This window comes from Okibacterium sp. HSC-33S16 (genome assembly GCF_024171565.1).
Classification (GTDB): Bacteria; Actinomycetota; Actinomycetes; order Actinomycetales; family Microbacteriaceae; genus Mycetocola_A.
On record NZ_JALJZZ010000005.1, the window covers coordinates 1 to 57,271 of the forward strand.

Sequence of the window (57,271 nt, forward strand, 5' to 3'; positions counted from 1 at the left end):
CTGCGGCGACACGTTCCTGTCGTCTGTCATAGACATCAGTGTCTGTTCCCTTCAGAGCCCCCCGCCACCCCTTACACAAACAATCTGACACCCTCTCGGGAGCGGGAATGATCTCCACCCGACGATCACGCACTGACTTCACACACCGCTGAACCGCGGACTCCGGGATCAGTCGCTCACGCATGATCCGGGTTTTCTGCCGGAACTGCGCCACCGTCATCGTTGTCGCGAACGACAACACCCGCCGTTCCAACTCCGCCGCCGCCTCGTCAGTCAGAGTGCTGATTTGGTCGACGAGTTGTTGGGCGTGCCGGTAACTGATTTCCCCTGTCCGTAACGCGTTCAATGTCAACGGCAACCGGTGCACCAACACCCGACTCTCCTCCACCAGGGTGCTGGCGGTGCGTTCCGGGGTTCGTAACGCGCACGCTAACTCCGAAATGAAGCACCGTAACGCCATATCCCGACGCTGCAACACATCCTTCGATCCCGCGATCACTCCTTCCTCGTTCACCAGCGCAAGAGTGCAGGCCCGGTCAACGAACTCCGCCTTCCACGCCGCCTGCGTCGCCTGCGTCGCCTCCAGCCTCTCCACCTCAGCAACCGCATCGAGCAACCTGCTGCAGGTGTCAGCAATGCGCGCGTACACAGTCGGCGGAGGGTCCTGTCCGACCGGCAGCTCTGGGATCGATCGCGGTCGAACGCTGTCAGGTGGATCAGTAAATTCGTCGTCGGGGGCTCCGACTTCATCGTCGTTTTCCATACCTTTATTCAATACCGCACCCCCGACATCCGTTCTAATCATGATGGCTCTGTGGAGAAACGCCATCGTATACATCTTCGACTTGAAGGGTGCGGCTCAGACAGATCGACAGAGCTGAAAACTGCACGTGGTGGCGCAGAACGGAATTCTGTCCTATGCTCGGGTAAACGCTTTCCGGCCTCGTCGCTGGAGTCCATCATTTCTCGATCAGGAAGAGACAACGTGTCAGAGTCGACCATCGGAATCATCATGAACGGCGTCTCCGGACGCATGGGATACCGCCAGCATCTGCTGCGCTCCATCCTCGCGATCCGCGAACAGGGCGGGGTGCTCCGCGCCGACGGAACCCGCGTTCAGGTGGAGCCAATTCTCGTCGGACGCAGCGAACAGAAGCTCAAGGAACTGGCCGCGAAGCACAACATCGAGCACTACACCACGAACCTCGATGAGGCCCTCGCTGATGACCGGTGGCAGATCTACGCTGACTTCCTCGTGACGCAAGCGCGCGCATCCGCTATCAAAAAGGCGATTGCGGCGGGAAAGGCGATCTACACGGAGAAGCCCACCGCTGAGAGCTTCGAGGAAGCGCTCGAACTCGCGCGACTGGCAACCGAGGCAGGGGTGAAGAACGGCGTCGTGCACGACAAGCTGTACCTGCCTGGCCTGCAGAAACTGAAGCGGTTGATCGACTCCGGATTCTTTGGCCGAATCCTCTCGGTACGTGGCGAATTCGGCTACTGGGTCTTCGAGGGCGACTGGCAGGACGCCCAGCGCCCGAGCTGGAACTACCGCAAGGAAGACGGCGGCGGAATTATTGTCGACATGTTCCCGCACTGGAACTACGTGCTGGAGAACCTCTTCGGTCGTGTCGAGAGTGTTTACGCCAAGGCGACCACCCACATCCCGACTCGGGTCGACGAGCAGGGCAACGAGTACGCGGCAACGGCTGACGACGCGGCTTACGCCGTGTTTGAGCTTGAGGGCGGCATCGTCGCCCAGCTGAACTCGAGTTGGACCGTCCGCGTCAACCGTGACGAGCTCGTTGAGTTCCAGGTTGATGGCACCCACGGCAGCGCAGTAGTCGGGCTCTTTGGCTGCAAGATCCAGCCCCGCAACGGCACCCCCAAGCCGGTCTGGAACCCCGACCTCGCCGAAACCCACAACTACGACGCCGACTGGCTCGAGGTGCCGACCAACGACGTGTTCGAGAACGGCTTCAAGACGCAGTGGGAGCAGTTCATCCTGCACGTCGTCGACGATGCGCCGCACACATTCGACTTCCTGGCCGGCGCCAGCGGTGTGCAGCTCGCCGAGCAGGGGCTCAAGAGCTCCGAAACCGGCGCGCGCATCGACCTGCCCGTCGTACAGCTGTAAGGACTGGACACCATGACCGACCTCGCTCTCCTCGCACCGGACGGGAGCGTTCGCTACACCGAGCTCACCCCGGCACCGGGGTACGCCAAGCCGCGGTCGCCGCTCACCTCTCGAGTGGCGTACGCGGCGGCCCATGTCGTGCCGAAGCCGTTCGCCGACAACACTCCCGGGCAACCTGCTGACATCGACTGGGACGCCACCCTGGCGTTCCGCCACCACGTGTGGTCGTGGGGCCTCGGTGTCGCCGACGCGATGGATACCGCCCAGCGCAATATGGGTCTCGACGCCGCCGCCACACGAGAGCTCATCTCCCGCAGCGCGGCAGAAGCACGCTCCGTGAATGGGCAACTCGTGGTCGGTGTCAACACCGACCACGTCGACGACGAGAACATCTCGATCGACGCGGTGATCGATGCCTACAAAGAGCAACTTCATTTCACCGAGGATGCTGGCGCTGGCGTCGTTCTGATGGCCAGCCGGCACCTGGCGAGAGCTGCGACAAGTCCCGATGACTACGTGCGTGTGTACCGGGAAGTCCTCTCAGCAGCCACCACCCCGGTCACGCTGCACTGGCTCGGGAAGGCATTCGACCCGAGCCTCGAGACGTACTTCGGTTCGGCGGATTTTGATGCGTCAAGCGCAACGGTGATCGAGATCATGACCGAGAACGCCGACAAGATTCGCGGCATCAAGATGAGCCTCCTCGACGCAACGAGTGAAGTATCGGTTCGCCGACGCCTCCCCGGATCAACCACGATGTTCACCGGTGACGACTTCAACTACGTCGGGCTCATCGCCGGCGACGAGGTCGGCTACTCGGATGCCCTTCTCGGTGCCTTCGCCGCGCTCGCACCCAGCGCATCCGCCGCGATCCAGGCACTCGACGCGGGCAACCCCGACGAGTACACCCGCATCCTCGGACCCACCGAAGCGGTGTCTCGGCAGATTTTCGCGGCACCCACCTTCTACTACAAGACCGGTGTCGCCTTTATGTCGTGGCTCAACGGCCACCAGAAAGCGTTCAGCATGGTCGGCGGACTGCACTCAGCCCGCAGCCTTCCACACCTGTCCGAGATTCTCCGGCTCGCCAACGATGCCGGCGCTCTCGAACGGCCGGAGCTCGCCTCGGCACGCTGGCACAGCCTGCTCACCCTGAACGGAATCGACGTATGACACACCCCCGCCTCTCGCTCAACCAGGCGACCATCAAGTACGCGCCCCTCGACGACGCCCTCCGTGTCACCGCAGACGCCGGGTACTCCAGCATCGGACTCTGGCGTGAACCCGTGCAGGAGGTCGGCCTGGCCGAAGCCGTGAAAATGGTCGACGGCTCGGGTCTCCGGGTGTCAAGCATGTGCCGCGGCGGGTTCTTTACCCTGCCCGAAGGACCGGATCGCCGCGCCGCCATCGACGACAACCGCCGCGCCATTGACGAGACGGCCGCCGTCGGCGCCCCCACCCTCGTGCTCGTCGCCGGTGGCCTTGTCGGCGGATCTCGCGACTTGATCGGTGCACGATCTTTAGTGTCGGATGCCATCGGCGAACTTTCCGAATACGCCCGCGAAGCGGGCGTCACGTTGGCCATCGAAGCCCTCCACCCGATGTACGCGTCCGATCGAGCGGTGATCTCCACTCTCGGCCAGGCCCTCGACATCGCCGAGCAGTTCGACCCTGAAGCCGTCGGTGTCGTCGTCGATACCTTCCACGTCTGGTGGGACCCGCAGGTGCTCGAACAGATCGCCCGCGCCGGGTCGACCGGACGCATCGCGTCGTACCAGGTCTGCGATTGGGCCACGCCGATCGCGGCCGACGCACTGCTGTCCCGTCACTACCCGGGCGACGGGGTCATCGACTTCGCATCGCTTACCGATGCGGTTATGGCCACCGGATACACCGGCGACATCGAGGTTGAGATCTTCAACCAGGCGATCTGGGACTCGGCCTGGCCCGACGTCGCGCGTCGCACCGCGGAAGCGTTCGACGCCGTGGTCGCGCCGCACCTGGAGCCGGTGGACGTGTCGGTTTCGGCCCGCTGACGCGTCTTCGCTGGCGGGGTGGGGTGGCCCCGCCAGCGGTTCCCGGCAGAAGCCGATCCACAGGCACAGCCAGGGGCACCGCCGCCGCGGCAGGCACGGGGTACGCTCGTCAGCAGCTTTCACCGCCGAAAGGACTGACATGAGAACCCGCCCCACCCCGTCCATCCGAGCGGGCCTCTGCTCGGTCACCTTTCGTGAACTGAGCGTCGACGAGATCATCGAGCTCACCTCCGACGCTGGACTCTCATCGATCGAGTGGGGCGGCGACGTTCACGTTCCACCCGGCGACATCGACACGGCCCGGTCCGTCGGCGAACGCACCCGCGCTGCCGGCCTCGACGTTGCCTCGCTCGGCTCGTACTATCGCTGCGACGCCGTCGGCGACTTCCCCGCTGTCCTCTCCTCCGCTGCTGCCCTGGGAGCACCACGCATTCGCGTCTGGGCCGGTGAGAAAGGATCAGCGGATGCTTCGGCCAGCGACCGCGGTGAGGTCAGCTCGTCGCTTGATAACGCTGCACTGCACGCTGCCGAGTACGGCATCGAACTGGCCCTGGAGTTTCATAGCGGCACTCTGACCGACACCGCCGAGTCCGCCCTCGAGCTGCTCACCGGCATCACCGCCACAAACGTGTCATGCTATTGGCAACCGAGCGTCGGAGCCGACGATGATCAGGCGCTGGCTGACCTGTCCCAGCTCGCTCCGTGGGTGTCATCAGTGCACGTCTTCTCCTGGTGGCCCACCAACGAGCGCCAGCCGCTCGCCAGCCGCGAGGCGTTATGGACCCGGGCTCTCTCCTTCGCCGCCGCCCTGCCCGGAGTCACCGACGCCCTCATCGAGTTCGTCCCCGACGACGATCCGGCCGTTCTTGCCGGTGAGGCGGCGAGCCTGAGGTCCTGGCTGGCCTGAGCGTGCCGGGGGCTGCCGGTGAGATTTTTCAGTTTCCTCAGCGCGGCGAGTCGACCGTCGACGCGAGCGTCGCGCCAGCCTCGCGCACCCAGCGAAGCGTGTCGCCCATCGCCGCCGCGGGGCTGCCCGCGAGATCACTGAGTGACACCGCCGCCGCGAACCCGACCGGTTCTGCGGTGATCGCCCCGGCCACCAGCATCGACTCGGCCGACCCGCTCGCCGCAAGCCCGCGCACATAGGTCGGGACCTTGCCGGCCTCCGACTGCCCATCGAAGCGTCCCTCACCGGTAATCACAATCGAAGCGGATGCCACGGCGTCCGCCGCGTGCACCACCTCACCCACCGCATCTGCGCCGGCCGCGATTGTCGCTCCCCACGCCAACAGGCCGAATCCGGTTCCCCCTGCCGCGCCGGCACCCGGCGTGGCGGGGTCGGTGGGCAGGAGTTCGGCTAGTCGGGCCAGCCCGGCATCGAGCACTCGAACGTCGGCGGCCGTCGCGCCCTTTTGCGGTCCGAACACTGCCGACGCTCCGGTCACACCGAGAAGCGGCGATGTCACGTCACTGAGGATGTGTGCCCCACCCGGCGGCAACGCACGAAGTCCAGACAGGTCGACCGACGCGAGCGCGGCGAGCCCCCTCCCGCCGTTCGCGATCGGTGCACCGTTGCCATCGAGAAACCGGCCGCCAAGCGCGGTCAACGCCCCAACACCGCCATCGGTCGACGAGCTGCCACCGATCGCCAGGTAGAGGCGCTCCACTCCGGCGTCGAGCGCCGCACTGATGGCCTGCCCGAAACCGACCGTGTGCGCGTCGAGTGGTCGGAGCGGATCCAGCAGGGTGATGCCACTGGCCTCGGCAAGCTCGATTACCGCTGAGTTGTCGGGGAGCAGCACCCAGCTTGCCTCAACGGGACGGTCATCAGGTCCCGTGGCGGTCACCGGCACCCGGATCGCACCGGGAACGGCAATAGTGAACGCATCGAGGGTTCCCTCGCCACCGTCAGCGAGTGGCATCCGCACGATTGAATCGTGAGGACGAACGGATGCCCACCCTTCAGCGAGCGCATCGGTCACCTCGATAGCCGTTGCGGTGCCTTTGAACGAATCGGGCGCGATCACAACGGTGTGGCGGGTCATACCTCCACTGTGCCAGAGAGTCGTGGAATCGGTGTGCGTGTGACAGCGGGGGGCGCCGCCGATTCACGAATCACGAGGGACGGGACGATGCGGGGCAGGTCGGCGGCCTCCTCATCACGCAGCACGGCGAGCAGCTCGGTCATGATGTCGCGGCCGAGGCCGTTAAAGTCCTGCCGGATGGTGGTCAGGGGCGGGGCAAAGTGCTCGGCTTCGGGAATGTCGTCGAAGCCGACAACGCTCACATCGCCGGGCACGTCGCGGCCGGCCTGGCTGAGGGCGTGGATGACGCCGAGCGACATCTGGTCGTTGCCCACGAAGACGGCGGTCATCTCCGCGTCGGCGGCGAGCGCCTGGCCGTGCCGGAATCCGCTCGCCGGCGTCCAGTCACCGATGAGGTGCTCTCGAGCAACGAGCCCGGCGGCCGCGAGCGAGTCACGCCAGCCGCGCACGCGCTCGGTCGCATCGGTCGAATCGAGCGGACCGGCAATGTGCCGGATCTGGGTGTGGCCGAGGCTGATCAGGTGGTCGACAGCCGCCCGGGCACCGGCATACTGGTCCAGCGAGACGCTGTGCACTCCGGGGCGCCCGCCCGCGTCGACCGCGACGAGCGGAACCCCGAGCTCGATGCTGAGGATGGCCTCGAGCGCACCCGCGTGTGCGGCGATGAGCACGATGGCCTCGACGTTTTGCCGAAGCAGCAGTTCGACGGCGGCCCGCAGCGACGCCGGATCAGAGTCGAGCATGCTCGCCATACTCACGGCGTAGCGGGCATCTCGTGCCGCGTCGTTGAAGTGCAGCGCTGTCGACGACGGACCGAAGTCCGGGCCGCCCGTCGTGATCAGCCCAATCGTGCGCGAGCGCCGGGTGACCAGCGCACGCGCGGCCTGCGACGGCGTGTAGCGCAGTTGCTTGATCGCCTTCTCGACCCGCTCGCGAGTGGCCGGGCGCACGTTCGGCAGATCGTTGAGTACCCGCGAGACGGTCTGGTGGCTGACCCCGGCGAGCCGGGCGACGTCGAAGATATTGGCAACGCGGGCTTTCTCATCCTCGTTCGTCACCACCTGCGTCCACTCCCGCCTGGCGACTCTCGCCCGTTCATTCGATTATCTCGTTCGCCGAACGCCGGTCGAACCACCCGCTCGTCACGTTCGTCTCGCGGTCAGCACCTTCTGGAGGACGATGAACACGAGCAGAAGCGCACCGATGAAGATGCGGGTCCACCACGAGGTGAGGTTGCCGTCGAAGGTGATGAGCGTCTGGATCGTTCCGAGCACAAGCACCCCGAGCACCGAGCCGAGCACAAAGCCGTAGCCACCGGCGAGCAGGGTTCCGCCGATCACGACGGCCGCAATGGCGTCGAGTTCGGTTCCGATCGCGGTCAGTGCGTACCCCGACAGCGTGTAGAAGCTGTAGAGCACCCCGGCAAGGCCCGAACAGAATCCGCTGATCACGTAGACCAGGACCTTGGTGCGCGCGACCGGCAGACCCATCAGCACACCGGATGCTTCGCTGCCGCCAATCGCATAAACCGTGCGTCCCAAGCGTGAATAATGCAGGACCACAACGGCGACGATCACGAGGCCGATGGCGAGGATCACACTGGGCGTGATGCTCAATCGCGGTGCGAGCGGAATGCGCGTCTGGGCGAGGGCGATGAAGACCGGATCGGTGATCGAGATCGTCGTCTTGCTGATGACATAGCAGAGTCCACGGGCGAGGAACATGGCGGCGAGTGTCGCTATGAATGGTTGGATCTGGAAGTAGTGGATCATCAAGCCAACCGCGAGGCCGAGGAGCGACGTGGCCACGAGAATGAGCGGAATGATGATCGCCGGGGGCCACCCGGCCTGCAGCAGGCTGGCCGCGATCATGGTCGACATGGCCAGGACAGCCCCGACCGAGAGGTCGATGCCTCCAGTGAGGATGACGAAGGTCATGCCGACCGCAAGAACGATGAGGTAGGCGTTGTCGATGAAGAGGTTCGCGATCACCTGCGGATTGGTGAAGCCGCGGTAGCGCGAGGCGCCGACGACGAACATGCCGACGAGCAGCACAGCCGTCACGATCACCGGGCCGTATTTGGGGTTGGTGAGCCAGTCCCGTGCCCGACCGGCGGCCGTGGCGATCGGTGATGATGGGGTGACAACTGTCGCGGTCATGCCGTCACCGCCTTCGCTCGACGGTGGGCTTGTCGGCGTCTCGCCGATTCGATGAGCTCGGTGGTGCGTGGCGACTGCAGCAGGCAGACCGCGGTGACCACGGCGGCCTTGAACACCATGGTGGCGATCGGCGGGATGCCGACGGTGTAGACCGTGGTGACCAGGGTCTGGATGACGAGAGCACCGATGAGGGTGCCGAGCAGCGAGTATCGTCCCCCAGCGAGCGAGGTTCCACCGATGACCACGGCCAGGATCGCGTCGAGTTCGATGAACAGTCCCGTGTTGTTGGCGTCGGCCGCCGTCTGGTTGCTCGTCAGCACGAGGCCGGCAATAGCAGCGCAAACCGCCGTGAAAACGTAGACCGTGATGAGCAGTCCGCGGGCGCGCACACCGGCGAGACGAGAGGCCTCAGGGTTGATGCCGACCGCTTCGATCATGAGACCGAGCGCCGTTCGGCGGGTGAGCACGAGCGCGAACACGAAGATCACGGCTGCGATGAGCACCGAGATCGGCAGGCCGAGGAAGAAGCCGGACCCGATCGCCTTGAACGGCGGGCTGTTGACCGTAAGGATCTGCCCCTCGGTGATGAGCATGGCCACACCGCGACCGGCCGTCATGAGGATCAGGGTGGCGATGATCGGCTGGATCCCGAGCACCGCGACGAGGAACCCGTTCCAGACACCAAGCACAAGCGAGATGAGCAGGGACACCCCGACGGCGACCGCGACGGTTGCGGGGCTGCCCGGGTCGCTTGAGCCGAGGATGATCGAGCACGCGACCGCTCCCGAGATGGCGCAGATAGCGCCGACGGAGAGGTCGATGCCGCGAGTGGCGATCACGAGGGTCATACCCACCGCGATCATCAGTGTCGGTGACCCGTTCCGAAGGATGTCGATGAGGCTGCCGAACAGGTGGCCGTCACGAACCTGGATGGAGAAGAACCCCGGAAAAGCGAGCAGGTTGATGATCAGCAGCACGAGAAGCATGACCACCGGCCAGAACAGGCGATGCGCCATAACTGTGTTCAGGTTCATGCGACGGCCTCCGTCGTAGCGCCATCGGCGATGATGGCCAGCAGGGTGTCTGAGGTCAGGTCGTCGTTCTCGATGTCGGCGACCATGCGGCGGTCGCGCATCACAGCGATGCGGTGGCTGAGCCGAAGAACTTCCTCGAGTTCGGCCGAGATGTAGAGCACGCTCATCCCGTTCTCGGCGAGGTTGGACACGAGTTTCTGGATCTCCGCCTTGGCACCGACGTCGATGCCGCGGGTCGGTTCATCGAGGATCAGCAACCGCGGCGCGATCGCCAGCCAGCGAGCAAGCAGCACCTTTTGCTGGTTTCCGCCGGACAGGTTCTTGAGCAGGGCATCCGGGTTTGCGGGTCGAATGTTCAGCGCCTGGATGTAACTCTCGGCGAGTTCGTCCTGCCGTTTCTTCGGGATCGGACGGAACCAGCCGCGATCCGCCTGCAGCGCAAGCACGATGTTGTCCCGAACGGTCAGTTCGTCGACAATTCCTTCTTCGCGCCTGTTCTCACTCGAGTAGATGATGCGGTCACGGATCGACTGGCGTGGGGTCCGAATGCGCTTGGCCTCTCCATCGATTTCGAGAGAACCGGCATCCGCTCGATCGACGCCAGACAGGATGCGGGCCAGTTCGGTTCGACCGGAACCGAGCAGGCCGGCCAGCCCGACCACTTCGCCTTCGTAGACGTCGAGGTCGAGCGGCTCGATGGAGCCCTTTCGACCGAGGCCGATGGCGCGGACGTACGGGGTGAGCTCATGCTCGTCGACCGTCTGCTGCTTGGTCTTGCGTTCGAGGTCTTCGAGAACCGTCAGTTCCTTGCCGATCATCTTCTGCACCAGTTCAATGCGGAGCAACTCGTCGGTGAGGTATTCGCCGACGAGTTTGCCGTTGCGGAGGACGGTGAGCCGGTCGGAAATGTCGTAGACCTGGTCGAGGAAGTGGGAGACGAAGAGGATGGCGACGCCGTCAGCCTTGAGCTCGCGGATGATGCGGAAGAGCTCCTGCACTTCATCGGCATCGAGGCTCGATGTCGGCTCGTCAAGAATGAGGACGCGGGCGTGAATGTCGGTTGCGCGCGCGATGGCGACGAGCTGTTGGACGGCGAGGGAGTGTGACCCCAGCCGCGAGTTTGGATCGATGTCGAGGTGCAGCTTTGCGAGCAGTTCCGCGGCGCGGGCACGGGTCGCGCGCCAGTCTATGAAGCCGAACCGGCGCGGCTCACGGCCGAGCATGATGTTCTCGGCGACGGTGAGGTTGGTGAGGAGGTTGACCTCCTGGTACACAGTTGACACCCCGGCGGCCTGAGCCTCAGCCGTGCTGTGGAACGACACCTCCTCACCCGCGAGGGTGATGACGCCGCTGTCGATGCGGTACACCCCGGTGAGCGCCTTGATCAGCGTGGACTTGCCTGCGCCGTTTTCTCCGAGGAGGGAGTGGACCTCACCGGGGAACATCCGGAAACTGACGCCGTCGAGAGCTTTCACCCCCGGGAACTCGATGGAGATGTTCTCCATGCTGACGGCTGGCTGCGACTCGGTCATGACCCTGCTCTCTGCGGTGAGGGGTGGGAAGGTGATGCGGCGAGTCGGGACCGGGCGACGTGGCCCGGTCCCGACTCGAGAGGAGCGGTGCTTAGTACTTGCGGTCGGGCAGGGCTTCGATAGCCTGCTCCTGGGTGAAGGTGGTCTCTTCGGTGATGATGCGCTTCTCAACGTCCTCACCGGCGACGACCTTCTCCACGATCTCGACGAGCTGCGCTCCCAGGAGGGGCGAGCACTCGACGATGAAGTTGATCTTGCCGTCCGCGAGAGCCTGCATCCCGTCCTTCACTGCGTCAACGGTGACGATCTTGATGTCTTCACCCGGCTTCATGCCAGCGGCTTCGATTGCTTCGATGGCACCGAGCCCCATGTCGTCGTTGTGTGCGTAGATCACGTCAACGTCGGGGTTCGACTTGAGCAGCGCCTCAGTGACCTGCTTGCCACCGGCGCGGGTGAAGTCACCGGTCTGCGATGCGACGACCTGGAACTTTTCATCGGCGGCAATCACATCGGCGAAACCCTCGGCGCGGTCCAGAGCCGGAGCGGCTCCTGTCGTGCCTTCAAGCTGGATGATGTTGACCGGATCGGTTGAGTCCTTGTACTCCTCGACCAGCCACTCCCCTGCCTTCTTGCCTTCCTCGATGAAGTCCGAGCCGAGGAAGCTGACGTAGAGCGAGTCGTCCTTACTGTCGACGGCGCGGTCGGTCAGCACGACCGGGATCTCGGCGTCCTTGGCTTCCTTCAACACGGCATCCCAGCCGGATTCGATGACGGGCGAGAAGGCGATAACGTCCACACCCTGCTGGATGTACGACCGGATCGCCTTGATCTGGTTCTCCTGCTTCTGTTGGGCGTCCGAGAACTTGAGTTCGATACCGGCGTCCTTGAACGCCGCCTGGATGTCCTTCGTGTTGGCGGTGCGCCAACCGCTTTCGGCACCCACCTGGGCGAACCCGACAATCATGTCGGCCGGGTCCTTCGGACCATCTGACGATCCGCCGCCGGACTGCGCACAGCCGGTCAGCGCCAGAAGCAGTGCTCCCGCAGCGGCCAACGGGCCAAGAATCTTTTTCACAACCAAACCTCCTTGTTCGGCCGGCGCGACGCGAACGACTGCTGTGTCGGATGCCGGTTGACCAGATCGTTCTGGTCATGGCTCGAATGTTAGCGCTCACAATTGAGGCACCGCAAGAGCGATTTACGCCGCCGTTACCAAATTGTGAGCGATCACAGTACGACGCGTCAATGCGCGCAGAAAGGACCGGCGAGATCTCTCCCGCCGGTCCAGTCGATGTGACGGTTGGCCTGGCCGTTATTGCTGGGTCAGCGGCTCGAGGTTCGGGTCATTTGCATAGGCGTCCGCTGCGTTCTCCTTCGTCACAATGACCGGAGGAAGCAGGAATGCCGGAACAACCTTGACGCCGTTGTCATATGACTTGTCGTCGTTGGTTTCGACTTTCTCGCCCTTTTGCGCTTGCTGGACCATGGCGATCGCCTGCTTGACGAGCGCACGGGTGTCCTTGTTGATCGTCGAGTACTGCTCCCCGGCCATGATCGACTTCACCGACTCCACTTCGGAGTCCTGACCGGTCACGGTCGGAATGGGCTTCCCGGCCGCCTTGACACTGGTGATGATGGCCCGAGCGAGGTTGTCGTTCGGGGAAAGAACACCATCGAGCTCCGCTGCGCTGTAGTTACCAGCCAGGAGCGTGTCCATGCGGTCCTGCGCGTTTTTCGCGAGCCATCCGGCCGTTGCCGTTTGTTTGATATCGGTCTGGCCAGACACCACGTTGAGCGTGCCGTCGTCAATCTTCGGCTGCAGGATCTTCATCGCGCCTCCAAAGAACACCGCCGAGTTCGCGTCGTCGGACGAACCGGAGAAGAGCTCGATGTTGTACGGACCCTCCGGCTTCTTGGCAGCCATACCGTCGAGCAAGGCCTGACCCTGCAGCTCGCCGACTTTTTCGTTGTCGTAGGCGACGTAGTAATCGACATTCTTCGTGTTGAGGATCAACCGGTCGTACGCAATCACGATCGCGCCCGCATCAGCGGCCGCCTGCACTTGGCTGGACAGCTGACCTCCGTCCTTCGCACCGATGATGATGACCTTCGCGCCCTTGGTGACCATGGACGAAATTTGGTTCTGCTGGTCGGCGACAGTGTTCGTCGCGGCCGCGTACTGGACGTCTCCCTTGAAGCCAGCCTCCTTCAAGCCATCCTCGAACAATTTGCCAGCCAGAACCCAGTTCTCGGAGGTTTTGTCCGGCAAAGCGACACCAATAACCGCATCCTTGGCGAAGCCCGAGGCTTCGTCCGTTGAACCTGAACTGGCGCCGCGGGTGGAACAGCCCGTCAGCGCCATGGCCGCGGTGACGACAATCGCCGACGCGACTAGTGCGAATCTACGCATGGAATTCACTCTCTCTGTGCTTGATGGATATGTCGGGTGCTGTGCGCACTCGGACTATCCCGGACACTCAGTTCGGGGTAGTGGATTGTGAGCGGGACGTCGACTCCGCGTTGTTGGTCGGTTCCACCACTGGACGCTCGATGGGTGTGGCGTTCTGGTCCCCCGGTGACGCAGTGCGGCGTCGATTCATCAGCCCAAGAATCGACGGCCGGCCTTGCCGCTTGCTGTAAACGTCGATGCCAACGGCGAGGAGGAGCACAAGACCCTTGATGATCTGCACACGGTCGACTCCAACCCCGAGCAACTGCAGCCCATTGTTCAAGACGGCGATCACAAGGCCTCCAACGATCGACCCCACGATCGTGCCGATACCGCCGGAGACAGCGGCACCACCGATGAAGACTGCGGCGATGGCATCGAGCTCCCAGCCGACACCGTCACCAGGGCCCGATGCGACCGAGCGGGCGACCGCGATCATTCCCGCCAGGGAGGCCAGGATCGACATGTTCATCATGACGAAGAAGTTGATCCTCTTGATCTTCACGCCAGACAGTTCGGCCGCGTGCCAGTTGCCGCCAACCGCATAAATGTGTCGACCGTATGTGGTGTTGCGGGTGACAAAGGAGTACGCGAGAACGAGCACGCCGAGGATGATGCCCGAGACGGGGAAACTTGTGCCGACGCGGCCGCCGGCGAACAGCAGGGTCGCGTACACAACGATGCCGAGCAGGATGAGCACCTTGACGACGCTGACCCAGAGGGGTGCCTTCTCTGATTGCATCCTGGTCTGGGCGCGCCGAAGCCGAATCTCCTGAATGACGACGATGACGGCAACAAGAAGTCCGAGCAACAGTGTCGGATTGCTGTAGCCGAAGTCGGGTCCGAAGTCGGGGAGAAAGCCGCCGCCGATCACAGTGAAGGCGTCCGGCACCGGCACGGTTGCGGAGTTTCCGATGAACTGGTTACCGCCGCGGAAGATCAGCATGCCGGCCAGGGTGACGATGAACGCCGGGACGCCCACGTACGCCACCCACCAGCCTTGCCAGGCTCCGATCAGGGCCCCGATGACAAGGCCAAGCAGGATGGCGAGTGGCCAGGGCAAATTCCAGCTGTTCATCGACGTTGCCACGACAATTCCCGTGAACGCGGCGACCGAACCCACCGAAAGGTCGATGTGTCCGGCGATGATCACCATGACCATTCCGATGGCGAGGATGAGCACGTAGGCGTTCTGGTTCACCAGGTTGATGAGGTTCGTCGGATCCAGTGTCAGGCCGCCCGTCGCGATCTGAAAGATGACGATGATCACGACGAGTGCACCGAGGATGCCGACCTGCCGACCGCTCGACTGCCCACCGCCGAACATCTTGCCGAGTTCGCGGATGCCTCCCGACCGCTTACGTTGCGTTGTAGTGCTCATCGACTCACTGCCCTCTTTGACGTCATGTTTTTCATCAGGGTTTCGGGATCCGCTTGGGCACTTGGCAGGTCAGCGGTGATGGTGCCCTCGAAGATCGTGTAGATCCGATCGGAGACGCCAAGGAGTTCGGGCAGTTCAGACGAGATCATGATGATCCCTTTGCCCTGGGCGGCGAGATCACGAATGATGCCGTAGATCTCTGTTTTGGCACCGACATCGATGCCACGGGTGGGCTCGTCCAAAATCAGCAGGTCGGGATCTGTAAACATCCACTTCGCCAGAACAACCTTTTGCTGGTTGCCGCCTGACAGTTTGTTCACGCCCTCATCGACGGTCGGTGTTTTGATCCGGAGACTCTTCCGATACCGCTCAGCGACGGTGTGTTCCGCGACTTTGTCGACAACGGAAGCTTTCGAAATCTTCGACAGCTTGGCCGACACGATCGAGCGTTTGATGTCGTCGAGCAAGTTGAGCCCGAGCGTCTTGCGGTCCTCACTGACGTAGGCGATCCCGTGCTCGATCGCCTCGCTGACGGTGCGCAACTGGATTTCCTCGCCATCCTTGAAGACACGCCCTGAGAGGTAGGTGCCGTATGACCGACCAAAGATACTCATCGCCAATTCGGTGCGCCCGGCACCCATCAGGCCAGCAAAACCGACGACTTCGCCACGCCGCACAATGAAGCTGGAGTTCTTCACGACCAGTCGTTCGGCCGTCAGCGGATGCTGAACCGTCCAGTTACGCACCTCGAAAAAGACCTCGCCGATGGTGGATTCGTGCTCAGGGAATCGGTTCTCGAGCACTCGCCCGACCATGCCCTGGATGATCCGGTCTTCGTTGACACCGTTCGCCGAGACATCAATCGTCTCGATCGTCTTTCCGTCTCGGATGATCGTGATCGAATCGGCGACGGCCTCAATCTCATTGAGCTTGTGCGAGATCATGATCGAGCTGATGCCCTTGCCTTTGAGCCCCCGAATGAGGTCAAGCAGGTGCTGCGAGTCGGCCTCGTTAAGCGCCGCCGTCGGCTCGTCAAGGATGAGCAGTTTCACCGACTTGTTGAGCGCCTTGGCGATCTCAACGAGCTGCTGCTTGCCGACACCGATGTTTTTGATCTGAGTGTCAGGGTCATCGTTCAGGCCGACGCGTGCGAGCAACTGAATGGCCTCGGTCTTCGCGGCCTCCCAGTCGATCACTCCGCCGCGGCCCGGCTCGTTGCCGAGGAAGATGTTCTCGGTGATCGACAGTTCGGGGATCAATGCGAGTTCCTGGTGGATGATCACGATTCCGGCATGCTCGCTCGACCGGATGTCCTTGAACCGCATCTCCTGGCCCTGGTAGATGATGTCGCCCGCATACGTGCCGTAGGGGTAGACGCCCGACAGCACCTTCATCAGCGTTGATTTGCCGGCGCCGTTCTCGCCACAGATCGCGTGGATCTCCCCGGCCTTCACCTCAATCGAGACGTCGGAGAGCGCCTTGACTCCCGGAAATTCCTTGGTGATCGACCGCATCTCGAGGATCGTTGGGCTCGCCGTCACTGAACACTCCCTTGTGCTGCCGGCTCTCGCCGAACGATTCAGCGCCTGCGGTCGTGCTCACATTCGAGTGGAATCCGGGACGCCACCGTAAGACTGCCTCCGAGTAAACGACATCGTCCGGGTCCCCGTCAACGCATCGAGACCCTTTCGTGACCTTTGCTCAGGTCAATTGTTCGACCCATAAAGAAAGCGGATGCTGCCAGCTGGCAGCATCCGCTTTCTGACGTTTTCGATCGGTATCGAAACGAAAATTCCCTAGAACCCCTGAGCCAGGCGGTAATAGGCGTTGTTCCAGCGCACCTCACGGGCGAAACCGTCGAGCGTGGTTTCGTTGTCGATGACGAGCAGTTCGGTGCCGGCGATGGCCGCGAAGTCGCGGAACACGTCGACGCCGACGGCGTTGGTCATCACGGTGTGGTGGGCGGCACCAGCGGTCAGCCAGGCGGCAGCCGAGGTGGAGAACGACGGCTCGGGCTTCCAGACCGCACGACCGACCGGGAGGTTCGGCAGCGCCTCTGCGGGCTCGATGACGTCGACGACGTTCGCGACCAAACGGAAGCGATCACGCATGTCGCTCATCGCTACCACCACGGCCGGACCGGGGTCTGCGGTGAAGACCAGGCGCACCGGGTCTTCCTTGCCACCGATGCCGAGCGGGTGGATCTCGAGCGTCGGCTTGGTGGCCGTCAGGCTCGGGCTGACCTCGAGCATGTGCGCTCCGAGGATCTGCTCCTCACCGGGAACGAGGTGGTAGGTGTAGTCCTCCATGAGCGAGGCGCCACCGGGCAGGCCGGAGCCCATCACCGCTGCGGCGCGCACGAGGATCGCGGTCTTCCAGTCGCCCTCGGCGCCGAAGCCGTAGCCCTCGGCCATGAGCCGCTGCACGGCGAGGCCGGGCAGCTGCTTGAGTGCACCGAGGTCTTCGAACGAGGTAGTGAATGCACCGAAGCCACCCTCTTCGAGGAACGAGCGCAGTCCGAGTTCGATCGCGGCACCGTCGCGGAGCGAGGAGTGGCGGTCGCCACCCTTCCGCAGTTCGGGCACGACGTCGTAGAGCTCTTCGTACTCAGCCACAAGCGCATCGATGTCTGACTCTGATGCTGCAGCGACAGCATCCGCCAAATCATTGACACCCCAGGTGTTGACCTGAACGCCGAACTTGAGCTCAGCTTCGGTCTTGTCACCCTCGGTAACCGCGACGTAGCGCATGTTGTCGCCGAACCGGGCGAGCTTGAGCTCGTGCGTGGCGGCCCAACCGGCAGCGGCGCGCATCCAGGTGCCGACCTGTGCGGTAACGGCCGGGTTGGAGACGTGGCCGACAACGGTCTTGCGGGAGACACCGAGTCGGGTCTGGATGTAGCCGAACTCCCGGTCGCCGTGTGCGGCCTGGTTGAGGTTCATGAAGTCCATGTCGATGCTCGACCATGGCAGCTCGACATTGGCCTGCGTGTGCAGGTGAAGCAGTGGCTTCTTCAGGGCGTCGAGGCCCGAGATCCACATCTTGGCCGGCGAGAACGTGTGCATCCAGGCGATGAGGCCGATGACGTTGTCGTCGGAGTTGGCGTCGAGGGCCGCGCGGCGGATGGATTCCGAGTCCTTGAGCACGGGCTTCCAGACCACCTTGACCGGAACGTCGGACGCCGCGCCGAGCGCGCGGGCGATTTCCTGCGACTGGTCCGCAACCTGCTGGAGGGTCTCCTCGCCGTAGAGGTTCTGGCTTCCGGTGAGGAACCAGACCTCATAGGCGTCGAGCGAAGTGGTGAGTTTAGGCATTCAGGTCTCCTTGGGTGTCTGCGAGAGCGCCCTGCGGCGCCTGGCCGTAGACGTTCTGGTAGCGGTCGAACAGGGAATCGATAGCGGGCTGGGGAATGTCAACCGGGGCGCCCAACTGGCGGGAGATGTGCACGGTACGTGCGACGTCTTCCACCATGACGGCGGCCTTCACGGCGTCCTTCGCGTCCTTGCCGATGGTGAACGGGCCGTGGTTGGCCATCAGAACGGCTCGGCTGCGGTGGCCGGTGAGGGTCTCCACGATGCCGCGACCGATCGAGTCGTCGCCGATGATGGCAAACGGTCCAATCGGAATCTCGTCGCCGAACTCGTCTGCCATCGCGGTGATGACACACGGGATCGGTTCGTTGCGTGCAGCCCAGGCCACGGCGTAGGTCGAGTGTGTGTGCACGACGCCGCCAACCTCGGGCATATTCCGGTACACGTATGCATGCGCTGCAGTATCGCTCGATGGTGATCGGTCCGATCCGGGAGTGCCCGGAATAACGGTGCCGTCGAGGTCGCAGAGGATCATGTTCTCGGGAGCGAGGTCGTCGTAGCTCACGCCGGACGGTTTGATCACGAACAGGTCGGCTCCCGGGACGCGGCCGGAAACGTTGCCGCCGGTCCAGACGACAAGTCCGTAACGGACGAGTTCGCTGTGGAGGTTGGCGACGTCGGCCCTTACCCGGGCGATGGCGACTTCGATTTCGGGGGAATAGGTGCTCACGCGAGAGCCTCTCTCTTCAACTGGCGCAACCGGTGCATGACGTCATTGCCGCCACGACCGAAGTAATCGTGCAGTTCGCGGTACTCGGCAAACAGGCGGTCATAGGCTTCGGCCGCCTTCTCATCGGGGGTGAAGACGTTCTTATTGAGCTTGCCCATGACTTCGCCTGCCGCGCGGACGTCGGGGTAGGCGCCCGCCGCGACGGCCGCGTGGATGGCGGAGCCGAGCGCAGGGCCCTGGTCGCTGGCGATCGTCGAGATCGGCATCCGCAGGATGTTGGAGTAGGTCTGCATGAGGAACGGGTTCTTCTGCAGTCCGCCGGCAACGATGAACTCGGTGACCGGAACGCCGGAGGCGTTGAAGGTCTCGACGATGACGCGCGTGCCGAAGGCCGTGGCCTCGAACAGCGCCCGGTAGATCTCCTCGGCACGGGTGGTCAGCGTCGTTCCCAGCACAACCCCCGAGAGTTCGTGGTCGACGAGCACGGAACGGTTCCCGGAGTGCCAGTCCAGGGCGACCAGGCCATGGGCTCCGACGGGCTGGTCCTCGATGAGGCTCGTGAGGTACTGGTGAATGCTGAGGTCAGCTTCTTCGGCCGCTTCGTAGTAGGCCTGTGGCACCTGGTTCTTGACGTACCAGGCGAAGATGTCTCCGACGCCGGACTGACCGGCTTCGTATCCGTAGAGTCCCGCGACGATGCCCCCGTCTACGACACCGCACATGCCGGGGACCTCGACAAGCTTGTCACTGTTCATGACGTGGCAGGTCGATGTTCCCATGATGGCGACCATCTGACCGGGCTGAACGCCGCGTGCCGCTGGTGCGGCCACGTGTGCGTCGACGTTACCGACCGAAACCGCAATGCCCTCGGGCAGTCCGGTCCACTCCGCAGCCTCGGCGGAGAGCCGACCGGCCGCGTCGCCGAGCTGGCCGATGCGGTGCTCGACCTTGGTCTCGACGAAGTCGGCGAAGTCGGGGTTGAGCGCGGCCAGGTAGTCGCGACTGGGGTATTCGCCGTCCTGGAGAATGCCCTTATAGCCGGCCGTGCAGGCGTTGCGCACGTACTCACCGGTCAGCTGCCAGACGATCCAGTCAGCCGCTTCGACCCAGTGGTCCATCTTGTTGTACAGCTCGGGGTCCTCCTCGAGAAGCTGCAGGCCCTTCGCGAATTCCCACTCGCTCGAGATGAGGCCGCCGTACCGGGGCAACCAGCTTTCATTGCGGGATGCCGCCAGCTCGGTGATGCGATCGGCCTGCGCTTGTGCGGCGTGGTGCTTCCACAGCTTCACATAGGCGTGCGGACGATCGGCGTACTCGGGAAGTTCGTTGAGCGGGGTGCCATCGGCGAGGGTGGGCACCATGGTGCACGCGGTGAAGTCGGTGCCGATGCCGATGACGGCGGCCGGATCGATACCGGCGATCCTGACCGCTTCAGGGACAGCGGACTTCAGCACGTCGACGTAGTCCTGTGGGACCTGGAGCGCCCAGTCCGGTGGGAGCCGCTTACCGGTGGCGGCCAACGTGGTGTCCATCACTGCGTGCGGGTACTCGAGCACGGCACTGCCGAGTTCGGCACCGTCGGAGACGCGCACCACAACGGCGCGACCGGACAGCGTGCCGTAGTCAACGCCGATGACGTAGCTATCCTGGGAAACGGGGGTCTCGGTCACAGTGCCGACTCCTTTGTCTTGGGTGCGAATGGTCTGAACTTAGTGATCATGAAGCTACTCAATTCTAACGTTGTAAATGGGTGCGGAGCCGATGAGCGATCAACCCGCGAGCTGACGCATCGTCGCCGCGAAGTTCGGTCTCGAGACGGGTACCGGTCTGCAGCAGAATGCGATCGCAGAGGCCCACCAGTTGCAGGGCATCGGTCGCCTCGACGAGGACGGCCACACCGGCAGCGGCCAGCGCTTCAATCAGCTCGCGACGTTCGCCTGTCTCGGTCGGAGTGAGCCCGGAGAACGGCTCGGTGAGGATGGCGACCCGGGGCGGTTGGGCGACCCAGCCCGCGAGCACCTCATTGAGGTCGGAGGTGGATGGGCGGGATGCGGCCCCGGGAATCGCTTCGAGAAGCATCGACGGCGCGCGCCTCGGGATGTACTCCCGACGCTTGTCGATGATGCCCAACCGGGCCAATCGCGCGAGTGACGTGCCGGACACGCTTGTGGGAATTCCCCCGATGAGTCCGATGTCATAGGTGGGTGGGTGTTCGGAGATGAAGAGCACCCGAGCCGCAATCGCCCGGTCGACCGAGGACAGGTCGGCTGGCTGCCCGTCGAGTCTGATCTCGCCGGTCACCGCTCCCCCGGTTGACGCTCCGAAGATGCCGAGCACGAGGTCCTGTGCGCTCCCGAATCCGACGATTTCGCCGGACCGGACGGTGAGTGTCACCTTCTCGACGGCGAGACGCTCCCGACGGACGGGGTGCGACACCGAGACGCCACGGAGTTCGAGGACGATCGGTCCGAGCACCCGGTCGGGACGGGCGGCGGATGGCTCGCTGGGAACGAGGGACTCTGCCAAACGCGCAGCATCGGCCGGTTGGGCCCAATCGACGACCACGCCATCTCGCACGACGGCGACGAGGTCCACGGATTCCGCTGCCTGATGCAGGTCGGCCAGACCCTCAACCGAAACGAGGATGCGCGCACTTATCGCCGCCCGGCGAAGGGCTCGGAGCCAGCGCTCGGTCTCCGCGGATGTGAACCGGGATTGGCGATCATCGACCAGGATCGTTTCTGGCGCCCGGGCTAGGGCCCGAGCCAGTTCGACAATGCGCCGGTCGACGGTGTCGAGGTCGAGCGCAGGACGACCAGGTGCGATGTCGAGCCCGACCCGCTCGAGAAGTTCGGCGGCTCGACGGTCCAGTGTGCCGCGGCGGAGAAAGAAACCGCTCGAGGACTCCGCACCGAGCAGCGCGTTGTCGCCGACACTTTGGAACGGCAGGATTTGCGACTCGCTGCCGAGTTGAGGAGCACCAGTAATCGTGGGCAGGCCGCCGAGCACGGCGATCAACCGTGCGCCATCCGGCATGTCCCCGACCCGTGGCATCCGCTTCTCTCTCATGAATATGGTCCCGATCGTCTGCTGCGGGAGCGGACGATCGGGACCCGCGGTTTACTTGCCGCCTGAGCGACGCTTGTTGAAGACGTCGAACGCGACAGCGAGCAGAAGGACGAGGCCCTTGACGGCCTGCTGCCACTCGATGCCGAGCCCGAGGATCGACATACCGTTGTTGAGCACACCGATGATCAGTCCACCGATGATCGCGCCACCGATGGTGCCGACACCACCCTGAACAGCGGCTCCACCGATGAACGCTGCGGAGATGGCCTCAAGTTCGAAACCATCACCGGCCTTGGGGCCAGCGAGGTTGAGGCGAGCCGTGAAGATCAGGCCGGCGAGGGCTGCGAGGACGCCCATGTTCACGAAGAGCAGGAAGTCGGTCTTGCGGGTCTTGATGCCTGACAGCTCGGCCGCGTGGCGGTTTCCACCGATCGCGTAGACGTGACGGCCGAAGACGCTGCGGTTCATGATGACGCCGTAGATCAGGACGAGCACGGCCAGAACGATGAGCGTGACCGGGATGCCCTTGTATGAGGCCAGCGCGTAGGCGAAGAAGCCGATGGCGACGGTGATAAGTACGAGCTTGGCGACGAACCAGACGATCGGTTCGACCTCCTGGCCGTACTTGGCCCGGCCGCTCCGCGTGCGGAACTGACCGACGATGAGGGCAACCACGGCGACCGCCGCGACGATGAGTGTCAGCGGGTCGAGGTCGAGGTCACCGAAGACGTTGTTGAGGAAGCCGTTTCCGAGGGCACGGTACTCGGTCGGGAAGGAGCCAATGTTGGCGTTACCGAGGACGACGAGAGCGAGACCGCGGAAGATGAGCATGCCGGCCAACGTCACAATGAAGGCGGGAATTCCCACGTAGGCGATCCAGAAACCCTGCCACATTCCGACGAGCGCACCGATGGCGAGCGACATGATGATCGCGAGCCACCAGGGCAGTCCCCACGAGACGGCGAACACACCGGAGCAGGCGCCGACGAAGGCAGCAACCGAACCGACCGAGAGGTCGATGTGCCCGGCGATGATGATCATGACCATACCGATTGCCAGAACAAGGATGTAGCCGTTCTGGACGATGAGGTTGGAGATGTTCTGCGGGCGCAGCAGGATGCCGTCCGTGACGACCGTGAAGAACAGGATCACCGCGAGAAGTGCGAGGAAGATACCGTTCTTGCCGAGGTCGGCGAGGAGGTGGCTGAGCCAGCTGGTGAACTTGTTTTCGGGGGGATTGATTCGACCGCCGGCCGCGGTTTCCTCGGCCGCCGGGGTCTGAGTGCTTGACATTTCGGTGTTCTCCTTGGTGGTGCCGGGCGCGCTAGCGCGGCTTTTCCATGGTCATGAGCTTGAGAAGGGATTCCGGGTTGGCTTCCTCAATCGGAAGCTGGCCCGTGATGCGTCCCTCGCTGAGGGCGTAGATGCGATCGCAAATTCCGAGCAGCTCGGGCAGTTCGCTCGAGATGACGACGACGCCCTTGCCCTGTGCGGCGAGTTCGTTGATGATCGCGTAGATCTCGTACTTCGCGCCCACGTCGATGCCGCGAGTCGGTTCGTCGAGGATGAGCACATCGGGGTCGGAGTAGATCCACTTGGAAAGCACGACCTTCTGCTGGTTTCCACCAGACAGCTTGCTGGTCTTGGCCATCACGGTCGGCGCCTTGATGTTCATGCTCTTGCGGTAGCCGTTGGCCACCTTGTATTCCTCGTTGTCGTTGACGAGCCCCTTGGACGAGAGCTTGTCGAGCGAGGCGAGAGCAATGTTGCGCTTGATGTCCTCGAGCAGGTTGAGTCCGTAGTGCTTGCGGTCTTCGGTAGCGTAGGCCAGTCCATTTCCGATCGCCTCGGAGACGGTCCTGGTCTTGATTTCCTGACCACGCATGAACGCCTTGCCGGAGATCCTGCTGCCGTAGCTGTGTCCGAAGACGCTCATGGCGAACTCAGTGCGCCCGGCACCCATCAGGCCCGCAATACCGACGATTTCACCGGCGCGGACGTTGATGTTCACCTTGTCGACGACGACGCGAGTGGGGTCCTGCGGGTGGTGAGCTGTCCAGTCCTCAACCCGGAAGATTTCCTCGCCGATGTTCGGCGTGTGATCGGGGTAACGGTGTTCGAGGTCCCGGCCGACCATGTCCTTGATGATGCGCTCTTCAGTGACGTCGGTCTTCTGAATCGTCTCGATCGTCTGGCCGTCGCGGATCACGGTCACGGTGTCCGCGACCTTCTTGATCTCGTTGAGCTTGTGGCTGATGATGATCGAGGTGATGCCCTGCTCCTTGAGGTGCAGGATGAGGTCAAGCAGGTGGTCGGAGTCCTCGTCGTTGAGGGCGGCCGTTGGCTCGTCCAAGATGAGGAGCTTCACTCGCTTCGACAGTGCCTTGGCGATCTCGACGAGCTGCTGCTTGCCGACACCGATGTCCATGATCTTCGTCGTGGGATTTTCCTTGAGCCCAACCCGGGCGAGCAGCGTCGCTGCTTCGTGGTTGGTCTTGTTCCAGTCGATGAGACCGAGGCCACCTTTTTGCTCATTGTTGAGGAAGATGTTCTCGGCGATCGAGAGGTAGGGGCTCAGCGCCAGCTCCTGGTGGATGATGACGATGCCCTTGGCTTCGGAGTCCCGAATGTCCTTGAACTCGACGACCTCATCCTCGAAGACGATGTCGCCGGTATAGGTTCCGTGCGGGTACACCCCGGAAAGAACCTTCATCAGGGTGGACTTGCCAGCCCCGTTTTCGCCGCAGATAGCGTGGACAGTGCCGCGCCCCACGTCGAGGGTGACGTCCGACAGGGCTTTCACGCCCGGGAACGTCTTAGTGATGCTGCGCATCTCGAGGATGTTTGTGGTCACTTTCGCACCTTTTCCATACCGATACCTGCTTCATTGCATTCGAGTGCCGGTGGAGGAGTGAAAACTCCCCCACCGGCCTCAACTGGGAAGAAGGGTGTTAGCCGATCTCTTCTGCGGTCCAGTAACCGGACTCAACCAGGACCTCGTTCACGTTGTCCTTGACAACGATCTGGGAGTCGAGGAGGAAGGACGGAACAACGAACTTGCCGTTGTCGTAGTCCTCGGTGTTGTTCACCTCGGGCTTTTCGTCGTTCAGGACGGCAACCGTCATCTCAACAGCAGCGGTAGCGAGCTTGCGAGTGTCCTTGAAGATCGTCGCGTACTGCTCACCGGAGTTGTTGATGGCCTTGACCGAGTCGAGCTCTGCGTCCTGGCCCGAGATGATCGGCCATTCCTCACCGGCGCTGTAACCAGCGTCGGTCAGTGCGGAGATGATTCCGCGGGAGATGCCGTCGTACGGCGAGAGGATGCCGTTGACCTTGGTGCCGTCGGAGTAGCTCGACGTGAGGATGTTCTCCATACGCTTCTGGGCGGTTTCGCCGTCCCAGCGGAGAGTTGCTGCCTGCTCGAAGCTGGTCTGGCCGCTCTTAACAACGAGGGTGCCTGCGTCAATGAACGGCTTCAGGGTGTCCTGAGCGCCGTCCCAGAAGAACGTGGCGTTGTTGTCGTCGGGCGAACCGGCGAACATCTCGATGTTGAACGGACCGGCCGGTGCGCCGTCGATGGCGTTGCCTTCGAGGTCAACAAGTCCGAGACCGTTGAGCACCGAGGTGGCCTGCTGCTGTCCGACCTTGAAGTTGTCGAACGACGCGTAGTAGCTGACGTTTTCGGTGTCGCGGATGAGGCGGTCATAGGCGATGACGGGGATGTCAGCGTCAGCGGCGTCCTGCAGAACCTGGGTCAGGGTTGTGCCGTCGATCGAAGCGATGATCAGGGCTTCTGCACCCTTGGTGATCATGTTCTCGATCTGTGAAACCTGGGTGGGGATGTCGTCTTCTGCGTACTGCAGGTCAACCTTGAAGCCTTCGTCTTCGAGCTGCTTCTTGACGGCGTCGCCGTCCTGGATCCAGCGCTCGCTCGACTTGGTTGGCATTGCAACGCCGACGAGTGCGCCGCCGCCTTCTCCGCCTTCGCTGGAGCCGCCGGACGAACATGCCGCGAGCGACAGCGCCATTGCGCCTGCCGCGATGGTCGCGATCAGTACTTTCTTCACTGTGTGTTTACCTCTCTGTAATCGGTGCCATGGACGTCTTTGTCGCCTGGGATTCCAGACAGGGTTGGCGCCCCACGAGAACACACTGCGTCCATGACTGTGTGCTCTGTCCGGCCCGGGTACAGGCCGGTTCGTGGTTGACCGTGAAGTGGAGTTATCGGTTCCCGATGTGTCGGGCCGATTCAATGTGACCGTTCACATTGCTGTCACATGTTACTCAGAACACGGCCTCTCGTGTCAAGTCGAAAAGTCTCGATTTGGTAACCGCAATGAGGGCGCAAGGGAAAAGCGGTCAAAACGACGGTGCACCGGTTGACGTGCGGACGATCAACTCGGGCTGGATCCGCGCCGTCGAGCCGATTGGTGAGTTCGCCATTTCACCAAGAAGCTGTGCCACGCACCGCCTCCCCAGTTCGGGGAAGTCCTGACGAACGGTGGTGAGAGGTGGCCAGAAGTGGGCGGCCTCGGGGATGTCGTCGAATCCGACGATTGAAACGTCACGCGGCACCTCGTGCCCGGAATCGCGGATTGCGTGGATGAGCCCGAGCGCCATCTGGTCATTCGAAGAGAAGATCGCTGTGAAGTCGCGCACCCGCATGAGCTCTCGACCCGCGTGATAGCCGAAGTCCGCCGACCAGTCCCCCAGGATCGGCGCCGTTGTTCGCACGTCCTGCGCGTTCATCTCCTCAAGGAATCCGCGCATCCGCGCCTCAGCTTCCATCCAGTCCTGCGGTCCGGCGAGGTGGTAAATGTGGCGGTGACCGAGCTCAATGAGGTGACGGGTTGCCAACCGCGCACCGGCAACCTGGTCGACGCCGATCGCGTGCTCGTCTGTGCCCTCACTCGTGTTCATGGCAACGAAGGGCACGCGCAGATCGAGGTTTGAGATGGCGCGAAAGACCCGGACCTGCGGCGCGATGATGACCAGGCCGTCGATCGCCTGTGCGTTGAGGTGATCGAGTGCTGCGACGATCGACTCTTCGTCCGTTGAGGCGATGTTGGCCGTTGAGACCATGTAACCGGCGTCCTGCGCTGCGGTTTCGATGCTCTGGATGATGCTTGACGGGCCGTACTGCGACCGCTGTGACGCCAGCACGCCGAGCGTGCGCGACTGGTGGGTGACGAGGGCCCGGGCCGCTCGATTGGGCCGGTACTGCAACTGACCCATCACGTCGAGGACGCGTTGCTTGGTCGAGTCACGAATGCTGGGGTGATCATTGATGACCCGGGAAACCGTCTGGTGGCTCACTCCGGCGAGACGTGCCACATCTCGAATATTCGGCGCCCTGCCCCGATCCGCGCTGTCTGTCACCGAAAACATCCCTGTCCATGTGCACGGTCACATCCGCGCGATTACGTCAATTATGCACGCTCCAACGCCCGTCACTGCTAGAGGAATACACAACAGGCCGCGTATGTGACAAAAGTGTGACAAAGGTTCACCGCGAACCGCGGGCTGTCACATCGCTGTCACATGCAAGCGTCTGCCTACGCGGACTCGCTCTACTCCGTGTCGCGAACGCCATCCCCAACCCGCGGGCCCACGCTGAGCGCGACGCCTGCAAGAACGGTGGCGAGCAGGAAGCACCCGGCGAACGGCCAGGACCCGCCAGCGCCCGCGAGAGCCGCGAACACGATCCCCGTTGATGCAAGCGCAAGCGCCCCTCCGAGCGAGTCACCAATGGAGAGCGCCGAACTGTTGAACCCCTGGTCACGGTCGGTCGAGTAGGACAGCGTCATAACGCTGAGGCGGGGATACATGAGGCCCATGCCGCCTCCTCCGAAGAGCCACCCGCCGATCACAACGAACGGTGACAGTTCGAATGCTGCGGTCGCTACAGCGGTCAGAATCGCGAAGAGAACGAGCACGGTTCCGATCTGCATGGCGCGGACGTGGGTGAGGGCAGTATCGAGTTTCCCCTGCAGCCAGGACGCACCGGCCCAGGTCAGCGCCGCTCCCGTCAGGGCGAGTCCCGACAGGGCAGCGGAGTAGTTGTACCGGTCACTCAGCAGGTAGGGAATGTAGATCTCGGCACCGAAGAACCCTGCGGCGATGAGTCCACGAAGCAGGATGACGCTCGGTAAGCCTCGACGGGCGCGCAGGGCACCGCGGGGAAGCAGGGGTCGCACCGCTATCAACGCGATAAGGATCGCCACGGCGGCAACGACACCGATCCACGCACCATCGAGTCGAGCCGAAAGGTTGAGGCCGAGCACCGCCACAGCGGCAAGCACAGACCAGGCGATTTTGCCGACGGCCCAGGCGGGTCGCACAGCGACCTCCGCCGCTGGCTGGCCGCGAAGCATCCGCAATGCAGGCACAACCATGAGCATCGCAATGAGTACGAGCGCCACCACGCCGAGGAACACCCAGTGCCAGCTGGTGAGTTCGGCAACGACGCCCGCCGCGAATGGGCCGACGAGCGAGGGGACGACCCAGGCGGCCGCGAAGCCCGCGAAGATCTTCGAGTGGAGCGCCGGTGGGTAAATGCGGGCGACCACGACGTAGAGCGCAACGTTCATCGCACCCGAGCCGAGGCCCTGAACGAGCCGCCCGATCAGGAAGACGGTCATGTCGGTGGCCAGGCCCGCGACGACCAGCCCCACGATGAACAGGGCGACCGAGGTCAGAAGCGGAGCGACCGGTCCGTTGCGGTCAGACCAGTTGCCGGCAACCACCATACCGATGACGCCGGTCGCGAGGGGCCCCGCGAAGGCAAGCGCGTACAGCGCAGCTCCGTCGAGGTCTGCGCTGACGAGCGGCATGATGGTCGTGACGGCAAGCGACTCGAAGGCTCCCAGAAAGACGAGCGCACACGCCCCAATCGTCACCCAGAGGTAGCGGGGTGAGAATATTCCGGGGGCCGTCCGGATTGCGTGACCAGGAGCATCCGCCCCGATTTTGGCGTTCGATGACACAACGTTCAGCCTAGGCGGCAACGCACAGCAATCGGCGCGCTCGTCCTCATCGGACGAGCGCGCCGGCTGGTCGATGTTAGATGGGGGAGCCGCCTGACACCACAAGCGTGGAGCCGCTCGTGTAGCTCGCGTCGGTGCTGGCGAGGTACACGTATGCTCCGGCGATCTCGGCGGGCTGGCCGGGGCGTCCGTATGGCGAGTCCTTGCCGAACTCGGTGACACTCTCGGCGTCGGAGGAGTCGGGCTGCAGGTTGGTCCAGAATGGCCCCGGAGCGACCGAGTTCACCCGAATGCCGCGCGGCGCGAGCTGCTGGGCGAGCGCCTTCGTGAAGGTGACGATCGCGCCCTTGGTGGCCGCATAGTCGAGCTTGTCCGGGGAAGGTTGGTTCGCCTGGACGCTGCTCGTGGTGATGATGCTGCCACCGGCGGGGATGTGCTCGAGCGCCGCTTTGGTGAGCCAGTACATCGAGTAGACGTTCGTGCGGAAGGTCAGGTCGAGCTGGTCGGTCTCAAGGTCGAGGATGTCGTCGACGTTGTTCTGGTACCCGGCCACCATGACCAGGGTGTCAAGCCCGCCGAGCGTCTCGACGGCGTCGGCGATGGCCTTCACGCACTCGGACTCGTCGGAGATGTCGACCTTGAGCATCCCGCCCGTGACGCCGCAGTCCTCGATGACCGCGAGCGCCTCTTTCGCGCCCTCCTCATCACTGTGAAACGTGAAGACGACGTCGGCACCCTCGCGGGCGAAGGCGATCGCGGTGGCACGTCCAAGCCCGGAGTTACCGCCCGTGATGAACGCGCGCCGGCCCGCGAGTCGCCCGTTGCCCTGGTAGGACTGTTCGCCGTGGTCCGGCGGTGGCGACATGACGGGCTCGTCACCCGAGTCGTCAACGTCAAAGGGCGGACGGGGATACTGGTCGAGTGGGTTGGGAAGGTTCATGGTTCCCAGTCCACACGCCGGAGTACATCCCGTCCAGCCCTTGCGCGATCAGCGCTTCTTGGTCGCCTTTCCGACGGCACGCTCGACATCGGCCAGCAAATCGTCAATGCTCTCGAGCCCGACCGAGAGTCGAACAACGTTCGCGGGGACGGCGAGTTCCGTTCCCGCAACGGAGGCGTGGGTCATCGCTGCCGGGTAGTTGACGAGCGACTCGACACCGCCGAGCGACTCAGCGAGCTGGAAAACACGGGTCTTCTCCGCGAATCGCCTCGCCACTTTTTCGCCGCCCACGAAGGCGACCGACAGCATCCCACCGAATCCTGACATCTGCGATGCGGCAAGTGCGTGGCCCGGGTGTGACTCCAGCCCGGGGTAGTACACGGTCTCGACGGCCGGGTGCTGGGCCAGGAACTCGGCAATGGCCTGGGCACTCTCGCCGTGCCGGTGCATGCGCACCTCGAGCGTCTTGATCCCGCGACTGGTGAGGAACGCGTCCATCGGCGAGGAGACGGCGCCGGCCGCGAACTGCATGAATCGCACCTTTTCGTGCATCTCGTCGTCGTTCATGACGAGGGCTCCACCGATGACGTCGGAGTGGCCGCCGATGTACTTGGTGGTCGAGTGCACGACGACGTCGGCTCCGAGGGTCAGCGGCTGCTGAAGCGCGGGCGACGCGAAGGTGTTGTCGACGACCACGGTGAGCCCGGCAGCGTGTCCGATTTCGGCGAGCTCGGCCACGTCGGTGATCTTCATGAGCGGGTTCGACGGCGTCTCCACCCAGAGCACCTTCGTGTCTGCGGTGATGGCGGTCTGCACGGTGCGCAGATTCGACATGTCGACGACGGTGTGGGTCACTCCCCATGCGCCGAAGATTTTGTTGATGAGGCGATAGGTTCCGCCGTACGCGTCGTTGCCCAGGATGATGTGGTCGCCCGGCTTGAGGATTCCGCGCAGCAGCGCGTCTTCGGCGGCGAGCCCCGAGGCGAACGAGATGCCGTACTTTCCGCCCTCGAGTGCAGCAAGCTGCTCTTCAAGCCCGTTGCGCGTGGGGTTGCCCCCTCGGCCGTATTCGTAGCCGTTGCGCAGTCCACCGATCTCGGTCTGCACGAAGGTCGATGACTGGTAGATCGGCGGAATGACGGCACCCGTCGTGGGGTCGAAGTCCTGCCCGGCGTGAATGGCCCGGGTGCCGAAGCCCTGCTTCTTCTTGTCGCTCATGTTCGCTCTTCTCTACTCAGTCACGAAGGTCAGGAGATCCTGACGGGTAATAACGGCCTGCGGCTTGCCATCCTCAATCACCAATAGGGCGTCGGATGCCGTCAGCGCGGTTCGCGCCGCCTCGATCGATTCGCCTGCACCGATCATCGGAATCGGCGCTTCGATGACGGTGGAAACGGCATCCGTCACCGTGGCCGAACCGGAGAGAATGCTTTCGAGCAGCGACGCCTGTGACACCGACCCGACGACTTCGCCGAGCATGACCGGAGGCTGTGCAGAGAGCACGGGAACCCGCGAGAGGCCGGTGCTCGAGAGCAGAGCGGCGACGTCGCTCACTGTGTCGGTCGGGCGGGCATGCACGAGCGACGACGCCGAGACGTCTTTCGATCGAACCAGGTCGCCGACCGTGCGCTCGTCGGAGGCCGAGCCGAGGAAGCCGTGCGAACGCATCCAGCCGTCGTTGAAGATCTTCGCGAGGTAGCCGCGGCCACCGTCGGGAAGCACGACCACAACGACAGCGTCGGCCGGAAGCGAGCGCGCCGCTTTGAGCGCGGCGACAACGGCCATGCCGCTTGAGCCGCCGACGAGGAGCCCCTCTTCCAACGCGAGGCGACGGGTCATGGCAAACGACTCAGCGTCGTTGACCGCGATGACCTCGTCGACGACGCCCGGGTCGTATGCCCCTGGCCACATGTCTTCGCCGACACCCTCAACGAGGTACGGGCGACCGGTGCCGCCGGAGTAGACCGATCCCTCGGGATCTGCGCCGATGATTCGGACCCCACCGTTCGACACCTCGCGGAGGAAGCGCCCCGTGCCCGTGATGGTTCCACCGGTGCCGACGCCCATGACGACGTGGGAGACGGTGCCGTCGGTGTCGTTCCAGATCTCGGGACCTGTCGTCTCGTAGTGGCTGAGCGGACCGTTCTGGTTGAAGTACTGGTTCGGCTTGAAGGCACCGGGAATCTCGGCCGCGAGGCGGTCAGACACGCTGTAGTACGACTCCGGCGACTCCGGTGTCACCGAGGTCGGTGTGACAACGACCTGCGCGCCGTAGGCGGTGAGCACGTTGCGCTTCTCCTCGCCGACCTTGTCCGGCACAACGAAGATGCACTTGTATCCGCGCTGCTGGGCGACGAGCGCGAGCCCGACACCGGTATTGCCGCTCGTTGGTTCGACAATCGTTCCACCCGGCTTCAGATCTCCGGATGCCTCGGCAGCATCAATAATGCGTGTTGCGATGCGGTCTTTGATCGAGCCGCCCGGGTTGAAATACTCCACCTTCGCGAGCACGGTGGCCGCGATGCCTTCCGTCACACTGTTGAGCTTGATGAGTGGGGTGTTTCCGACCAGGTCGACAATGGTTTCTGCGTACTTCACGTGTTCGTCCGTTCGGCGTGTGCGTTGCTGGCCTCGGTCCGGGTCGGATCGGCCGCTCGACGGTTTCTGGCCGTCCCTTCGAGCCTAGCCGCTCGATTCCTTTCGTTACAGGCGTGATCGAGGTGGCAACAGGCATCCACTTCACATCATCTTGTGAGGATGCGAGCCATACACTGAAGGAACAGCCCGGGCTCATTCAGATGCATGCAGGCTGCCCCCACGCGAACTCCAACGAGAGGCCCCTGTTGACCCCCCGAGACGACTCCCCCGCAGCCGCCGCGAGCACGAGCGGTAACCCGGCGAAGCAGAAGACCATCAAAGAGCAGCGCGCCGCACAGCGCAACGCCAAGGTCGAGGCGTTCAAGAAGGAGCAGGCTCGCAAGCGGCGCAACAAGCGCATCGGCATCATCTCGGCCATCGTCGGCGGAGTCGCCATCGTCGCCCTGCTCATCACGAGCATCGTGCTAACCATGCCGAAGAACGCGACCTACTCCGAGGGGGGTTCTGGCGCCAAGATCGAGGGCGTCGAGACCTTCACGAACACGAACAACCACGTCGAAACGGCCGTCGACTACCCGCAGACCCCGCCCGCTGGTGGCGACCACAACCCGGCCTGGCTGAACTGTGGCATCTACACCGAGCCGCAGCAGAACGAGAACGCCGTTCACTCGCTCGAGCACGGCGCGATCTGGGTGACGTACGACCCGTCGATCTCCGACGATGAACTCGACACGCTCAAGTCCAAGCTGCCCTCCACCTACGTGATCCTCTCGCCGTTCGAAGACCTGCCCTCCCCCATCGTTCTTTCCGGCTGGGATGCGCAGCTGCAGGTTGACAAGGCATCCGATGAGCGCATCGCCGAATTCTTCGAGGAGTATTGGAAGAGCGAGAGTGTTCCCGAGCCCGGTGCCCTCTGCACCGGCGCGGTAGACGGCCCGGGCAAGGCGTAAGTATGACGGCGGCCGGTTCTCCGAATTTCGAGACGGATGCCTCGGCGTCCGACGCGACGTCGGCCGCCGGTCACCGGCGCCGGTCGCCTCTCGCACTGCTGCTCGTCGCCGTCGTAGCGATCGTGGCCGTCGGCGTGATTGCGTTCTCGGTCGGGCGGCTGTCGACCCTCGGAGATCCGACCCCCACGAGCGACAGCGCTGAAGCCGGGTTCGCCCGTGACATGCAGACGCACCACAATCAGGGCGTCGAGCTGTCGTTCATCGTCCGGGACCTCACCGACGACGACGCCGTGCGGCTCCTCGCCTACGACATCGCTACCACGCAGAGCGCCCAGTCAGGAATGATGCAGGGCTGGCTCAACGTGTGGAAGCTGCCCGCGCATGGCACTGACCCCGAGATGACCTGGATGATGCAGCCGACGCTCAAGGGCGACGGTCACAATCACGGTTCGGGCGAGAGTGCACACAAACCGGGTGAGCCCATGCCGGGACTCGCGACACCCGAGCAGATCACCGAGCTGAAGGGCCTCAGCGGCGTTGCGGCTGAGCGCATGTTCCTCGAGCTCATGATCGCGCACCACCAGGGTGCGATTGAGATGGGCGAGGCGGTGCTCGACCGGAGCACGAACTCGACCGTTCGTACCTTTGCGAACGGCGTTGTGAAGAGTCAGCAGTCGGAGATCGACCTGATGAACTCGATGCTCGAGGAGCGCCCCGCGCCGTAGGGTCCCGGCACCGCTGCCGCAGTCCGCGTCCCCCGATCGAGTGCTCGCGCTCCGACGCCCGGGCGCGTTAGCCTCGGCTCACGGAGATAGCGGACCTGCCGCGACCCGGGAGGGCTTCATGGCGGCGAGATCTCGATCCGTGGCCGTCGGCGTTGTCGTTGCGACCGCTTCTCTGCTCCTCAGTGGCTGCGGACTGATGCAACAGCTCGAGGCGTCGAAGCCGACACCGACGCCCACACCAACCACCCTGACGCCAACGACTGAGCGGCGATCGACGGTTCCGCCAACGCAGGTCGATCCGGGCACGGTGGTTGCCACGGGGCAGCTGATGGGAGATCCACTCATCTCGGGCGATGTCGAAGTGCGCGCGGGGCGAGGCGGCGGCTTCGTTCTGGCGCTGCTCGGCTTCTCCTCCGCTCGGAGTGAAGACGTCGAACTACGTATCACGCCCAATCTGGTCGAACCGGGCACCCCGTGCACAAGCTCGATCATGAACATGTCCTACGGCAACCTGCCCCACCAGCCCGAACAGACGTTCACCCTCCCGGCAGATTTCACGTCGGGCGACCCGAGCTTCCTTGACACCGTCCTGATCAGCCACCATGACTTCGAGGCGTTCACCGAGGGGTGCTTCGTGTCCGTCTTGTCGAGCGCGGTTCTCCACTGGACGTTGCCGGACATGCGGCCGGGACTTGTCGTCGCTGATTCGGGAAAAACCGGAGGCGCAAATGGAGAGGTGACTGTCATTGACGGCGCACCGGTTGATTACTCGGTTGCCCCGAACGACATCGCGTCGGAGGTCGCAGCACGATTCGGCATGACGATCGATGACCTCTTCTACCTCAACCCCACGCGCATCACCTTCGTCGAATATCCGCTTCTCGAAATCGGCGAAGTGCTCAATATCAGTAAGGCGCACCGGTAACACGAACTCAATCGACGAGCGGGCGACTCCCGAGCTGCTCCTCAAACATCCGCGCATAAATGCCGTCGCGGGCCAACAGTTCGGCGTGGGTGCCCTTCTCGGCAACTCGGCCTGCTTCGATCACGAAGATCACGTCGGCCTTGACGATCGTCGAGAGCCGGTGCGCGATCGCGATCGTCGTACGTCCAGCGGATGCTGCCTCCAACGCACGCTGGACGACTCGCTCGGAGATCGTATCGAGGGCACTTGTAGCCTCATCCAACACCAACACGGCGGGGTCTTTCAGCATCACCCGCGCAATCGCGATTCGCTGCTTCTCACCGCCGGAGAGGCGATAGCCGCGCTCACCCACCACCGTGTTGTACCCGTCCTCGAATGAGGCGATCGTGTCATGGATATTTGCGGCACGCGCCGCTGTTTCGAGTTCGAGGTCCGTGGCATCCGGTTTCGCATATCGAAGATTTTCGGCAATCGTCGCGTGGAAGAGATAGGTCTCCTGGCTCACGATGCCGATGTTGGAGACAAGCGATTCGGCGTCGAGGTCACGCACGTCGGTGCCAGCGAAGAGCACGCGACCCCCCGTCGCGTCATAGAACCGGGGGACGAGGTAGGAGACGGTGGTCTTGCCGGCACCGCTGGGGCCCACAAAGGCGGCAAACTCACCGGGCAGGATGCTGAAGGAGACGTTGTCGAGCGTGGGGCGTGAATCGGGGGTGGCATCGGGGTACCGGAAAGTGACGCCCTCGAACTCGACGCTGCCGAGACGAGGGTTGTCGCGAGCGACCGGAACGGCCCCGGGCCGATTCGAGATCGACGGGGTCAGGTCGAGGTACTCGAAGATGCGAGCAAACAGTGCACCCGAGGTCTGCAGGTCGAGTCCCACGCGCATCAGCGCCATCAGGGGGAAGAGCAGGCGCGACTGCACGGTGGTGAATGCGACGATCGCTCCAGCTGTGATGTCGGTAGCCCCGCCGGTCACAAGGAAACCGGCGACGAGGTACACGATGGCGGGGATGGATGACAGGAAGATGTTGACCATTGCGAAGAACCACTGACCGCTCATGGTCTGCTTCACCTGCAGGTCGACCTGTTCTTCGTTGGCGCCGCTGTATCGCTGAATCTCGGCAGGCTGCTGGTTGAAGCTCTTTGACAGCAGGACGCCCGAGACGCTGAGCGTCTCCTGCGTGATAGCCGTCATGTCGGACAGCGACTCCTGTGTCTTTGTGGCGATGCGCGCGCGTACCTGTCCTACCCGACGCTGTGCAATGACGAGGATCGGCATGAGAATCAGCGCCACAATCGTCAGCTGCCAGTTGATGAGCAGCATGGCGACAAACGCGGCAAGCACGGTCACCGTGTTACCGAGCACACTGGAAATCGTATTGCTCAGAGCGCCGGCCACACCGCCGACGTCGTTCTGAAGGCGCGACTGGATGACGCCGGTCTTGGTGCGGGTGAAGAAGCTGAGTTCCATCGCCTGGAGTTTGCGGAAGAGACCAACCCGCAGTTCACCCATGACCGTGTTTCCGACGGTGGCGGTCAACCAGGTCTGCCACACTCCCAGACCGGTGGCGACCACGAAGATTCCGATCATGACCACGACAATGCGTGTCAATGCGGGCAGGTTAGGTCCGCCGCCATCGCGCGGGAAGAGCCCAACGTCAAAAGCCTGTTCCACGAGTAGCGGTGGTATGACGCTCAGCGCTGCCCCGATGAGCACGAGGATTACGGTGAGAGCGATTTTTGACTTGTGCGGCTGGAAGAGCGCCACTACACGGCGGAAGAGATTGGGAATTTTCGGCGCAGCCGCGTTAACCGCCCGCTGCGCCTCCTCGTCTCCGCCGCCTCGGCGTCCGCCGCCTGGACCGCCTCCGCGACCGCCTCCGTGCATACTCATGGATTCACCCTAAGCCCGGCATCTGTCGGCAAATGCCGGGCCCAGGATGATGAGAGAATGCGCGTGGTGTTCCTATCCCTTCGTGGCACCGGCCAGGAGGCCCCGCACGAAGTACCGCTGCAGGCTGAAGAACACGATGAGCGGAACGATGAGCGAGACGAACGCCGCGGCGGTGAGCCGTTGCCAGTCTTGCCCTCGAGTACCGGTCAGCTCAGCCAACCGTTGTGTCAATGGTGCGACGTCTTGAGTGCCGCCGGAGAAGATCAACGCCACAAGTAGGTCGTTCCACACCCACAAGAACTGGAAGATCGCCACCGACGCAATCGCTGGGAGAGCCAGCGGGAGCACGATTCGGAAGAAGATCTGGCCCGGGCTTGCGCCATCAACGCGAGCCGCTTCGATGACCTCGCCCGGAATCTCAGAGATGAAGTTGTGCAGCAGGAAGATGATCAGCGGAAGACCGAACATCGTGTGAGCGATCCAGACGGGGAGATAGTTCTGCTCGGGGATCATCGGAATAACGTCGTGCAAGGTGTTCTGCAGCGGGCGAAGGAACGTCGTAAACATCTGCAGGACGGGCAAAAGAGCCATCTGGAGGGGCACGATCTGGAGCGCGAAGATCAGGATGAAGAGCCAGTTGGAGCCTTTGAACTTCATCCACGCGAACGCGTACGCGGCCATCGCACCGAGGATCAACGGGAAAACCGTCCCAGGGATGGCGATCGCCAACGAGTTCACAAAGTAGGAGCCGAGTTGCGGCGATGACTGTGAACTCGAGAGCAGGACTTCCTGATAATTGTCGAGCGTGAATCCCGGGTTCTGGAAAATCGTCCACCAACCGGTCGACTGAATCAGCTCGGCCGGCCGGAATGACGAAATGAAGAGACCGAACGTCGGAATCGTCCAGATGACCGCAATGATCAACGCTGCGAACGTCGCTCCTCGCGATGTCAGCCGACGTTTGACCCGCCTCGACTTGGTGCCGACTTCAATGTCGCCACCCTTGGAGAGCTGGTCGCCGGTTTGGGTATCCGTGGTGGTGGGAACAATCGGTGTGGTGCTCATCGGATTTCCCTCTGCTTCTGCATGAGCCGGATGTTGTAGATGACAATCGGCAGAACGAGAACAAACAAGACAAGGGCGAGTGCGGAACCGCGACCTGGTTCGGCGGCACGGAATGCCTGTGTGTACATCTCATTGGCGATCACGCTGGTGTCGAAGTTACCCGCTGTCATGGTGCGCACAATGTCGAACACCTTGAGGGTTGCGATGGAGATTGTGGTGATCACGACGACAAGAGATCCGCGAATTCCGGGAAGCGTGACGTTGGTGAAGCGTTCCCACGCGTTCGTGCCGTCAATTTCGGCTGCCTCCAGTTGCTCCGTTGGCACAGCCTTGATCGCAGCCGACAGCACAACCATGGCAAAACCGGTTTGAATCCAGATCATGACGACAATCAGCAGGAAAGTGTTGATTGGAGATGACTGAAGCCACTGGACCGGCTCGCCCCCGAACCATACGACAATTTGGTTCAACAGGCCGATCTGCTCGCTCCCAGCCTGGCGATAGTCATAAACGAACTTCCAGATGATGCCAGCGCCAACCATCGAAATTGCCATCGGCATGAAGACCAAGGCTTTGTAGATCTTTTCGCCCTTGGACTTGTCAATGAAGACTGCATACGCGAGGCCAACCGCAGTCGAAATCGTTGGAACGAGCAACACCCAGATGACCGTGTTAAGGAGAGTGTTGAGGATAGCGGGCTGGGTGAACATCCAGATGAAATTGTCCAGCCCGTTGAAGTCACCCTTGTTGTTTGTAAACGCAAGAAGGCTTGTGCGAACCGCCGGGTAGATCAGGCCGAGAAACACGAGAATGAACGCCGGTGCGAGGAAGACGAGGAGCTGAATCCAGTCTTTTCCGCGCTTGGGCGCCTTATCGAGGAAGAAGAAGAGCAGGCCGACGATGGCCGCGAAGATCGCAAGGCCACCCACCACCTGAATGATTTTGCCGATGAGGTCAGCGGTCGTCATTGAACTACGCCTTTCGGGGATGGGAGATCAAGGGCGGAGCCGCCTACGGCGACCCCGCCCTTGAGAGGATGTCAGCTAGCTCTTCGGCCAGCTGGATTCGATGGCATCCACCGTCTTCTGGGTGTCGTCTCCTGAGACCCAGGCGACGATTCCCTTGAAGAAGGAGTCAGCTCCGACGGCGGCGGGCATCAGGTCCGAACCGTCGAAACGGAAGACCGTGTCTTCACCCTGAAGAATCTCGATGCTGTCCTTGAGGACGTCACTTGACGCGTTCTCGGGGTCGAGGCCCTTGTTTGCGCTGATGACACCGCCGAGCTTGACCCGGTTGTTCGCCCAGGTGTCGCTCGAAAGGTACGCACGAACGGCGTCGATCTCTTCGCCCTCGGTGAAGGCGACGGGGAACTCGCCGCCACCCGTGACTGCCGTCTCGCCGCCAGCTTCAACCGACGGCATGAGGAAAGCGTAGATGTCACCGTCCGGTGCAACCTCGGTTCCTTCCGGCCAGAATCCTTCGTAGAAGGAAGCCTGGTGGTGGAGCGAGCACGTTCCGTCAAGAATCGGAAGACCTGCGTCGCCGAACTCAGTCGAAATCACGCTGGAGACGTCACCGAGTCCACCGTTCACCATGTCCGGGCTCTTCAAAATCTCGCCGGCCGCGTCAAACGCTTCCACAATCTGCGGGTCGTTGAACGGAATCTCGTGAGTCACCCACTGGTCGTACACGTCCGGACCAGCCTGGCGGAGGACGAAGTCTTCGATCCAGTCTGTTCCCGGCCATCCGGTCGCGTCACCGGAGCCGAGCCCCGCGCACCACGGCTTGTGGTCGCCATCCGCCGCGATCTTCTCGCTCAGCGTCATCAGCTCGTCGATGGTCGTGGGCACTTCATAGCCCTTGTCCTTGAACTCCGCCGGCGAGTACCAAACGTAGCCCTTCACGCTCGCCATCAGAGGAGCTGAATAGAACGTCCCGTCGTAGGTTCCGTACTGCTTCCAGTCCTCGCCCCAGAACTCGTCAGTGTTGGCTTCAACCGCTTCGGGAGCAGGCTTAAGCCAGCCGCCCTCGGCTAGTCGCGCCAGAAGTCCCGGCTGGGGAACGATGCCGATGTCAGGCGCGTTGCCCGCCTCCGCAAGCACGGCGATCTGAGCCTCAAACTCCTTCGAACCCTGGTACTTGACCTCGATTCCCGTGCACGTCTGGAAGTCTTTCCACGACTCGATCAGACGGTCCGCTTCGACGTCCTGGATTGTGCCAGCAATGTTGACTTCCGGGTTGTCGTCGAAAGTACCGTACGCCTCGTAGTCAGAACAATCGGTGTTTTCTTTGTCGCCAGCGGCGACGTCACCGGTACAGCCGGTGAGTGCCAGGCCAATAATGCCTGCCGCTGCCAGCGGCACGAGCACTCGGCGATGGGTCTTGAAGCTCATCTGTGTCTCCTCATTGAGTGTGTTCGCGAGGCGAGATGATCGCCTCAGCACTGCAGGTGCAAACCGGCGCCCGATCGGGAACCGGTTCCATGCACAAGCTACGGCACCCCGAGAAGTTACACAAGCACGAGGAGATAACGAAATCTCGCGCCTGACCGCGCTCTCACGCGGCATATCGCGGGAATCAAGTGACGTGCGAGCAGGAGCGGATGGCGGTGAATGTGAGACCGGTTCCATCCGTTTCTTGGATCCGCTACTGTGTGACGGACTGCATCCACCAACGAGGGTGGTCCCCGAAAGTTCGGGGCAACGGGAGGCTCCATGTCCAGCGCGATCGCCGACGTCGCCGCGCGCGCTGGTGTTTCCAAAGCAACCGCATCACGCGCACTGTCGGGTAACGGCTACGTCGCGGAGGCCACACGTCTTCGCGTTATCGCCGCCGCAGAAGAGATCGGCTACGTCGCATCCCCCAACGCAGCAAGCCTGGTCACCGGTCAAACGAAGAACATCGGTGTCGTGATGCCGTTCATCAATCGCTGGTTCTTCGGCGAGGTACTCGAGGGAATCGAACAGACCCTGCTCGACCGCGGTTACGACATGACCCTCTACAACCTGCATCCCGGTACAACCGACCGCCAGAGGGTGTTTGAATTCTTTCTGGCCCGCAAGCGCTTTGACGGTGTCGTCCTCATCGGGGTGGAACCGTCGCCCACCGAAGTCGAACGACTCGTGCGCCTCGGTGTGCCGCTCGTCGGAATCGGCGGGCCGGTCGTCGGCATTCCCTCGTACGCCATGGACGATCGCGCCGCCGCCCGACGTGCGACCGAGCACCTGATCGGGCTCGGCCACCGTCGCATCACTCACATCGCGGGCGACGGCAGCGAAGCCCTCGAGGAATCGGTGCCGGCCAAACGGTATGCGGGCTATCTCGACGCCATGGCGGCTGCTGGACTTGAGCGGAGTTGCCGGGCCGAGATGACGGCGATGAGCCTTCCCGGCGGGTATGACGCTGGAACGCATGTGCTCAGCGATGCGACCGATCGCCCCACAGCAATCTTCGCGGCGTGTGATGAAATCGCCATCGGCACCATCATCGCGGCCCGACGATTGGGCCTGCGGGTGCCCGGTGATGTGTCAGTCATTGGCATCGACGGTCACGAGTATGCGGAAATGTTCTCACTCACCACGATTGAGCAACGGCCGAGGGATCAGGGTCGGAAGGCGGTCACTTCACTATTGGACCAGATCGCCGGTGGGGAGGTGCTGCCCGCCGTCGTCGATGTGCCTGCCCGCCTCGTCGTTCGAGCCAGTACCTCAACAGAGAACGCAGATGCCGGCACTCCGCTCGGTGTCGCCACCGGGTAGAGCGCCGGCATCTGCCGACCGTCGCGGATTATGCGTCTCCGACGGAGATCGCCTCGGCTTCCTCAACGTCCGACTCGATGGGACCGTTGACCCGAGCGAGCGCTTTACGGCCGAACACGACGATGAGCAACGCGATGAGTGCTGATGCGGCCGCGGCATAATACGCAGCAGCGGGAGCAATCAGCGATGCGATCTCAGTGGCGGCGATTGGTGCGACCGCGCCGCCCAAGAACCGAACGGCCGAGTACGCCGACGATGCAACGGACCGCGGTAAGTCGGTCGCCTCCATCACGCACTCGGTCAGGACAGTGTTCATGACCCCGAGAACGAGACCACCCGCGATAATCATGCAAATGAGTCCCGGGGTGGAATCAATGAGCAACGCCGCTCCGACGTGCACGAGGGCGAGCGCCACCAAGGCAATCGTGAGAACGCGCGTGCGTGGCATCCATGCTGTCAAAATCGGCGCAACAAAGACGCTCGTCACCGCCAGGCCGATTCCCCAGCCAAAGAAGACCAAGCCCAGCTGCATGGCCTCAAGGCCGAGCGGGAACGGCGAGTAGGCGAGCAACACGAAGAACGCGATGTTGTAGAAGAGCGCCGCCGCCGCGAGCACCCCGAGTGAGGGGATGCGGAGCGCCTTGAATGGAGCAGATAAGGCCACCGGGGCGGGTGTGCCGAGGTCTTCGCGCATCAGAACGACGATGGCAATGAACCCGATCGCCATGAGCGCGGCGGTTCCGAAGAACGGTCCGCGCCAGCTGATGTGGCCGAGCAGCCCGCCGAGCAACGGACCGATTGCGATGCCGAGTCCAAGAGCGGCCTCGTAGAGAATGATCGCCGATGCGCTGCCACCCGCCGCGGAGCCGACAATGGTGGCCAGCGCCGTTGAGATGAAGAGTGCGTTACCGAGCCCCCAGCCCGCGCGGAAACCGATGACCGACTCGACGTTGCCGCTCAGCCCGGCGGCAGCAGCGAACACAACGATGAGCACCAGGCCGATCAGCAGCGTGCGCTTTGCACCGATGCGGCTCGAGAGCCAGCTCGTGAAGAACATCGCGACGCCCGTGACCACAAGGTAACTCGTGAAGAGCATCTCGGCCTCGGTGGGCGTCGCGTTTAGGTCGGCCGCGATCGACGGCAGGATCGGATCGACCAGCCCGATTCCCATAAACGCGATAACGCTCGCGAACGCAACGGCCCAGACCGCCTTAGGCTGCGTGAAGATCTGGCGGAAGCCGCCGTGTGCCTGCCCGCTCACTTCGCGGCTCCCGCGGAGGGCGCCGACGAACGAAGGTCAGCCCGGTCGCGGAGGATGTCGACCGCACGGCGCAGGGTGTCCTGCTCGTCGTCGGTGAGCCCGTCGAAGAACGGCACGAGCGCGGTGCCGAGCGTTTCACGCCATTCGGCCAGGGCCGCCTCGCCGCGTGGCATCGAAGCGATGAGCGAGGCGCGAGCGTCGTCGCTGTCGGCAATGCGCTTGATCCAGTTGAGTTCGTCAAGGCCACGAACGATCTTCGTCATCGTCGGTTGCGTGACGCGGCTTTGCCTCGCCAGCTCGCCCAGTCGCATCGGTCCGTGCGCCTGCAGTACGGAGAGGGTTCGCCACGTCGCGGGCGACTCGGTCCGGTTCGTCTCGTGCGCGGCCAGCCGGGTCAAGCGGTGTGCTGTGGTGATCAGGTCACCCAGCAAAGAATGCAGAGGAGCGGATGCCACGGCATCCGGAGCCTGAATATCTAACGTTTCAGTCATAGCTCCATAATACATAGCCAAGCTATGTATTATCTGGATGTGGTCCCCACCTCACCGGTTAACGGCGACAGGCGCCGCTCCCTTACGGGAACGACGCCTGTCGCGTAACAGACTGTCGAAATCGACAGCGCGCGTTACATCAAGCAAGAGCCCACGAGGGGCGCAAATTACTTGAGGGTAACGGTTGCGCCAGCCTCTTCGAGAGCGGCCTTTGCCTTCTCGGCGGTCTCCTTGTTTGCACCCTCGAGGACGTTGCCCGGAGCGCCATCGACGACAGCCTTGGCCTCGCCGAGACCCAGCGAGGTGAGCTCGCGAACGGCCTTGATGACCTGGATCTTCTTGTCGCCGACCGACTCGAGAACGACGTCGAAGGAGTCCTTCTCTTCGACCTCTTCTGCAGCGGCACCGGCAGCAGCCGGTCCAGCAACAGCAACGGGTGCAGCCGCGGTGACCTCGAAGGTCTCCTCGAATGCCTTGACGAACTCGCTGAGCTCGATGAGCGTGAGGCCCTTGAACTGCTCAAGCAGCTCTTCAGTTGACAGCTTTGCCATGATTTTCTCCCTTAGATTTCTTTGGTCTACTCACCGCTGTCCCAGGTCTGAACCTAGGAAGCGGACTCCTGCTTCTCACGCAGCGCGTCGACCGTGCGAACGGCCTTCGACAGCGGTGCGTTGAACAGATATGCGGCTCCGAACAGCGAGGCCTTGAAGGCGCCGGCAAGCTTGCCGAGCAGAACTTCGCGGGACTCGAGGTCGGCGAGCTTGCCTACCTCTGCGGCGGTCAGAGGGTTACCGTCAAAGTAACCGCCCTTGATCACCAGGAGAGGGTTTGCCTTGGAAAAGTCGCGCAGGCTCTTTGCAACGGTGACAGGGTCTCCGTGCACGAATGCGATTGCCGACGGACCAACGAGCTCTTCGTCAAACGACGAAATGCCTGCGTTGTTCGCGGCGATCTTGGTCAGCGTGTTCTTCACCACGGCGTAGGTTGCGTCCGCACTGATGTTCTTGCGCAGCGTCTTGAGCTGAGCAACAGTGAGGCCGCGGTACTCGGTCAGCAGAACGGCGGTCGAGCTCTGGAATTTCTCCGTGAGTTCGGCAACCGAGGCTTCCTTGTTCGCCATAGCCACTCCTTGATTAGTCTTCCTCACATCGCGGCAGCGATGCGAGCCAAAGGGGGCAGTTGGTTTTCGGCAAAAAAAGAGCTCCGGCGCAAGCGCACGGAGCAGTTCTGAGAGAATCTCGGAGTTGTTTCGTTCACCTGCGCGGGTCGTCTCAGCTGAGAACCTTCGATCGGATGTGTGCTTACGCACGCACGCCGAAAACCTGCGGTCTTTGGTTTTGTCCTAGCTTATGGCATCCGTCATGCATCGCCAAATCGGCGACGAACAGCTCAGGCCAGTGGACTGAGGGTCAGTTCCCTGAGCAGTGCTGCCGGGTCGTCGTAGATCGCGATCGCGCCCGCTGCCAACAGCTCGGCCGAGGAGAATCCGCCGCAGAGCACGCCGACCGTGCGGACGCCGGCGCGGGACGCGGCGATGCAGTCCCACACGGAGTCACCGACGAAGATGGCGTCTTGCGCAGACACCCCGGCCTTGTCGAGCGCCACCTGGACGACCGACGGGTCGGGCTTCGCGGTTTCGACGTCATCGGAGTTGGTGGTCGCGTGGATGGCATCGTCGACGTCGAGAGTCGCCGTGAGCATGTCGAGTTCGTCTTCGGGCGCCGACGTTGCGAGCACAATGGTGCGGTCGCGCTTGTGCAGTTCGGTGAGCAGCTCACGGGCGCCGTCGAGGGGCTTCAGCCGGTCCGCCAACTGCTTATAGTACTGCGAGTGCAGCTCCTTGCCGCGGTCGCCGAGCTCGTCGGCCTTCTCCCCCAGCAGTGCATCGAGAAGCCGGGCGGAGTCCTGGCCGATCGCCCGGTGGATGCGCCACGCTGGCACATCGACGCCCAGGTCGGCGAAGGCGTGGGCCCATGCTTCAACGTGCAGGTAGTTGGAGTCGACGAGGGTGCCGTCGACGTCAAACAGGATGGCGGTGGGCGATGAGGCTGGCGCTGCGTCTGTCATGGTTCTCCTCCGGTTGGCAGCCACTGTAGCCCGGTGCTCGCAACGGCGTCAGGGCATTGCGCTCGGGGCAGTGTGCCCGGTATCGGCGGGTGCGGCTGTTACCCCAATAGCCGGATTCGCGCGGGCGAGGGGCAGGGTGAGTGTGAACACGGTGCGCCCGGGAGCCGACTCCACCGCAACGGTGCCCGCGTGCGCGTCGATGACTCCGGCGACAATGGCGAGCCCCAGGCCCGTGCCGCCTGACGCGCGTTGCCTGGACACGTCGCCGCGCACGAATCGCTCGAACACCGAGCCGATGACGGCGGGGTCGATTCCGGGGCCGTCGTCGGTCACCCTGATGCGCGCGGTCGTGTCGTTCGCATCGAGTGCTGCGGTGACCCGGGTGCCGGCCGGCGTGTGCACGCGGGCGTTGCCGAGCAGGTTCGCCACGGTCTGGAAGAGGCGTTGCGCGTCACCGGTCACCACGACCTGGTCAGCGGGCAGCTCAAGGTGCCAGTCGTGATCGGGCGCTGCTGCTCGAGCGTCGCTCGCCGCCGCCGACACGAGCGCGCCGAGCTCAACCGGGTCCTGGGCGAGTTCGCGCCCTTCGTCCAGCCGGGCGAGCAGCAGGAGGTCCTCGACGATGGCCGTCATCCGAACCGCCTCCGACTCGATGCGCCCGAGCGCGTATGTGGCGTCCTCGGGCAGCTCCTCGCCGGAGCGCCGGGTCAGCTCGGCGTAGCCGCGGATCGAGGCGAGCGGAGTGCGCAACTCGTGGCTCGCGTCGGAGACAAAGGTGCGCACCTTGTTCTCCGACGCCTGCCGGGCGGAGAGTGCAGCGCCAATGTGGCCGAGCATGCGGTTGATCGACGCGCCGACGCGCCCAACCTCCGTGTTCGGGTCGGCGTCGTCGTCGGGCACCCGAACGGCGAGCGCCACCTCACCCCGGTCGAGCGGCAACTCCGACACGTCGGACGCTGTCTGCGCGACGCGGTCGAGCGGCCGGAGCGCGAGCCGGACGATGAGGTACGAGGCCCCGCCGGCGAGCAGGAGAACCCCGAGGGCGATTCCGCTGATCACCGCGATGAGCTGGCCGAGGGTGAACTCGAGGTCGGCGAGTGGCACCCCGACGATCATCGCGCCGTCACCGACTTTGGCGGCCATCACCCGGTACGACCCGAGCTGCCCGCCGAGATCGATCGACTCGGGGGCCCCGCCGAGGCTCACCGAGAGCAGGGCGGCCACCTGGCGCGTGGTCAGCGGCCGCAGCTCGCCAGCCTCGTCGAGGTACCCGGCGTAGCGCACCGCTCCCCCACTGATAATCGCGCCCAGGGTCCCGGCCGCCTGCCCGGGCACACCGACGAACTCGGGCACCGGCGGCTGCGCGTTCCGCGGAAAAGACCCGCCGTAGCCCGGACCCTCATCCGCCGCGCCCGACGAACGTGTTGTGGCTGCAGTCAGTTGGGCGTCCACCCGCCCGAGCAGCACCGATCGAACGCTCACCACGCTGGCGAAACCGATCACGACCGCGGCGAGCGCCAGCAACGTCACGACAGCGACGACGAGTCGCTTGCGCAACGTCCACCGTGACATCCGCTTCACACCATCGCCTCAGCCGACTTCAGGAGATAACCGGCCCCGCGCACGGTGTGGATCATCGGCGCACGGCCCGCATCAATCTTCTTGCGCAGGTAGGAGATGTAAATCTCGACCACACTGGCCTTGCCCTCAAAGTCGTAGCTCCAGACCCGGTCAAGAATCTGCGCCTTCGACAGCACCCGACGCGGGTTGCGCATGAGGTAGCGCAGCAGTTCATATTCGGTTGCGGTGAGCTCGATGGGCGTCCCGCCTCGACTCACCTCGTGACTGTCTTCATTGAGCGTGAGGTCGCCGATCGTTAGAAACGGAGAATCGGATGCTCCGGTGAGCGTCGAACGCCGAATCAACGCACGCAGGCGCGCAACCACCTCCTCGAGGCTGAACGGCTTGGTGACGTAGTCGTCTCCACCGGCGGTGAGGCCGGCAATGCGGTCATCGAGCGCGTCCTTCGCGGTGAGGAAGAGCACGGGTACGTCATCACCATCGGCTCGCAGCCTGGACAGCACCGTCATCCCGTCGATGTCGGGAAGCATGATGTCGAGCACGATCGCGTCCGGGCGAAACTCACGAGCGACCTCAAGCGCCTGCCGCCCGGTGTCCGCCGTCCGGATCTCCCAGCCCTCGTACTTGAGCGCCATCTTCAACAGGTCGGTCAGGCTCCGCTCGTCGTCGACAACGAGTACACGAATGGCGTTGCCATCCGCTCGTTTCAGGGGGACGGATGCCGCGGGGCTGGACGAAGAAACAAAAGCGCTCACGGTTCCAGTATCCGCGCCCGGCTATGAAGAGCCTATGAATCTCCTTGGTACCGCCTGCGGGAATGCGTACATAGGTAACTGCCAGCCTCGCCATAGCCCCGGCAAATATGCCATCCATACCGTTGCAGCTGCTGCGGCCACCCGGCCGCCACCCGTGGTCATGCAAAGGACACCATGTTCGGAACCTATCTTCGGCGCGAGTTAGTCGGTCGCCGCAAACAGACAGTCATCATCGCGATCGGCATGGCACTCGCCATCGCCCTCGTCATTCTGGTGCAATCCTTCTCGGCTGGGGTGAAGAACGCCCAAGCCTCTGTGCTCGAATCGGTCTACGGCGTCGGAACCGACATCACCGTGAGCCAGACACCAGAGGCCCCGAGCGGTGAGCCCGGCGGCGGTGGGGGTGCCGGCCGGTTCGACTTTGGAGCCGACGACGGAACGACCACCGACGACGGATCAACCGCGGTAAGCCAGTCACGGTTGGCCGCAGAACGCGGCACCGAAACGTTCGACGCGGCAGCTCTCGATTCGGTTCTGACCGTCAACAACGTGGCCGCAGCATCCGCTACCCTCGCCCTTACCAACACCACCTTCGACGGCGAACTGCCCGACTTCTCCGAGGTGCGATCAGGAGGCGCACCGGGCGACGGCGCAGCGCCGGCGAGTGGCGGAGCGGATGGCGCCGGGGGCAGCTCATTCGACGTCAACTCGTTCACCGTGCTTGGGCTCGACCCGTCTGGCGACAGTGTCGGCCCACTGTCGAGCGTCACCCTCGCCGATGGACGCGGCCTCGACGCAGACGACGCGGAGAGCACCGTCGCGATTCTCGACTCCTCCTATGCCACGTCGGCCGAGCTCGCCGTCGGTGACACCCTCAACATCGGCGGCACCGACTTTGAGGTCGTCGGCACGGTCACGTCGACGTCTGCCGACGCCACGACTGCGTCGAACGTATATATCCCGCTCGGAGTGGCCCAGTCGGTAGCCGGACTCGAGGGCATGGTCTCCACCATCTCGGTGCAGGCTGCGTCGTCGACCGCCATCGCGCAGGTGAAGTCGGACATCGAAGCCGCCCTGCCGGATGCAACGGTTTCCAGCCAGGAGGACCTCGCATCCAGCGTCTCGGGTTCCCTCGCCAGCGCCTCGACGCTGATCTCCCAGCTCGGCACCTGGCTCAGCCTCGCCGTCCTCGTGGCCGCGTTCGCGTTGGCCATTCTCTTCACCATCTCGGGTGTGACCCGCCGCACCCGTGAATTCGGCACGCTCAAGGCCATCGGCTGGTCGAACCGACGCATCATCGGCCAGGTCGCTGGCGAATCGACAGTGCAGGCACTGATCGGTGGCGTCATCGGTGTGGTCGTCGGCCTGGGCGCGATCCTCATCATTAATGCGGCCGGCATCACGCTCGGTGCATCGGCGACAAGCTCGACCGGCCCCGGTGGCGTTGGCAGTCCCGGTGGAGCAGGCCCTGGCGGAGGGTTCGGTGGTGCAGCCGCAGCCGTCGCTCAGACCACCGACGTCGTGCTGAACGCCCCGATCACCGCAACGGTCATCGCCATCGCGGCCGGCATCGCCCTAATCGGAGGGCTTCTCGCCGGCGCATTCGGCGGCTGGCGTGCGGCTCGACTCCGCCCGGCCGAAGCACTCCGCTCCGTCTCTTAATCACCCACTTCTCCCTAAGGACTTCACATGTACACACTCACTGACGTCACCAAGACCTACACACAGGGCAAACGCACGGTCGTGGCACTCGACAAGGTCTCGCTTGAGATCCCCGACGGCCAGATGGTCGCCATTCAGGGCCCAACCGGCGGCGGAAAGTCCACCCTGCTGCAGATGCTCGGCGCACTCGATCGACCGTCAACAGGAACGATCACCTTCCGCAGCAACGATCTCTCCGCAGCCGGCGAGAGCACCCTCACCGGCGTTCGAGCGACAGACATCGGCATCGTATTCCAGAGCTTCAACCTCATTCCCACACTCACCGCGCAGGAGAACGTGGAGATGGCACTGGTGCCGCTCGGGGTAGGCACGGCGGAGCGAGCGACCCGGGCACGCGACGCGCTTGCCTCCGTCGGACTCGACGAGCGCGGCGGCCACCTGCCGAGCGAACTGTCAGGTGGGCAGCAGCAACGCGTCGCGATTGCCCGGGCACTCGTCAAGAGGCCGGCCGTGCTGCTCGCGGACGAACCGACCGGTGCACTCGATGAAAGCACACGTGACGAGATCATGGACCTCCTCGAGAAGATGTGGACCGAACTCGGGCTCACCCTCATCGTGGTCACCCACGACTCGGCGGTCGCTCGGCGGGCACAGCGCCGGCTGCACATCAAGAACGGACACGTGAAGGACGTCGCGTGAACCCGCGAGTTGCTGGGTTTGCAGGGTGTGCCCGTCGGGCAACTCTGCATACCCAGCAACTCGCGGAGCGATCAGTCGCGCCAGGAGTGCTGGGGGTCGTAGCCCAGCACCCGGCGCGCCTTATCGATCGAGAGCATGGTGTCGTTCTCACCCAGATCCCGGGTGACCGGCACGCCGGAGAACACCTCGGCGACGAGCTCGGCGTTGGGCCGAGCCATCACGGTGTCCGCTGCGGCGATGATGAAGCGATCGAAGCCGGTGAACTCGAGCTCAAGCGCCCGCTGGACAGCTTGTGCACCGTCGCGGCCATCGATGTACCCCCATAGGTTCCACTTGCGCAGCGACGCATCGGCGTCGAAGCTCGGGAACTCGGCGTAATCCTCGGGGTTCATCACGTTGGAGAACCTCAGCGCGATGATCTTGAGGTCGGGATTCCAGCGTACGAGCTCGATCGCCATTTGCTCTTCGAGGTGCTTTACCAGCGAGTAGGTACTTTCCGGCCGTGCCGGATACTCCTCGTCAACGGGAATGTAGGGCGGTGGAGTCTCGAACGGCAGGCCGAGGACAGTCTCGCTGGACGCATAGACGATGTTGCGGATGCCCGCACGGATGGCTCCGGTCATGACGTTGTAACTGGCGAGGATGTTGTTCTGGAAGGTGGCGACGTTGCTCGTCATCCCCGGTGCCGGGATCGCGGCGAGGTGCACAACGGCGTCGAATCCTGCGTGGCTGTCGTCGACACCGAGCAGCGCGTCAAGTGTCTGGCCGTAGTCGGTGAGGTCGACCCGGACGAATCCGGCCCCGCGCTCTCCCGTTGCGTCGAGGTTCGTGACCTCATTTCCGGCGGCGCGCAGTTCGCGGACGACGGTGCGTCCCAGTTTTCCGGATCCACCGGTCACAGCAATTCTCATGCGCCCATTCTGTTGCAGGAATGAATTGTGTGGAATGGGGTGCGCCGGAACGTGGTTGAGTGTAAGGATGCAACTCGTTCTCTACACGTCAGCCTTCTGTGCGCCCTGCGCCCAGGCACGATCGGTGCTCGCCGAAGCCGAGCGCCTGGTCCCGCAAGCGCGCGTGGTCGAGAGAGACGTTGCCTTTGAGAATGCGAAAGCCGCCGACGACGAAATCCGGGTGACTCCCACCGTGATCGTGCTCGACGATGAGGGCACCGAGGTTTTTCGTGCCACCGGTGTTCCCACTCTCAACCAGGTTTTGACCGCAGCCGCCCAGGCTCTCTGACCCCTCACGCGCACACGCAGATCGGCCCCGCCAATGACGACGCTCCCGAGCCCCCGTTTCTCGAACCAGCGCGATGCGCCGGCCCTCCGATGGGGCGTTGTCGGTCCCGGCGCCATCGCCACCGATTTCACCCGTGCCGTGCAGGCGCACACCACGCAACAGGTGGTCGCGGTGTCGTCGCGTTCTGCGGAACGTGCGGGACAGTTTGCGGCGGCCCACGGCATCCGTTCGTCATATGGCAGTCATGCCGATTTGTTTGCCGATCCAAACGTGGATGTTGTGTACATCGCGGTTCCGCACACCGAACACGTTCCGCTTGCGCTTGATGCGATTGCAGCGGGCAAGCACGTGCTGGTCGAGAAGCCGATGGCGACGAGCGCGGCCGATGCGCAGCTCGTCGTGAACGCGGCGCGTGCGGCCGGGGTGTTTGCGATGGAGGCGCTCTGGGCGAAGTACCTGCCAAAGTTTGACGTGGTTCGGCAGTTGCTCGAAGACGGTGCGCTCGGTGATGTGCGGTTGTTTTCGGCGGACTATGGCTTTCGCGCGCCGTATGACCCGACTTCGCGTTTCTTCAATCCGGAACTCGGTGGTGGCGCGTTGCTCGATCTGGGGGTCTACCTCGTGTCTGTCGCGTCCTTCGCGCTCGGGGAGTTCTCGTCAGTCACCGCTCGCGGACAGTTGTCGCCGACGGGCGTTGACGTGCAGTCGTCACTGATTCTCGACACGCCAACCGGAGCGCAGGCTGTGCTCTCGACGACCCTGCTCGCCGACACTCCGAGCGAGGCGAACATCATCGGCACCGGCGGGCGCATCGCGATCGACCGGGTCTTCGTCGGTCCGGGCGGATTCACGTTCTCACCGGCGGGATCGGGTGCCGTTCGGTTCGAAGACACCTCGGGTCTTCTCTGGCGGGAGGGATTGAGCTACCAGGCCTCCGCCGTGGCCCGCTTCATCGCGGATGGCCTCACGGAATCGCCGCTGCATCCGCTGGACGAGACGATTGCGGTTCTGGACACCCTCGATGAGGCGCGCCGACAGATTCTGGGTGGCGGCAGCATCCGTTCAATGGAGGCACAATAGAGGTGTGCCTTCCCATCTTGACCGTCTCGTCGCCGACTCGACGGACCGGGTGGCCTGGCTTCGCGCACGTTCTCGCGGAATCACCGCAACGGACGTAGCCCGACTCTCCAGTGCGAAGTCGATTGACGCCGTCGCCACCGAAAAGCTGGGCGGCGGACCGGGCTTCTCCGGCAACGCGTACACCGATCACGGTCGCGCTCGTGAGCCCGAGATCGCGCGCTGGGTCGCTGCGACACACGGGATCTCGCCGTCGTCGGCACTGTTTCACGCGGAGGTCGAGAAGCGTCACCTGGCCACGCCCGATGGACTGGCCGTGACTCATTCGGGAGCGCTGGTGCTCGCCGAGATTAAGACCACGACAAAGCCGTGGTCGAGTGTTCCGCGTAACTACCTTCGCCAGATCTGGTGGCAGCAATACGTGCTCGGCGCCGAGCGCACGCTCGTCGTGTGGGAGCAGCACGAGAATTTCCGCCCGGTTGACGAGGAGCCGAACTGCCGGTGGGTTGACCGTGACGAGAAGCAGATTGGCCAGCTGGTCGGGCTCGCGAACGAGCTCATCGACGAGTTGCACCGGCGGACCACGCGGGTGTCACGTTACCTCGTTCACGACGACCCGTACGACATTCCCTGAGCCGCCTCCCCCGTCCCCCGTTGACGGCACAGGTGATTGTTTGCTGGCCGGGAACTCGGCCGTAACACCGCTGACTCATTTCGGGCGTTAGCTAGAGCAATGGCGACGATGACAGGGGGCAGCAATGCGTGAGGGTGTTGGTATTGCGTGGCAGACTCGGGGCATGACTGGAACATCTGACGCGTCCTCGGCCGGAGCGGCCGCCGCTCCCGCAATTCCGGAGCTGATGCGAGCCGTGGTCATCGATTCGGTCGGCGATGCTGACGCGCTGCATGAAGCAACGGTGCCGGTGCCAAGCGCGTACAACTCCGAGGTCATCGTGCAGGTCACCGCCGCGGGTATCAACCCGATCGATGCCAAAACCCGAGCCGGTCGCGGCGTGTCAGCTGGCATCACCCGTTTTCCGGCTGTGCTCGGGTTCGACTTCAGTGGTGTGGTCGTGAAAGCTCCGTATGAAGCGCACCCGTTCGCTCCGGGTACCGAGGTGTACGGCATGACCATGGTGCCGCGCACGTCGGGTAGCTACGCCCAGTACGTGGCCGTGTCGACCCTCTCGGTCGCGAAGAAGCCCGCTGCACTTTCCCACGTTGAGGCGGCCGGGGTGCCGCTCGCCGCGCTCACGGCCTGGGGGATGGTGGTTGAGGTGGCGAAGGCGCATCAGGGACAGCGGATGCTGATCCACGCCGGAAGCGGCGGCGTTGGCCACTTCGCCGTGCAATTCGCCCGGTACTTCGGAGCCCACGTCATCGCCACCGGCTCCACACGCAACCAGGACTGGCTGCGTGAGCTCGGCGCCGATGAGGTCATCGACTATTCAACGACCCGATTCGAGGACGTTCTGAGCGATGTCGATGTGGTCATCGACCTCATCGGAAACGTCCACGACAACACGGGCAGCCGGTCGCTGAGCGTTCTGCACCCGGGCGGCCTGATCGTCAACGCGCCCACCGGGAGCTGGCCAACCTTCCTCGAGGAAGCGGACACCGCCGGTGTGCGCGCCACGACGTTCAAGGTTGCGCCGGACGGCGATACCCTTTCGACCATCTCGCGGTTGCTCGAGTCGGGCGATGTGCACGTCTTCGTGGACGAAGTCTTCGACCTCGGCCGGGCCGCAGACGCGCACCGCGCACTTGAGTCGGGTCACACCCGTGGCAAGATTGTGCTGACGATCCCGGCCCACTAGCCGGGCACCGCCCGCATCACTCGGAGATTTCGGCGACGGTGTCCCCCACCTGGTCCGGTGCGAGCGCCAGCGCGACGTCGGCTTGCGCGACCATGCCGACAAGTTGATGCCCGTCGATGACCGGCAGTCGGCGCACCTGATGCTTCTCCATGGTGCGCAGAGCCTCGGAAACGTCATCGTCGGCACCGATGGTGACGGGCTTGCCCTGCGCGAGCGATCCGGCTGTGGCCGAACTCGGGTCTCCCCCGTCGGCGATGCACTTCACGACGATGTCCCGGTCGGTGAGCATGCCGTGCAGTCGGCCGTCTTCGCCGCAGATCGGCAGCGCGCCAACGTCGAGGTCACGCATCTTCTGCGCAGCCGTCACGAGCGTGTCGTTCTCGCCGACGCACTCGGCCCCCGGAGTCATGATTTCGCGTGCGGTAACCATTGCCTGTCCCTTCTGTCGAGGTGATGTGGCAGGCCACGTTACGCCGCGAAAGATCGCCCGTCAGGACACTTGACGACCGGACTGCGAGGTGTTCTCGAGTGCCCGCTCCATCACGAAGTCGCTGTGCAGCTCGGGGCCGAGTGAGAAGGTTTTCTCGCCGACGAGACGAAAGCCGCTCTTCTCGTAGAACCGCAGCGCCCGGGTGTTGAGTTGGTTCACCCCCAACCAGATGCCCACCGCTCCCTGCTCCCGCGCGGCGTCGAGGGTCGCGGCCATCAGCGGCGCAGAAACACCACGCCCGTGCGACCCCGCGAGCACATACACCTTGCTCAGCTCAATGGTCGGCCGAATCGTAATCGCCGCTGCAACGTTTGGATCGGTGGGGTCACCGGCGACGAGCATCGTATAACCGCACAGCCCGCCGGCGTCCTCTGCGACGAGAATCGTCCGACCCGCGTCAGCCAGGTACTCGACAAACCGTTTCTCCGAGAGCGCACCCGCAACGAATTCGGCGATCGCCTCAGGAGCGCTGCCGGGAGGGCACGCCAGCGGAAAGGTGACCTTCGCAAGCTCGGCCAACCCCGTGGCATCCGTCGTTATGGCGCGTCTTACCGTCACAGTCACCTCGCCATTTTATGGGAACGGATGCTTTGGGGTACGCAAAAAGGACCTCGCACGAAGCGAGGTCCTTTCTGTGTCGTTCGAAAAAGACGAACTAGATGGTGTTGATGTCCATCGGGATGCCAGGACCGAAGGTGGTCGAGACGGTGCCCTTGAGGATGTAACGGCCCTTCGAGGAGGACGGCTTGAGGCGGTTGACCTCTTCGAGGGCGGTCGAGATGTTCTCGAACAGCTGCTCGGAGGAGAACGATGCCTTTCCGACGACGAAGTGCACGTTGGCGTGCTTGTCGACGCGGAACTCGATCTTTCCACCCTTGATGTCGTTGACGGCGCGAGCGACGTCGGGGGTGACGGTTCCGGTCTTCGGGTTCGGCATGAGGCCGCGGGGGCCGAGGACCTTACCGAGACGACCGACCTTGCCCATGAGCTCCGGGGTCGAAACCGCGGAGTCGAAGGCAGTGTAGCCGGCGGCTACCTTTTCGATGAGCTCGTCGCCACCGACCTCGTCAGCACCAGCAGCGATTGCTGCCTCTGCTGCGGGGCCCGTTGCGAAGACGATGACGCGGGCGGTCTTACCGGTGCCGTGAGGAAGAATCACGGTGCCGCGAACCATCTGGTCAGCCTTGCGGGGGTCAACACCGAGCTTGAGGGCAACCTCAACGGTGGAGTCGAACTTCGCCGAACCGGTCTCCTTGGCGAGTGCAACTGCCTCGGAAGCGGTGTAGACCTTGTCAGTGCCGATTTTCTCGGCGGCGGCCCGGTAGGCCTTTGACTTCTGTGCCATGTGAATTTCTCCAATTCGAGAATGTGGTCATTTGCGCCTGGCCGGCGCTGCCACGAATGTTGTGTCGTGAGTCGGGATCAGGCTGCGCCTGGCGACTCGGGTGGGAGCCGACTACCGCCAGGGCAGTCGGGACATCCCGGGGGTTACTACGCTTCGACGGTGATTCCCATGGAACGGGCGGTTCCGGCAATGATCTTCGACGCAGCGTCGACATCGTTGGCGTTGAGGTCGGCCATCTTCTGCTCAGCGATCGAGCGGACCTGCTCCTTGGTGAGCTTGGCGACCTTGACGGTGTGCGGGGTTCCGGAACCCTTCGCGACGCCGGCAGCCTTCTTGATGAGTTCTGCAGCGGGCGGGGTCTTCAGGATGAACGTGAACGAGCGGTCCTCGTACACGGTGATCTCGACTGGGATGACGTTTCCACGCTGGGATTCGGTCTGGGCGTTGTATGCCTTGCAGAATTCCATGATGTTCACGCCGTGCTGACCCAGAGCCGGGCCGATAGGCGGGGCGGGGTTGGCGGCGCCAGCCTTGATCTGAAGCTTAATCAGACCAGTGACCTTCTTCTTCGGTGCCATGTTTCTTCCTTCTTATTGGGGTTCGAGCGCTGTCCGTGTGACAAGCGCTCTCCCGCAAGCCCGGTTGGGCTGCGGTGGTGTGAGAAAACTTTAGAGCTTGGTGACCTGGTCGAAGCTGAGCTCGACCGGGGTCTCGCGCTCGAACAGTGAGACGAGCACGGTGAGCTTGCCGCTCTCCGGCTTGATTTCGCTGATCGAACCGGGAAGGCCAGCGAACGAGCCTTCCTTGATCGTGATGGTCTCGCCGATCTCGAAGTCAACCTCTGCCGGAATCGAGCGAGCGGTCTGGCCGCCCTTGCCGCCCGTGGCCTTAGCCTGGGTGGCTTCCTTGACCTCGACGAGGCTCTTCAACATGTTGAAGGACTCTTCGAAGCGCAGCGGCGTCGGGTTGTGGGCGTTGCCCACGAAGCCGGTGACGCCGGGGGTGTGGCGAACGACAGACCAGGAGTCTTCGTTGAGGTCCATGCGCACCAGTACGTATC

General features: G+C 63.5%; 53 protein-coding genes (1 of these 53 cut by a window edge). 14 read left to right on the plus strand and 39 right to left on the minus strand.

Features of this window, described 5'->3' with window-relative positions:
• A partial coding sequence (locus L1277_RS11705) for a DUF222 domain-containing protein (RefSeq protein ID WP_253376579.1) occupies positions 1–838 on the minus strand: 838 nt, incomplete at its 3' end.
• 174 nt (positions 839–1,012) lie between these two features.
• Between L1277_RS11705 and L1277_RS11710 the strand changes: the two genes are divergently transcribed.
• The 4 genes from L1277_RS11710 to L1277_RS11725 all read left to right on the plus strand — a co-directional run bounded on the left by L1277_RS11710 (position 1,013) and on the right by L1277_RS11725 (position 5,080).
• Complete coding sequence (locus L1277_RS11710) at positions 1,013–2,137, plus strand: Gfo/Idh/MocA family protein (protein WP_253376972.1); 1,125 nt, start codon at positions 1,013–1,015, stop codon at positions 2,135–2,137.
• Positions 2,138–2,149: 12 nt separating this feature from the next.
• Entirely contained in the window at positions 2,150–3,310 is a 1,161-nt protein-coding gene (locus tag L1277_RS11715) for a dihydrodipicolinate synthase family protein (protein WP_253376581.1), read from the plus strand.
• A complete protein-coding gene (locus L1277_RS11720) occupies positions 3,307–4,173 on the plus strand; it encodes a sugar phosphate isomerase/epimerase (protein ID WP_253376583.1) in 867 nt (288 codons plus the stop codon). The genes L1277_RS11715 and L1277_RS11720 overlap by 4 nt, the downstream gene beginning before the upstream one ends.
• 139 nt (positions 4,174–4,312) lie before the next feature.
• Positions 4,313–5,080, plus strand: coding sequence for a sugar phosphate isomerase/epimerase (locus tag L1277_RS11725; RefSeq protein ID WP_253376585.1), 768 nt, complete (start codon positions 4,313–4,315; stop codon positions 5,078–5,080).
• Positions 5,081–5,117: 37 nt separating this feature from the next.
• Here L1277_RS11725 and L1277_RS11730 read toward each other — a convergent pair whose 3' ends face one another.
• The 21 genes from L1277_RS11730 to L1277_RS11830 form a co-directional block, all read right to left on the minus strand.
• The gene (locus L1277_RS11730) at positions 5,118–6,218 is read right to left on the minus strand and encodes a glycerate kinase (protein WP_253376586.1); all 1,101 of its coding nucleotides are present in this window, start codon (positions 6,216–6,218) and stop codon (positions 5,118–5,120) included.
• Positions 6,215–7,276 (minus strand): LacI family DNA-binding transcriptional regulator, encoded by a 1,062-nt coding sequence (locus tag L1277_RS11735; protein ID WP_253376587.1) that lies wholly within the window; start codon positions 7,274–7,276, stop codon positions 6,215–6,217. Before L1277_RS11735 ends, L1277_RS11730 begins: the two co-directional genes overlap by 4 nt.
• An 84-nt stretch (positions 7,277–7,360) precedes the next feature.
• Positions 7,361–8,377 carry a galactofuranose ABC transporter, permease protein YjfF gene (gene yjfF / locus L1277_RS11740; protein WP_253376588.1) on the minus strand — a complete coding sequence of 339 codons (1,017 nt, stop codon included), beginning with the start codon at positions 8,375–8,377 and terminating at the stop codon, positions 7,361–7,363.
• Entirely contained in the window at positions 8,374–9,411 is a 1,038-nt protein-coding gene (locus L1277_RS11745) for an ABC transporter permease (protein WP_253376589.1), read from the minus strand. The genes yjfF and L1277_RS11745 overlap by 4 nt, the downstream gene beginning before the upstream one ends.
• Positions 9,408–10,943 (minus strand): sugar ABC transporter ATP-binding protein, encoded by a 1,536-nt coding sequence (locus L1277_RS11750; RefSeq protein ID WP_253376590.1) that lies wholly within the window; start codon positions 10,941–10,943, stop codon positions 9,408–9,410. Before L1277_RS11750 ends, L1277_RS11745 begins: the two co-directional genes overlap by 4 nt.
• A gap of 91 nt (positions 10,944–11,034) precedes the next feature.
• On the minus strand, positions 11,035–12,018 hold the full coding sequence (locus tag L1277_RS11755; protein WP_253376591.1) for an ABC transporter substrate-binding protein: 984 nt from the start codon (positions 12,016–12,018) through the stop codon (positions 11,035–11,037).
• A gap of 237 nt (positions 12,019–12,255) precedes the next feature.
• Positions 12,256–13,353: a sugar ABC transporter substrate-binding protein gene (locus tag L1277_RS11760; protein WP_305884294.1), complete on the minus strand. Its 1,098-nt coding sequence runs from the start codon at positions 13,351–13,353 to the stop codon at positions 12,256–12,258.
• 67 nt (positions 13,354–13,420) lie between these two features.
• Positions 13,421–14,773 (minus strand): multiple monosaccharide ABC transporter permease, encoded by a 1,353-nt coding sequence (mmsB, locus tag L1277_RS11765; RefSeq protein ID WP_253376592.1) that lies wholly within the window; start codon positions 14,771–14,773, stop codon positions 13,421–13,423.
• A complete protein-coding gene (mmsA, locus tag L1277_RS11770) occupies positions 14,770–16,287 on the minus strand; it encodes a multiple monosaccharide ABC transporter ATP-binding protein (protein WP_253376974.1) in 1,518 nt (505 codons plus the stop codon). Before mmsA (L1277_RS11770) ends, mmsB (L1277_RS11765) begins: the two co-directional genes overlap by 4 nt.
• Positions 16,288–16,569: 282 nt before the next feature.
• Positions 16,570–18,087: an L-arabinose isomerase gene (gene araA / locus L1277_RS11775; RefSeq protein WP_253376593.1), complete on the minus strand. Its 1,518-nt coding sequence runs from the start codon at positions 18,085–18,087 to the stop codon at positions 16,570–16,572.
• Positions 18,080–18,814, minus strand: coding sequence for an L-ribulose-5-phosphate 4-epimerase (locus tag L1277_RS11780; RefSeq protein WP_253376594.1), 735 nt, complete (start codon positions 18,812–18,814; stop codon positions 18,080–18,082). Before L1277_RS11780 ends, araA begins: the two co-directional genes overlap by 8 nt.
• Positions 18,811–20,484 carry a ribulokinase gene (gene araB, locus L1277_RS11785; RefSeq protein ID WP_253376596.1) on the minus strand — a complete coding sequence of 558 codons (1,674 nt, stop codon included), beginning with the start codon at positions 20,482–20,484 and terminating at the stop codon, positions 18,811–18,813. The genes L1277_RS11780 and araB overlap by 4 nt, the downstream gene beginning before the upstream one ends.
• 64 nt (positions 20,485–20,548) lie before the next feature.
• Entirely contained in the window at positions 20,549–21,868 is a 1,320-nt protein-coding gene (locus L1277_RS11790; RefSeq protein WP_253376598.1) for a hypothetical protein, read from the minus strand.
• 66 nt (positions 21,869–21,934) lie between these two features.
• Positions 21,935–23,176: a multiple monosaccharide ABC transporter permease gene (mmsB, locus tag L1277_RS11795; RefSeq protein WP_253376600.1), complete on the minus strand. Its 1,242-nt coding sequence runs from the start codon at positions 23,174–23,176 to the stop codon at positions 21,935–21,937.
• Between the two features lie 31 nt (positions 23,177–23,207).
• Positions 23,208–24,737 (minus strand): multiple monosaccharide ABC transporter ATP-binding protein, encoded by a 1,530-nt coding sequence (gene mmsA, locus L1277_RS11800; protein WP_253376602.1) that lies wholly within the window; start codon positions 24,735–24,737, stop codon positions 23,208–23,210.
• Positions 24,738–24,834: 97 nt separating this feature from the next.
• Positions 24,835–25,911: a multiple monosaccharide ABC transporter substrate-binding protein gene (gene chvE, locus L1277_RS11805; RefSeq protein ID WP_253376975.1), complete on the minus strand. Its 1,077-nt coding sequence runs from the start codon at positions 25,909–25,911 to the stop codon at positions 24,835–24,837.
• A 331-nt stretch (positions 25,912–26,242) separates the two neighbouring features.
• The gene (locus tag L1277_RS11810) at positions 26,243–27,271 is read right to left on the minus strand and encodes a LacI family DNA-binding transcriptional regulator (protein WP_253376603.1); all 1,029 of its coding nucleotides are present in this window, start codon (positions 27,269–27,271) and stop codon (positions 26,243–26,245) included.
• 182 nt (positions 27,272–27,453) lie between these two features.
• Positions 27,454–28,869, minus strand: a complete 1,416-nt coding sequence (locus L1277_RS11815) for an MFS transporter (RefSeq protein ID WP_253376605.1) — start codon at positions 28,867–28,869, stop codon at positions 27,454–27,456.
• A 76-nt stretch (positions 28,870–28,945) separates the two neighbouring features.
• Entirely contained in the window at positions 28,946–29,809 is an 864-nt protein-coding gene (locus L1277_RS11820) for an SDR family oxidoreductase (RefSeq protein ID WP_253376607.1), read from the minus strand.
• Positions 29,810–29,857: 48 nt separating this feature from the next.
• Positions 29,858–31,027 carry a cystathionine gamma-synthase gene (locus tag L1277_RS11825; protein ID WP_253376609.1) on the minus strand — a complete coding sequence of 390 codons (1,170 nt, stop codon included), beginning with the start codon at positions 31,025–31,027 and terminating at the stop codon, positions 29,858–29,860.
• 12 nt (positions 31,028–31,039) lie between these two features.
• Complete coding sequence (locus tag L1277_RS11830; RefSeq protein ID WP_253376611.1) at positions 31,040–32,407, minus strand: cystathionine beta-synthase; 1,368 nt, start codon at positions 32,405–32,407, stop codon at positions 31,040–31,042.
• A gap of 245 nt (positions 32,408–32,652) precedes the next feature.
• Between L1277_RS11830 and L1277_RS11835 the strand changes: the two genes are divergently transcribed.
• The 3 genes from L1277_RS11835 to L1277_RS11845 all read left to right on the plus strand — a co-directional run bounded on the left by L1277_RS11835 (position 32,653) and on the right by L1277_RS11845 (position 35,007).
• Complete coding sequence (locus L1277_RS11835) at positions 32,653–33,357, plus strand: DUF3105 domain-containing protein (protein WP_253376613.1); 705 nt, start codon at positions 32,653–32,655, stop codon at positions 33,355–33,357.
• Positions 33,358–33,359: 2 nt separating this feature from the next.
• Complete coding sequence (locus tag L1277_RS11840; protein ID WP_253376615.1) at positions 33,360–34,082, plus strand: DUF305 domain-containing protein; 723 nt, start codon at positions 33,360–33,362, stop codon at positions 34,080–34,082.
• Between the two features lie 118 nt (positions 34,083–34,200).
• Positions 34,201–35,007 (plus strand): hypothetical protein, encoded by an 807-nt coding sequence (locus tag L1277_RS11845; RefSeq protein ID WP_253376617.1) that lies wholly within the window; start codon positions 34,201–34,203, stop codon positions 35,005–35,007.
• 7 nt (positions 35,008–35,014) lie between these two features.
• Here L1277_RS11845 and L1277_RS11850 read toward each other — a convergent pair whose 3' ends face one another.
• The 4 genes from L1277_RS11850 to L1277_RS11865 form a co-directional block, all read right to left on the minus strand.
• Positions 35,015–36,904, minus strand: coding sequence for an ABC transporter ATP-binding protein (locus L1277_RS11850; protein ID WP_374110230.1), 1,890 nt, complete (start codon positions 36,902–36,904; stop codon positions 35,015–35,017).
• Between the two features lie 72 nt (positions 36,905–36,976).
• Entirely contained in the window at positions 36,977–37,969 is a 993-nt protein-coding gene (locus L1277_RS11855) for a carbohydrate ABC transporter permease (protein WP_253376619.1), read from the minus strand.
• A complete protein-coding gene (locus L1277_RS11860; protein WP_253376622.1) occupies positions 37,966–38,937 on the minus strand; it encodes a carbohydrate ABC transporter permease in 972 nt (323 codons plus the stop codon). The genes L1277_RS11855 and L1277_RS11860 overlap by 4 nt, the downstream gene beginning before the upstream one ends.
• A gap of 75 nt (positions 38,938–39,012) precedes the next feature.
• On the minus strand, positions 39,013–40,362 hold the full coding sequence (locus tag L1277_RS11865; protein ID WP_253376624.1) for an ABC transporter substrate-binding protein: 1,350 nt from the start codon (positions 40,360–40,362) through the stop codon (positions 39,013–39,015).
• Positions 40,363–40,683: 321 nt separating this feature from the next.
• Here L1277_RS11865 and L1277_RS11870 point away from each other — a divergent pair, with 321 nt between their 5' ends.
• A complete protein-coding gene (locus L1277_RS11870; protein WP_253376625.1) occupies positions 40,684–41,727 on the plus strand; it encodes a LacI family DNA-binding transcriptional regulator in 1,044 nt (347 codons plus the stop codon).
• Positions 41,728–41,755: 28 nt separating this feature from the next.
• Here the strand turns inward: L1277_RS11870 and L1277_RS11875 are convergent, their stop codons facing one another.
• The 7 genes from L1277_RS11875 to L1277_RS11905 form a co-directional block, all read right to left on the minus strand.
• Positions 41,756–42,988 carry an MFS transporter gene (locus L1277_RS11875; protein WP_253376627.1) on the minus strand — a complete coding sequence of 411 codons (1,233 nt, stop codon included), beginning with the start codon at positions 42,986–42,988 and terminating at the stop codon, positions 41,756–41,758.
• The gene (locus L1277_RS11880) at positions 42,985–43,479 is read right to left on the minus strand and encodes a MarR family winged helix-turn-helix transcriptional regulator (RefSeq protein ID WP_253376629.1); all 495 of its coding nucleotides are present in this window, start codon (positions 43,477–43,479) and stop codon (positions 42,985–42,987) included. The genes L1277_RS11875 and L1277_RS11880 overlap by 4 nt, the downstream gene beginning before the upstream one ends.
• A 167-nt stretch (positions 43,480–43,646) precedes the next feature.
• Complete coding sequence (gene rplL, locus L1277_RS11885) at positions 43,647–44,030, minus strand: 50S ribosomal protein L7/L12 (RefSeq protein WP_253376631.1); 384 nt, start codon at positions 44,028–44,030, stop codon at positions 43,647–43,649.
• A 53-nt stretch (positions 44,031–44,083) separates the two neighbouring features.
• Positions 44,084–44,599: a 50S ribosomal protein L10 gene (gene rplJ, locus L1277_RS11890; RefSeq protein WP_121660462.1), complete on the minus strand. Its 516-nt coding sequence runs from the start codon at positions 44,597–44,599 to the stop codon at positions 44,084–44,086.
• A gap of 269 nt (positions 44,600–44,868) precedes the next feature.
• Positions 44,869–45,546 (minus strand): HAD family hydrolase, encoded by a 678-nt coding sequence (locus L1277_RS11895; protein WP_253376634.1) that lies wholly within the window; start codon positions 45,544–45,546, stop codon positions 44,869–44,871.
• 48 nt (positions 45,547–45,594) lie between these two features.
• Positions 45,595–47,118 carry a cell wall metabolism sensor histidine kinase WalK gene (locus L1277_RS11900; protein ID WP_253376636.1) on the minus strand — a complete coding sequence of 508 codons (1,524 nt, stop codon included), beginning with the start codon at positions 47,116–47,118 and terminating at the stop codon, positions 45,595–45,597.
• Between the two features lie 5 nt (positions 47,119–47,123).
• On the minus strand, positions 47,124–47,882 hold the full coding sequence (locus L1277_RS11905; protein ID WP_308215099.1) for a response regulator transcription factor: 759 nt from the start codon (positions 47,880–47,882) through the stop codon (positions 47,124–47,126).
• 174 nt (positions 47,883–48,056) lie between these two features.
• Here L1277_RS11905 and L1277_RS11910 point away from each other — a divergent pair, with 174 nt between their 5' ends.
• Entirely contained in the window at positions 48,057–49,544 is a 1,488-nt protein-coding gene (locus tag L1277_RS11910; RefSeq protein WP_253376637.1) for an ABC transporter permease, read from the plus strand.
• A gap of 27 nt (positions 49,545–49,571) precedes the next feature.
• Complete coding sequence (locus L1277_RS11915; protein ID WP_253376638.1) at positions 49,572–50,243, plus strand: ABC transporter ATP-binding protein; 672 nt, start codon at positions 49,572–49,574, stop codon at positions 50,241–50,243.
• A gap of 71 nt (positions 50,244–50,314) precedes the next feature.
• Here L1277_RS11915 and L1277_RS11920 read toward each other — a convergent pair whose 3' ends face one another.
• Positions 50,315–51,154, minus strand: a complete 840-nt coding sequence (locus L1277_RS11920) for an NAD(P)-dependent oxidoreductase (protein ID WP_253376639.1) — start codon at positions 51,152–51,154, stop codon at positions 50,315–50,317.
• A gap of 67 nt (positions 51,155–51,221) precedes the next feature.
• Here L1277_RS11920 and L1277_RS11925 point away from each other — a divergent pair, with 67 nt between their 5' ends.
• From L1277_RS11925 to L1277_RS11940, 4 genes are all read left to right on the plus strand, one after another.
• On the plus strand, positions 51,222–51,482 hold the full coding sequence (locus tag L1277_RS11925; RefSeq protein ID WP_253376640.1) for a thioredoxin family protein: 261 nt from the start codon (positions 51,222–51,224) through the stop codon (positions 51,480–51,482).
• A 33-nt stretch (positions 51,483–51,515) separates the two neighbouring features.
• Positions 51,516–52,562, plus strand: coding sequence for a Gfo/Idh/MocA family protein (locus tag L1277_RS11930; RefSeq protein ID WP_253376641.1), 1,047 nt, complete (start codon positions 51,516–51,518; stop codon positions 52,560–52,562).
• Positions 52,504–53,193: a YqaJ viral recombinase family protein gene (locus tag L1277_RS11935; protein WP_374110232.1), complete on the plus strand. Its 690-nt coding sequence runs from the start codon at positions 52,504–52,506 to the stop codon at positions 53,191–53,193. Before L1277_RS11930 ends, L1277_RS11935 begins: the two co-directional genes overlap by 59 nt.
• A 163-nt stretch (positions 53,194–53,356) precedes the next feature.
• Complete coding sequence (locus tag L1277_RS11940) at positions 53,357–54,376, plus strand: NADP-dependent oxidoreductase (protein ID WP_253376643.1); 1,020 nt, start codon at positions 53,357–53,359, stop codon at positions 54,374–54,376.
• Between the two features lie 16 nt (positions 54,377–54,392).
• Here L1277_RS11940 and L1277_RS11945 read toward each other — a convergent pair whose 3' ends face one another.
• From L1277_RS11945 to nusG, 5 genes are all read right to left on the minus strand, one after another.
• A complete protein-coding gene (locus L1277_RS11945; RefSeq protein ID WP_253376644.1) occupies positions 54,393–54,806 on the minus strand; it encodes a CBS domain-containing protein in 414 nt (137 codons plus the stop codon).
• A 60-nt stretch (positions 54,807–54,866) separates the two neighbouring features.
• Entirely contained in the window at positions 54,867–55,430 is a 564-nt protein-coding gene (locus L1277_RS11950) for a GNAT family N-acetyltransferase (RefSeq protein ID WP_253376646.1), read from the minus strand.
• Positions 55,431–55,521: 91 nt separating this feature from the next.
• The gene (gene rplA, locus L1277_RS11955; RefSeq protein WP_253376647.1) at positions 55,522–56,211 is read right to left on the minus strand and encodes a 50S ribosomal protein L1; all 690 of its coding nucleotides are present in this window, start codon (positions 56,209–56,211) and stop codon (positions 55,522–55,524) included.
• A 146-nt stretch (positions 56,212–56,357) separates the two neighbouring features.
• Positions 56,358–56,789, minus strand: coding sequence for a 50S ribosomal protein L11 (gene rplK, locus L1277_RS11960; protein ID WP_253376648.1), 432 nt, complete (start codon positions 56,787–56,789; stop codon positions 56,358–56,360).
• 90 nt (positions 56,790–56,879) lie between these two features.
• Positions 56,880–57,271 carry the 3' end of a transcription termination/antitermination protein NusG gene (gene nusG / locus L1277_RS11965; protein ID WP_253376649.1) on the minus strand. It continues 607 nt past the right edge of the window, so the window shows 392 of its 999 coding nt (coding positions 608–999); its start codon lies beyond the right edge, outside the window; it ends in the stop codon at positions 56,880–56,882.

What these genes read in the sequence shown, in the direction of transcription:
- L1277_RS11710 (WP_253376972.1), top strand. Translation starts at nt 1,013, where the DNA reads ATGAACGGCGTCTCCGGACGCATGGGATACCGCCAGCATCTGCTGCGC.
- L1277_RS11715 (WP_253376581.1), top strand. Translation starts at nt 2,150, where the DNA reads ATGACCGACCTCGCTCTCCTCGCACCGGACGGGAGCGTTCGCTACACC.
- L1277_RS11720 (WP_253376583.1), top strand. Translation starts at nt 3,307, where the DNA reads ATGACACACCCCCGCCTCTCGCTCAACCAGGCGACCATCAAGTACGCG.
- L1277_RS11725 (WP_253376585.1), top strand. Translation starts at nt 4,313, where the DNA reads ATGAGAACCCGCCCCACCCCGTCCATCCGAGCGGGCCTCTGCTCGGTC.
- L1277_RS11730 (WP_253376586.1), bottom strand. Translation starts at nt 6,218, where the DNA reads ATGACCCGCCACACCGTTGTGATCGCGCCCGATTCGTTCAAAGGCACC.
- yjfF (WP_253376588.1), bottom strand. Translation starts at nt 8,377, where the DNA reads ATGACCGCGACAGTTGTCACCCCATCATCACCGATCGCCACGGCCGCC.
- L1277_RS11745 (WP_253376589.1), bottom strand. Translation starts at nt 9,411, where the DNA reads ATGAACCTGAACACAGTTATGGCGCATCGCCTGTTCTGGCCGGTGGTC.
- L1277_RS11750 (WP_253376590.1), bottom strand. Translation starts at nt 10,943, where the DNA reads ATGACCGAGTCGCAGCCAGCCGTCAGCATGGAGAACATCTCCATCGAG.
- L1277_RS11760 (WP_305884294.1), bottom strand. Translation starts at nt 13,353, where the DNA reads ATGCGTAGATTCGCACTAGTCGCGTCGGCGATTGTCGTCACCGCGGCC.
- mmsB (WP_253376592.1), bottom strand. Translation starts at nt 14,773, where the DNA reads ATGAGCACTACAACGCAACGTAAGCGGTCGGGAGGCATCCGCGAACTC.
- mmsA (WP_253376974.1), bottom strand. Translation starts at nt 16,287, where the DNA reads ATGCGGTCGATCACCAAGGAATTTCCGGGAGTCAAGGCGCTCTCCGAC.
- araA (WP_253376593.1), bottom strand. Translation starts at nt 18,087, where the DNA reads ATGCCTAAACTCACCACTTCGCTCGACGCCTATGAGGTCTGGTTCCTC.
- L1277_RS11790 (WP_253376598.1), bottom strand. Translation starts at nt 21,868, where the DNA reads ATGCCACGGGTCGGGGACATGCCGGATGGCGCACGGTTGATCGCCGTG.
- mmsB (WP_253376600.1), bottom strand. Translation starts at nt 23,176, where the DNA reads ATGTCAAGCACTCAGACCCCGGCGGCCGAGGAAACCGCGGCCGGCGGT.
- chvE (WP_253376975.1), bottom strand. Translation starts at nt 25,911, where the DNA reads ATGGCGCTGTCGCTCGCGGCATGTTCGTCCGGCGGCTCCAGCGAAGGC.
- L1277_RS11810 (WP_253376603.1), bottom strand. Translation starts at nt 27,271, where the DNA reads ATGTTTTCGGTGACAGACAGCGCGGATCGGGGCAGGGCGCCGAATATT.
- L1277_RS11820 (WP_253376607.1), bottom strand. Translation starts at nt 29,809, where the DNA reads ATGAACCTTCCCAACCCACTCGACCAGTATCCCCGTCCGCCCTTTGAC.
- L1277_RS11825 (WP_253376609.1), bottom strand. Translation starts at nt 31,027, where the DNA reads ATGAGCGACAAGAAGAAGCAGGGCTTCGGCACCCGGGCCATTCACGCC.
- L1277_RS11840 (WP_253376615.1), top strand. Translation starts at nt 33,360, where the DNA reads ATGACGGCGGCCGGTTCTCCGAATTTCGAGACGGATGCCTCGGCGTCC.
- L1277_RS11845 (WP_253376617.1), top strand. Translation starts at nt 34,201, where the DNA reads ATGGCGGCGAGATCTCGATCCGTGGCCGTCGGCGTTGTCGTTGCGACC.
- L1277_RS11850 (WP_374110230.1), bottom strand. Translation starts at nt 36,904, where the DNA reads ATGAGTATGCACGGAGGCGGTCGCGGAGGCGGTCCAGGCGGCGGACGC.
- L1277_RS11855 (WP_253376619.1), bottom strand. Translation starts at nt 37,969, where the DNA reads ATGAGCACCACACCGATTGTTCCCACCACCACGGATACCCAAACCGGC.
- L1277_RS11860 (WP_253376622.1), bottom strand. Translation starts at nt 38,937, where the DNA reads ATGACGACCGCTGACCTCATCGGCAAAATCATTCAGGTGGTGGGTGGC.
- L1277_RS11865 (WP_253376624.1), bottom strand. Translation starts at nt 40,362, where the DNA reads ATGAGCTTCAAGACCCATCGCCGAGTGCTCGTGCCGCTGGCAGCGGCA.
- L1277_RS11870 (WP_253376625.1), top strand. Translation starts at nt 40,684, where the DNA reads ATGTCCAGCGCGATCGCCGACGTCGCCGCGCGCGCTGGTGTTTCCAAA.
- L1277_RS11880 (WP_253376629.1), bottom strand. Translation starts at nt 43,479, where the DNA reads ATGACTGAAACGTTAGATATTCAGGCTCCGGATGCCGTGGCATCCGCT.
- rplL (WP_253376631.1), bottom strand. Translation starts at nt 44,030, where the DNA reads ATGGCAAAGCTGTCAACTGAAGAGCTGCTTGAGCAGTTCAAGGGCCTC.
- rplJ (WP_121660462.1), bottom strand. Translation starts at nt 44,599, where the DNA reads ATGGCGAACAAGGAAGCCTCGGTTGCCGAACTCACGGAGAAATTCCAG.
- L1277_RS11895 (WP_253376634.1), bottom strand. Translation starts at nt 45,546, where the DNA reads ATGACAGACGCAGCGCCAGCCTCATCGCCCACCGCCATCCTGTTTGAC.
- L1277_RS11900 (WP_253376636.1), bottom strand. Translation starts at nt 47,118, where the DNA reads ATGTCACGGTGGACGTTGCGCAAGCGACTCGTCGTCGCTGTCGTGACG.
- L1277_RS11910 (WP_253376637.1), top strand. Translation starts at nt 48,057, where the DNA reads ATGTTCGGAACCTATCTTCGGCGCGAGTTAGTCGGTCGCCGCAAACAG.
- L1277_RS11915 (WP_253376638.1), top strand. Translation starts at nt 49,572, where the DNA reads ATGTACACACTCACTGACGTCACCAAGACCTACACACAGGGCAAACGC.
- L1277_RS11920 (WP_253376639.1), bottom strand. Translation starts at nt 51,154, where the DNA reads ATGAGAATTGCTGTGACCGGTGGATCCGGAAAACTGGGACGCACCGTC.
- L1277_RS11925 (WP_253376640.1), top strand. Translation starts at nt 51,222, where the DNA reads ATGCAACTCGTTCTCTACACGTCAGCCTTCTGTGCGCCCTGCGCCCAG.
- L1277_RS11930 (WP_253376641.1), top strand. Translation starts at nt 51,516, where the DNA reads ATGACGACGCTCCCGAGCCCCCGTTTCTCGAACCAGCGCGATGCGCCG.
- L1277_RS11935 (WP_374110232.1), top strand. Translation starts at nt 52,504, where the DNA reads ATGAGGCGCGCCGACAGATTCTGGGTGGCGGCAGCATCCGTTCAATGG.
- L1277_RS11940 (WP_253376643.1), top strand. Translation starts at nt 53,357, where the DNA reads ATGACTGGAACATCTGACGCGTCCTCGGCCGGAGCGGCCGCCGCTCCC.
- L1277_RS11945 (WP_253376644.1), bottom strand. Translation starts at nt 54,806, where the DNA reads ATGGTTACCGCACGCGAAATCATGACTCCGGGGGCCGAGTGCGTCGGC.
- rplA (WP_253376647.1), bottom strand. Translation starts at nt 56,211, where the DNA reads ATGGCACAGAAGTCAAAGGCCTACCGGGCCGCCGCCGAGAAAATCGGC.
- rplK (WP_253376648.1), bottom strand. Translation starts at nt 56,789, where the DNA reads ATGGCACCGAAGAAGAAGGTCACTGGTCTGATTAAGCTTCAGATCAAG.